The 55965-nt window shown below is 71.6% G+C and carries 49 protein-coding genes and 1 pseudogene (1 of these 50 only partly in view); 18 read left to right on the plus strand and 32 right to left on the minus strand.

The features are described 5' to 3' along the window. Positions 1–945: 945 nt before the first annotated feature. The 5 genes from ACH0BZ_RS10845 to hsaA form a co-directional block, all read right to left on the minus strand. Positions 946–2127, minus strand: a complete 1182-nt coding sequence (locus ACH0BZ_RS10845) for a sulfotransferase family protein (RefSeq protein WP_406898320.1) — start codon at positions 2125–2127, stop codon at positions 946–948. Beyond that, a complete protein-coding gene (locus ACH0BZ_RS10850; RefSeq protein WP_406898322.1) occupies positions 2127–3353 on the minus strand; it encodes a hypothetical protein in 1227 nt (408 codons plus the stop codon). Before ACH0BZ_RS10850 ends, ACH0BZ_RS10845 begins: the two co-directional genes overlap by 1 nt. Beyond that, positions 3344–3925, minus strand: coding sequence for a 3-hydroxy-9,10-secoandrosta-1,3,5(10)-triene-9,17-dione monooxygenase reductase subunit (hsaB, locus tag ACH0BZ_RS10855; RefSeq protein ID WP_406898324.1), 582 nt, complete (start codon positions 3923–3925; stop codon positions 3344–3346). Before hsaB ends, ACH0BZ_RS10850 begins: the two co-directional genes overlap by 10 nt. A gap of 86 nt (positions 3926–4011) precedes the next feature. Then, positions 4012–4911, minus strand: coding sequence for an iron-dependent extradiol dioxygenase HsaC (hsaC, locus tag ACH0BZ_RS10860; RefSeq protein ID WP_406898326.1), 900 nt, complete (start codon positions 4909–4911; stop codon positions 4012–4014). A 30-nt stretch (positions 4912–4941) separates the two neighbouring features. Then, a complete protein-coding gene (hsaA, locus tag ACH0BZ_RS10865) occupies positions 4942–6117 on the minus strand; it encodes a 3-hydroxy-9,10-secoandrosta-1,3,5(10)-triene-9,17-dione monooxygenase oxygenase subunit (protein ID WP_406898327.1) in 1176 nt (391 codons plus the stop codon). A 190-nt stretch (positions 6118–6307) separates the two neighbouring features. Here hsaA and ACH0BZ_RS10870 point away from each other — a divergent pair, with 190 nt between their 5' ends. Genes ACH0BZ_RS10870 through ACH0BZ_RS10880 form a run of 3 tightly spaced genes read left to right on the plus strand, consistent with a single transcriptional unit; the run spans position 6308 to position 9033 of the window. Further along, complete coding sequence (locus ACH0BZ_RS10870) at positions 6308–7531, plus strand: Rieske 2Fe-2S domain-containing protein (protein WP_406898329.1); 1224 nt, start codon at positions 6308–6310, stop codon at positions 7529–7531. Then, a complete protein-coding gene (locus ACH0BZ_RS10875; RefSeq protein WP_406898331.1) occupies positions 7531–7926 on the plus strand; it encodes a hypothetical protein in 396 nt (131 codons plus the stop codon). The genes ACH0BZ_RS10870 and ACH0BZ_RS10875 overlap by 1 nt, the downstream gene beginning before the upstream one ends. Positions 7927–7971: 45 nt before the next feature. Continuing rightward, complete coding sequence (locus tag ACH0BZ_RS10880; protein ID WP_406898332.1) at positions 7972–9033, plus strand: 2Fe-2S iron-sulfur cluster-binding protein; 1062 nt, start codon at positions 7972–7974, stop codon at positions 9031–9033. Between the two features lie 127 nt (positions 9034–9160). Here the strand turns inward: ACH0BZ_RS10880 and ACH0BZ_RS10885 are convergent, their stop codons facing one another. Both ACH0BZ_RS10885 and ACH0BZ_RS10890 read right to left on the minus strand, forming a co-directional pair. Continuing rightward, positions 9161–9364: a helix-turn-helix domain-containing protein gene (locus ACH0BZ_RS10885; RefSeq protein WP_406898333.1), complete on the minus strand. Its 204-nt coding sequence runs from the start codon at positions 9362–9364 to the stop codon at positions 9161–9163. Continuing rightward, positions 9364–9981, minus strand: coding sequence for a hypothetical protein (locus ACH0BZ_RS10890; protein ID WP_406898334.1), 618 nt, complete (start codon positions 9979–9981; stop codon positions 9364–9366). The genes ACH0BZ_RS10885 and ACH0BZ_RS10890 overlap by 1 nt, the downstream gene beginning before the upstream one ends. Positions 9982–10072: 91 nt before the next feature. On the opposite strand from ACH0BZ_RS10890, the gene ACH0BZ_RS10895 reads away from it, so the two are divergent. Then, positions 10073–11380: a hypothetical protein gene (locus ACH0BZ_RS10895; protein WP_406898335.1), complete on the plus strand. Its 1308-nt coding sequence runs from the start codon at positions 10073–10075 to the stop codon at positions 11378–11380. On the opposite strand, the gene ACH0BZ_RS10900 is transcribed toward ACH0BZ_RS10895, so the two are convergent. Genes ACH0BZ_RS10900 through ACH0BZ_RS10920 form a run of 5 tightly spaced genes read right to left on the minus strand, consistent with a single transcriptional unit; the run spans position 11355 to position 16987 of the window. After that, on the minus strand, positions 11355–12344 hold the full coding sequence (locus ACH0BZ_RS10900; RefSeq protein WP_406898336.1) for a glycosyltransferase family 2 protein: 990 nt from the start codon (positions 12342–12344) through the stop codon (positions 11355–11357). The genes ACH0BZ_RS10895 and ACH0BZ_RS10900 overlap by 26 nt on opposite strands. 22 nt (positions 12345–12366) lie before the next feature. Next, entirely contained in the window at positions 12367–13512 is a 1146-nt protein-coding gene (locus ACH0BZ_RS10905) for a polysaccharide pyruvyl transferase family protein (protein WP_406898338.1), read from the minus strand. A gap of 23 nt (positions 13513–13535) precedes the next feature. Further along, on the minus strand, positions 13536–14945 hold the full coding sequence (locus ACH0BZ_RS10910) for a Coenzyme F420 hydrogenase/dehydrogenase, beta subunit C-terminal domain (protein WP_406898339.1): 1410 nt from the start codon (positions 14943–14945) through the stop codon (positions 13536–13538). Between the two features lie 42 nt (positions 14946–14987). Further along, complete coding sequence (gene dmpG / locus ACH0BZ_RS10915) at positions 14988–16049, minus strand: 4-hydroxy-2-oxovalerate aldolase (protein ID WP_406898341.1); 1062 nt, start codon at positions 16047–16049, stop codon at positions 14988–14990. Between the two features lie 20 nt (positions 16050–16069). Beyond that, a complete protein-coding gene (locus ACH0BZ_RS10920; RefSeq protein WP_406898342.1) occupies positions 16070–16987 on the minus strand; it encodes an acetaldehyde dehydrogenase (acetylating) in 918 nt (305 codons plus the stop codon). An 81-nt stretch (positions 16988–17068) separates the two neighbouring features. On the opposite strand from ACH0BZ_RS10920, the gene ACH0BZ_RS10925 reads away from it, so the two are divergent. Further along, positions 17069–17860 carry an IclR family transcriptional regulator gene (locus ACH0BZ_RS10925; RefSeq protein WP_406898343.1) on the plus strand — a complete coding sequence of 264 codons (792 nt, stop codon included), beginning with the start codon at positions 17069–17071 and terminating at the stop codon, positions 17858–17860. A 78-nt stretch (positions 17861–17938) separates the two neighbouring features. Here the strand turns inward: ACH0BZ_RS10925 and ACH0BZ_RS10930 are convergent, their stop codons facing one another. Continuing rightward, a complete protein-coding gene (locus ACH0BZ_RS10930; protein WP_406898345.1) occupies positions 17939–18724 on the minus strand; it encodes a 2-keto-4-pentenoate hydratase in 786 nt (261 codons plus the stop codon). 60 nt (positions 18725–18784) lie between these two features. Between ACH0BZ_RS10930 and kstD the strand changes: the two genes are divergently transcribed. Together kstD and ACH0BZ_RS10940 are read left to right on the plus strand one after the other, a co-directional pair. Continuing rightward, positions 18785–20533, plus strand: coding sequence for a 3-oxosteroid 1-dehydrogenase (kstD, locus tag ACH0BZ_RS10935; protein ID WP_406898346.1), 1749 nt, complete (start codon positions 18785–18787; stop codon positions 20531–20533). A 1-nt stretch (position 20534) separates the two neighbouring features. Next, a complete protein-coding gene (locus ACH0BZ_RS10940) occupies positions 20535–21395 on the plus strand; it encodes a MaoC/PaaZ C-terminal domain-containing protein (protein WP_406898347.1) in 861 nt (286 codons plus the stop codon). Between the two features lie 33 nt (positions 21396–21428). On the opposite strand, the gene ACH0BZ_RS10945 is transcribed toward ACH0BZ_RS10940, so the two are convergent. Further along, complete coding sequence (locus ACH0BZ_RS10945; RefSeq protein WP_406898348.1) at positions 21429–22214, minus strand: SDR family NAD(P)-dependent oxidoreductase; 786 nt, start codon at positions 22212–22214, stop codon at positions 21429–21431. Positions 22215–22292: 78 nt separating this feature from the next. Between ACH0BZ_RS10945 and ACH0BZ_RS10950 the strand changes: the two genes are divergently transcribed. Further along, positions 22293–23900, plus strand: a complete 1608-nt coding sequence (locus ACH0BZ_RS10950) for an AMP-binding protein (RefSeq protein WP_406898349.1) — start codon at positions 22293–22295, stop codon at positions 23898–23900. On the opposite strand, the gene ACH0BZ_RS10955 is transcribed toward ACH0BZ_RS10950, so the two are convergent. Further along, a complete protein-coding gene (locus ACH0BZ_RS10955; RefSeq protein ID WP_406898350.1) occupies positions 23864–24277 on the minus strand; it encodes a hypothetical protein in 414 nt (137 codons plus the stop codon). The two genes, ACH0BZ_RS10950 and ACH0BZ_RS10955, sit on opposite strands and share 37 nt — an antisense overlap. Then, a complete protein-coding gene (locus ACH0BZ_RS10960) occupies positions 24274–24606 on the minus strand; it encodes a hypothetical protein (RefSeq protein ID WP_406898351.1) in 333 nt (110 codons plus the stop codon). Before ACH0BZ_RS10960 ends, ACH0BZ_RS10955 begins: the two co-directional genes overlap by 4 nt. 36 nt (positions 24607–24642) lie before the next feature. Between ACH0BZ_RS10960 and treS the strand changes: the two genes are divergently transcribed. From treS to ACH0BZ_RS10975, 3 genes are all read left to right on the plus strand, one after another. After that, positions 24643–26445 carry a maltose alpha-D-glucosyltransferase gene (gene treS, locus ACH0BZ_RS10965; protein ID WP_406898353.1) on the plus strand — a complete coding sequence of 601 codons (1803 nt, stop codon included), beginning with the start codon at positions 24643–24645 and terminating at the stop codon, positions 26443–26445. Further along, positions 26442–27866 (plus strand): maltokinase N-terminal cap-like domain-containing protein, encoded by a 1425-nt coding sequence (locus tag ACH0BZ_RS10970; RefSeq protein WP_406898355.1) that lies wholly within the window; start codon positions 26442–26444, stop codon positions 27864–27866. The genes treS and ACH0BZ_RS10970 overlap by 4 nt, the downstream gene beginning before the upstream one ends. 805 nt (positions 27867–28671) lie before the next feature. Beyond that, positions 28672–29964 carry a hypothetical protein gene (locus ACH0BZ_RS10975; protein WP_406898357.1) on the plus strand — a complete coding sequence of 431 codons (1293 nt, stop codon included), beginning with the start codon at positions 28672–28674 and terminating at the stop codon, positions 29962–29964. Positions 29965–30058: 94 nt separating this feature from the next. Here the strand turns inward: ACH0BZ_RS10975 and ACH0BZ_RS10980 are convergent, their stop codons facing one another. Continuing rightward, positions 30059–31678, minus strand: coding sequence for an acyl-CoA synthetase (locus tag ACH0BZ_RS10980; protein WP_406898358.1), 1620 nt, complete (start codon positions 31676–31678; stop codon positions 30059–30061). Between the two features lie 125 nt (positions 31679–31803). Between ACH0BZ_RS10980 and ACH0BZ_RS10985 the strand changes: the two genes are divergently transcribed. After that, positions 31804–32874, plus strand: coding sequence for an alpha/beta hydrolase (locus ACH0BZ_RS10985; RefSeq protein WP_406898360.1), 1071 nt, complete (start codon positions 31804–31806; stop codon positions 32872–32874). A gap of 36 nt (positions 32875–32910) precedes the next feature. On the opposite strand, the gene ACH0BZ_RS10990 is transcribed toward ACH0BZ_RS10985, so the two are convergent. The 6 genes and pseudogenes from ACH0BZ_RS10990 to ACH0BZ_RS11015 form a co-directional block, all read right to left on the minus strand. Next, positions 32911–34083 (minus strand): lipid-transfer protein, encoded by a 1173-nt coding sequence (locus ACH0BZ_RS10990; protein WP_406898361.1) that lies wholly within the window; start codon positions 34081–34083, stop codon positions 32911–32913. Further along, on the minus strand, positions 34080–34529 hold the full coding sequence (locus ACH0BZ_RS10995) for a MaoC family dehydratase (RefSeq protein ID WP_406898363.1): 450 nt from the start codon (positions 34527–34529) through the stop codon (positions 34080–34082). Before ACH0BZ_RS10995 ends, ACH0BZ_RS10990 begins: the two co-directional genes overlap by 4 nt. Then, complete coding sequence (locus ACH0BZ_RS11000) at positions 34526–35620, minus strand: bifunctional MaoC family dehydratase N-terminal/OB-fold nucleic acid binding domain-containing protein (protein ID WP_406898365.1); 1095 nt, start codon at positions 35618–35620, stop codon at positions 34526–34528. Before ACH0BZ_RS11000 ends, ACH0BZ_RS10995 begins: the two co-directional genes overlap by 4 nt. Before the next feature lie 30 nt (positions 35621–35650). Next, a complete protein-coding gene (locus ACH0BZ_RS11005; RefSeq protein ID WP_406898579.1) occupies positions 35651–36859 on the minus strand; it encodes an acyl-CoA dehydrogenase family protein in 1209 nt (402 codons plus the stop codon). A gap of 54 nt (positions 36860–36913) precedes the next feature. Further along, positions 36914–38014 (minus strand): annotated as a pseudogene (locus ACH0BZ_RS11010) (acyl-CoA dehydrogenase family protein); the annotation flags it as partial. A 56-nt stretch (positions 38015–38070) separates the two neighbouring features. Beyond that, positions 38071–40242: an acyl-CoA dehydrogenase family protein gene (locus ACH0BZ_RS11015; RefSeq protein ID WP_406898366.1), complete on the minus strand. Its 2172-nt coding sequence runs from the start codon at positions 40240–40242 to the stop codon at positions 38071–38073. A 167-nt stretch (positions 40243–40409) separates the two neighbouring features. Between ACH0BZ_RS11015 and kstR the strand changes: the two genes are divergently transcribed. Beyond that, a complete protein-coding gene (gene kstR / locus ACH0BZ_RS11020) occupies positions 40410–41108 on the plus strand; it encodes a cholesterol catabolism transcriptional regulator KstR (protein WP_406898368.1) in 699 nt (232 codons plus the stop codon). 26 nt (positions 41109–41134) lie between these two features. Here kstR and ACH0BZ_RS11025 read toward each other — a convergent pair whose 3' ends face one another. Continuing rightward, positions 41135–42382 carry a Glu/Leu/Phe/Val family dehydrogenase gene (locus tag ACH0BZ_RS11025; protein ID WP_406898369.1) on the minus strand — a complete coding sequence of 416 codons (1248 nt, stop codon included), beginning with the start codon at positions 42380–42382 and terminating at the stop codon, positions 41135–41137. 149 nt (positions 42383–42531) lie between these two features. Here ACH0BZ_RS11025 and ACH0BZ_RS11030 point away from each other — a divergent pair, with 149 nt between their 5' ends. Beyond that, complete coding sequence (locus ACH0BZ_RS11030) at positions 42532–43443, plus strand: LysR substrate-binding domain-containing protein (protein WP_406898370.1); 912 nt, start codon at positions 42532–42534, stop codon at positions 43441–43443. Positions 43444–43480: 37 nt separating this feature from the next. Here the strand turns inward: ACH0BZ_RS11030 and thpD are convergent, their stop codons facing one another. Together thpD and ACH0BZ_RS11040 are read right to left on the minus strand one after the other, a co-directional pair. Continuing rightward, positions 43481–44341, minus strand: coding sequence for an ectoine hydroxylase (gene thpD / locus ACH0BZ_RS11035; RefSeq protein ID WP_406898371.1), 861 nt, complete (start codon positions 44339–44341; stop codon positions 43481–43483). 77 nt (positions 44342–44418) lie between these two features. After that, positions 44419–45405, minus strand: coding sequence for a D-2-hydroxyacid dehydrogenase (locus ACH0BZ_RS11040; protein ID WP_406898372.1), 987 nt, complete (start codon positions 45403–45405; stop codon positions 44419–44421). A gap of 70 nt (positions 45406–45475) precedes the next feature. On the opposite strand from ACH0BZ_RS11040, the gene ACH0BZ_RS11045 reads away from it, so the two are divergent. The 3 genes from ACH0BZ_RS11045 to ACH0BZ_RS11055 are packed head-to-tail and all read left to right on the plus strand — an operon-like array spanning position 45476 to position 51254. Beyond that, complete coding sequence (locus ACH0BZ_RS11045) at positions 45476–46765, plus strand: aspartate aminotransferase family protein (protein ID WP_406898374.1); 1290 nt, start codon at positions 45476–45478, stop codon at positions 46763–46765. Continuing rightward, positions 46747–49794 carry an FAD-binding and (Fe-S)-binding domain-containing protein gene (locus tag ACH0BZ_RS11050; RefSeq protein WP_406898375.1) on the plus strand — a complete coding sequence of 1016 codons (3048 nt, stop codon included), beginning with the start codon at positions 46747–46749 and terminating at the stop codon, positions 49792–49794. The genes ACH0BZ_RS11045 and ACH0BZ_RS11050 overlap by 19 nt, the downstream gene beginning before the upstream one ends. Continuing rightward, entirely contained in the window at positions 49791–51254 is a 1464-nt protein-coding gene (locus tag ACH0BZ_RS11055; protein WP_406898377.1) for an NAD-dependent succinate-semialdehyde dehydrogenase, read from the plus strand. The genes ACH0BZ_RS11050 and ACH0BZ_RS11055 overlap by 4 nt, the downstream gene beginning before the upstream one ends. Before the next feature lie 102 nt (positions 51255–51356). Here ACH0BZ_RS11055 and ACH0BZ_RS11060 read toward each other — a convergent pair whose 3' ends face one another. Next, on the minus strand, positions 51357–51632 hold the full coding sequence (locus ACH0BZ_RS11060; protein ID WP_406898378.1) for a WhiB family transcriptional regulator: 276 nt from the start codon (positions 51630–51632) through the stop codon (positions 51357–51359). 94 nt (positions 51633–51726) lie between these two features. On the opposite strand from ACH0BZ_RS11060, the gene ACH0BZ_RS11065 reads away from it, so the two are divergent. Beyond that, complete coding sequence (locus ACH0BZ_RS11065) at positions 51727–52338, plus strand: LuxR C-terminal-related transcriptional regulator (RefSeq protein WP_406898379.1); 612 nt, start codon at positions 51727–51729, stop codon at positions 52336–52338. Between the two features lie 40 nt (positions 52339–52378). Here ACH0BZ_RS11065 and ACH0BZ_RS11070 read toward each other — a convergent pair whose 3' ends face one another. The 5 genes from ACH0BZ_RS11070 to ACH0BZ_RS11090 all read right to left on the minus strand — a co-directional run. After that, a complete protein-coding gene (locus ACH0BZ_RS11070; protein ID WP_406898580.1) occupies positions 52379–53137 on the minus strand; it encodes an amino acid ABC transporter ATP-binding protein in 759 nt (252 codons plus the stop codon). A 52-nt stretch (positions 53138–53189) separates the two neighbouring features. Continuing rightward, positions 53190–53846: an ectoine/hydroxyectoine ABC transporter permease subunit EhuD gene (gene ehuD, locus ACH0BZ_RS11075; protein WP_406898381.1), complete on the minus strand. Its 657-nt coding sequence runs from the start codon at positions 53844–53846 to the stop codon at positions 53190–53192. Further along, positions 53846–54541 carry an ectoine/hydroxyectoine ABC transporter permease subunit EhuC gene (gene ehuC / locus ACH0BZ_RS11080; protein WP_406898382.1) on the minus strand — a complete coding sequence of 232 codons (696 nt, stop codon included), beginning with the start codon at positions 54539–54541 and terminating at the stop codon, positions 53846–53848. The genes ehuD and ehuC overlap by 1 nt, the downstream gene beginning before the upstream one ends. A gap of 9 nt (positions 54542–54550) precedes the next feature. Then, positions 54551–55429 (minus strand): ectoine/hydroxyectoine ABC transporter substrate-binding protein EhuB, encoded by an 879-nt coding sequence (gene ehuB, locus ACH0BZ_RS11085; protein ID WP_406898384.1) that lies wholly within the window; start codon positions 55427–55429, stop codon positions 54551–54553. Between the two features lie 102 nt (positions 55430–55531). After that, positions 55532–55965 carry the 3' portion of a GntR family transcriptional regulator gene (locus ACH0BZ_RS11090; RefSeq protein WP_406898385.1) on the minus strand. 244 nt of this gene lie beyond the right edge of the window, so only the last 434 of its 678 coding nucleotides appear in the window; its start codon lies off the right edge, out of view; it ends in the stop codon at positions 55532–55534.

Here is a 55965-nt window from a genome sequence, read left to right on the forward strand (position 1 = left end):
ACACCCCCCTGTGTTCACTGTCGATGCGAGCATATGTTCGAGGTACGACACGAACACCCACACGAACCAACCGTGCCGCTGCACCAAGACGGCCCGTCTAGGGCACCCCCGGACCAGACGAGCCCAGACGACACAATCGCCGGGAAACCCACGAGACACGCCGGCCTCGACCCCCACCCCTGCACCAAGACACCCCCTCCAGGGCAGCCTCGGCCAGGACCCGGGGCGACAGCACCCATGGCCCGCTGGAACCCGGGCCCGCCCCTGCACCAAGAGACCCCTTCTAGGGCAGCCTCGGCCAGGGCCCGGGGCGACAGCGCCCACCGCAACGGGCCCCACCCCGATGTCCGCATGGTCCGGTGGAACCTGCCCCGGGCGCCGCCGTGCACCAAGACGCCCCCTCTAGGGCACCCCCGGCCATGACCCGGGACGACAGCACCCCCTGGCCCGCTGGAACCCGGCCTCGCCCCTGCACCAAGACGCCCCGTCCAGGGCACCGGACGCCCCTCGACGGTGCGCATCAATCAGCTCAGCCAGCGGCGAAGGCACCGGTCTCCGGATCCGGTCCGAGCTCCCCTCACGCAGGCCTGCGGAACACACGCACCCGCACGTGGAGTCGGGTGGGCCGCGCGGTGCTCATGGCGGGGAACCTGTACGGGGGACGAGAGCACGCTGCCGGACAGCACCCCGGAGACGGCGTCGTCCGTCCACGTGCCGGGTGCCACGCAGATCGTGATCCAGGACGGCTGCCCGGAGAACCTCGCGGACCACGTCTCCTTCGCCGTGGACCCGCGGGCCATCGATCACACGCTCAACGCCCTCGCCCCGGTGAACGCCGTCACGCCGCGCCGCCCTGCCGACGCTGCTGGTCATCGGCCTACCCGGCGCGGTGCCGCCGCGGAGCTGACCGCGGCGCCCCGCCAGGGGAGCCGCCGCGGGACCGGCCTATCCCTCGAGCCCCCGGTACCCGGCGAACCGCTCGGCGATGACCTCCTCGCTCAGCCCGTAGTCGGCGAGCGTGTAACGGTGAGTGGGCGCGCGGTCGCCGGACAGGCTGCGCGAGTTCTCGGCCTCGACGGCCGCGCGGACGTCGTCGGACAGCACTACACCTGTCGCGGAGTAGACACGCTCGACACACCCGGCGGGGTCGTCCAGCAGCTCGCGGTGGGTCACGTCGAGGAAGGTCGCACGTGACGCCGGGTCGGCCTCGTGCCGGGCCCGGGCGGCGTCGAAGGTCTCCACGCCGCGCGCCCACAGGTCGAGCTGCGAGGCGCCGATGTACTCGGGCGTGAACCGCGTGGACCAGTCGGCGGCCGTGCGGTGCGCGAGCGAACACATGGACGCCATGGACTTCCGCGGATCCCGATGGGTCTGCACCACCACGGCGTCGGGGTATACCTCGAGCACGGCGTCGAGGGAGAACAGGTGGCTCGGGTTCTTGAGCACCCACCGGCGGTCCGGGTCGTTAGCCCCGATCATCTGCAGGTTCCGGCGGTGCCGCCGGTACGCGGGCACCCAGTCGACGTCGGCGAGCCACGACGAGTAGCCGTCGAGCCGCGCCAGACACTCGTAGGAAACGCTGGTCAGCGACTGCCGGAGCAGTTGCCAGCACTCCTCGAGGTCGTCGGCCGACATGTAGTGCACGCCGCCGTAGTCGGGGTTCTCTGCCATGAACCCGGCGTACATGTCGCGGATCCCACGGTAGGTGGGGTCGTCCTCCCACGTCTCGCGCGGCGGCCGGGGCTGCGGGACGTCGGCGAGCCACAGCTCGAGCCCCTGGTTGGCGGGGTCGGCGCCGAGGAGCCGGTGCAGCGCCGTGGTCCCGGTGCGAGGCAACCCTGTGACGACGACGGGGCGCGCGATCTCCACCTCTGTCTGCACAGCACCGGCAGCGAACCCCGCCTCCGAGAGCAACCGGGCCACGAGTGCGCCCTTGAGCACCGAGCGCCAGTACTTGCTTCCGGCCGGGGTGAGCCCGGCATCGGAGTGCAGGGACTCGAGCAGGACGCCCAGGGCCTCGCGGTGACGGTCACCGCCGTCGCCGAAGTCCTCCAGACCCACCGCGCGGGAGGCGCTGGCGTGCAGGTCGTCGACGGTTCCCACGTGGACACGGTCGGCGGTCGCCATCAGCTCAGCCCCCTCCGGGCGAAGGCCGCCTGGCGGGCGGCGATGCGCTCGCGCCACTGCTGCGGCGTGACGCGGAGTTCGTCGTGGAAGGGCATCTCGTCGGCGAGCGCGTCGAACGGCACGATCCGCACGGTCGGCCCGAGCTCCGGCCCGATGGGCGCGTCGACCCGCTGCCACCGGAACTGCATGATCCCCTCGGAGTGCCCGAGGGTCTCCAGCCAGTTGGCGAGGCCGGGGTCGGAATCGGTGACGACGAGGTGGATCATCCCGTCCGAGGTCACGTGCGCCTGGTCGGCCGTCAGGCTGGTCTGGTGGTGGACGTAGTCCAGCGACGCGTACCACATGCTGCCGAGCTGGAAACCCTGGTAGGGGACGCCGGCAACGGGTACGGAAATGATCATGGCCTCGTCGGGGCCGAGCTCGAAGATCCCGGCCGAGGAGAACTGCGTGGTGAGCCCGCCGGGCGTCCGCCGGGGCTCACCGAGAGTGTTGCGGGGCTGGTCGCCGAAGAACCAGGCGGGGAAGGCGAGCCAGGTCTGCAGGCGGCCGGTGAGTGCCTCGGCGAGCTTGGCGTAGAAGCGCTCCTGACCCTCGACGGTCGGCGGCTCCGGGGCGGTGCCCGCGGCGTCGATCCGCCGCAGCGTGGCCCATCCGGCGCGCTCGGTGTCCCAGTCGGAGTAGACCTCACGCACCGCGATCATGGACGACCCCGGCGCGAGCACCACGTAGCCGGAGTCGCCCTCGTCGTCGTCACCCCCGTGGTCCGGGCGGGGCGGACCCATCCGGAACGAGTACCGGCCGTCGGGCCCGATCTCCAGGGCGCGGTCGTCGAAGGCCGCGTGGGACCTCCCCTGCTCGTCGGCGGTGTAGTTGCCGGACAGGACCTGGAAGGACAGGTCGGCGGTGGTGCCGCGGACGCCCTCGACCTCGTACTCGGCGCCGTCGGCGAGGTTGGCGTAGTAGTACAGGGTGTCCGGGTTGTCGAGGCCCATCTTGGTGTACGGGCCCGTGGCCTGGAACAGCTGCGGATGGGTGCGGCCGCGGTGCTGACCGCCCTCGATCACGCCGCGGATCGTGCCGAGCAGGTACTCCAGTCCCTCCGCGACGTCGGCCTCGGTGCGCACGTGCGGCGCGGTGCGGATGATCCGCTCGGCCTCGGCGAGAGCCGCGGCGAGCGGGGCCGTGACGGGTGCGTCGGGCGCGTCGGGGGCGCCGCTCACAGCCATGTGTACGAGTCCGCCGAGGTGATGAAGTTCTCCAGCTCGAGCTGCTCGGGCGTGGGATCGACCACGTCCTCCTCGATGGAGAGGTAGGCGCCGCGGTAGAACAGCAATGGGCGCACGTCGCGCTTGGTCGGGCCGAGGTCGCTCACCCGGCCCAGGACGATCCAGTGGTCGCCGCCGTCGAGCACCTGGTCGATGGTGCAGTCGAGCCAGGCCATGACGCCGTCGATCACCGGGGAGCCGAGCGGGCTCGGGGTCCAGTCGATGGTCGCGAACTTGTCGTCGCCGCGGCGGCCGAAGGTCGAGGAGACCTCCTCCTGCTCCTCGGAGAGGATGTTGACCGCGAACTTCCCGGCCTTCTCGATGCCCTTCCACGACCCCGAGGTCTTCATGGGGCAGAAGAGGATGAGCGGCGGATCCAGGGACAGCGCGGAGAACGACTGGCAGGCGAAGCCCACCGGGACACCGTCGTTGGCCGCCGTGATGACGGTGATGCCGGTGCAGAACTGGCCGAGCGCGTCGCGCAACTCCCGGCTCGAGAAGTTCTGCCCCTCGGGGCGGTCGTCGGTGGTCATCGCGCTCGGTCCTCCCTGGACTGGTGGGCGGCTGGGCCCCACATCGGCGTGTGGGGCCCAGCCTAGGTGCTCGGCCGTTCGGCCGCTTATTTGAAGCCGACGGAGAAGTCGTGGCCCCACAGGCTCACGGCCGTGGACTCGCGGGCCACCCAGTCGGCGTCGTCGACCTGCAGGCCCTCGCTGCCGTATTCGCAGTCGAACCCGCCCGGCGTCTTCATGTAGAAGCTGAGCATCTTGTCGTTGACGTGCCGGCCGAGCGAGGCCGACATCTTGACGCCCTTGCGCAGCGCGCGGTCCAGTGCCAGGCCCACGTCGTCCGCTGTGCCCACCTCGACCATGAGGTGGATGATCCCCGTGGGATTGGGGAACGGCGTGAACGCCAGCGAGTGGTGCCGCGGGTTGCAGCCGAGGAAGCGCAGCCACGCGGGCTCGCCGTCGGCCGGCCGGCCCACGATCTCCGGCGGCAGGCTCATCGAGTCGCGCAGAGCGAACCCGAGGACGTCGCGGTAGAACTCCAGCGCCGCAGCCTCGTCCGGGGTCGAGAGCACGATGTGCCCCGCACCCTGGTCCTCGGTCACGAAGTGGTGACCGTACGGGGTCGGGATGCGACGGTGCTGGAGGGCGATCGTGTGGTAGATCTCCAGCGTGAACCCGGCCGGGTCCTGGCAGGTGATGAGGCCGCGCACCTTGCGGTCACGCTTGGTGGCCTCGTCGGCCTCCTGCCAGGGCACGCCCGCGCCGTCGAGCCGACGCTTGACGTCGTCGAACTCGGCCTCGTTGGCGCACTCCCAGCCCACGGCCGCGAGCTTGTCCTCCTCGCCGGGAACGATGATCCAGCGGTGCGGGTTCTCGTCCATGCGGAAGTAGAGGGACTCCGGGTCGTCACCCTTGCCCACCACGAACCCCAGAACCTTGGTGCCGTACTCACGCCAGGCGTTCATGTCGGTGGCGAAGATCCGGACGTACCCGAGATTGCTGATAGCCATTGCGTTGAGTCCTTTCGATCCGGGCCCGGATCAGACCATCGAGTCGGTGACCTTCTCGCCGAACTCGTGCTGCCCGTACATGATGTACGCCTTGGTGGCCTCGTTGGCCGCGTGGACCCGGCCCGCGTTGGCGTCGCGCCAGAAGCGCTGGATCGGCGAGGTGTCCTCGAGGGCGCGCGCGCCCGAGTTCTGGAAGAGCAGGCCGATCGCGTCGATCGAGCGCTGGGTGGCGCGGACCTGGTCACGACGGGCGCGGGTCCGGATGTCCATGCCCGGCGTGCCGCCCTCCTTGATGATGTCCATCTCCTCGCGAACGTTGCGCATGAGCTGCAGCCACGCGGCGTCGATGTCGCCGGCGGCCTCGGCCAGACGGACCTTGGCGAACGGATCGTCCTTGACCTTGGTTCCGAACGCGGCACGGACGCGCTCGCGCTGGTGCTCGCGGTGCACCTCGTAGCAGCCGAAGGCCATGCCGACGATCGGGGTCGAGATGGTGGTGGGGTGGATGGTGCCCCACGGCATCTTGTAGATCGGATTGGTGTTCTGCTCCAGCCCCGGCGATGTGCCCTTGGCCATGTCCCCGTAGGAGAGCGCGCGGTGCGCGGGGATGAGCGCGTCCTTGACGATGATGTCGTTGGAGCAGGTCCCCTTGAGACCGGCGACGTGCCAGACGTCGTCGATCTCGTACTGCGACTTCTCCACGAGGAAGGCGCAGAAGTCCACCATCTTGTCGTTCTCGTCGAGCACGGGCCCGCCGAGGAAGACCCAGTCGGCGTGCGCCGACCCGGAGGACCAGCTCCACTTGCCGTTGAGGACCAGGCCCTCGTCGGTCTTCCTGGCGGCGCCCATCGGGGCGTACGAGGAGGAGATACGGACGCTGGTGTCCTCGCCCCACACGTCCTCCTGCGCCTGCTGCGGGAAGAGCGCGAGGTGCCAGTTGTGGATGCCGAGGATCGAGGCGACCCAGCCGGTCGAGCCGCACGCGGTCGCAATGGTCTTGACGGCGGTGTAGAAGGTCTCCATGTCCGCCTCGTAGCCACCCCACTGCGCGGGCTGGCACAGCCGGAAGAAGCCGGCGTCCTCGAGGTCCTTGATGGTGTCCGGGTGGATCCGGCGCAGATCCTCGGTCTCCTGCGCGCGCTCGGCGATCGCGGGCAGGAGCTCCTTGATCCGGTCGATGACCTCGTGGTCGGCGTACTCGCTCATGACATCCCTCTCTGAAACGTGTGGGGGGCAACGACGCAAGACTAGAACACGTTCCAGTTTTGCACCAGACCCGGTGCGGGATCCGCTCCCACCACGGAGCCCCGTGCCTGCATTTTCCCTGAAGTGTTGTGGGTCAGTAGCGGATTCTATAACCTGTTCTCATCCGGCTCATGCCACCAGGAGGATCATCATGACCGAATCCGGCGCGAAAACCGGCTCCGTCCGCGAAATCGACACCGGCAAGGTCCGGGACCGCTACGCGCGCGGCTGGCACTGCATCGGCACCGTCAAGGAATTCACGGACGGCAAGCCCCACTCCATCCAGGCCTTCGGCACCAAGCTCGTCGTGTGGGCGAACGAGGAGGGCGAGGTCAACGTCCTCGACGCGTACTGCCGGCACCTCGGCGGCGACCTGTCCGACGGCGAGATCAAGGACGGCAACATCGCGTGCCCGTTCCACGACTGGCGATGGGGCGGCGATGGCAAGTGCAAGGGCATCCCCTACGCCAAGCGCGTCCCGCTGCGCGCCAAGACCCGCGCCTGGACCACGATGATCCAACACGGCCAGGTCTTCGTGTGGCACGACCACGAGGGCAACCCGCCGCAGGAGGGCGACACCATCCCCGTCCTGGAGCAGTACGGCTCGGACGAGTGGACCGACTGGGTGTGGAACCGACTCGTCATCGAGGGCTCCAACTGCATGGAGATCGTCGACAACATCGTCGACATGGCGCACTTCTACTACATCCACTTCGCCTTCCCGACGTACTTCAAGAACGTCTTCGAGGGCCAGACGGCCACGCAGTACCTCAACACCAAGGGCCGCCCGGACCACGATCCCGCCAAGGGCAAGTACGGCGACACGCTGCTCGAGTCGGAGGCCTCCTACTTCGGGCCGTCGTACATGATCAACCCGCTTAAGAACTCCTACGGCGGTTTCGAGACCGAGTCGGTCCTCATCAACTGCCACTACCCCATCGACCAGAACTCGTTCGTGCTCCAGTACGGGCTCATGGTCCGCAAGCCCGAGGGCTTCGACGACGAGTCGGCCACCGCAATGGCCACGAAGATCGCCGAGTTCTTCGGCGAGGGCTTCATGCAGGACGTCCGCATCTGGCAGCGCAAGTCGGCCATCGCCAACCCGCTGCTGTGCGAGGAGGACGGGCCCGTCTACCAGCTGCGCCGCTGGTACGAGCAGTTCTACGTCAACCGAGACGAGATCGACCCGGAGATGCAGGAGCGCTTCGAGTTCGAGGTCGACACCACCGCCGCCAACCAGTACTGGGAGAAGGAGGTCGCCGAGAACCTCCGCCGCATGGAGGCCGAGGAGACCGACGGCCCCCGCGAGCACACCCAGTACACGGGCATGGCGGACATGGCGGAAGAGGCCGGCGCCACGAAGTCCGAGTCCTGATGTTCAAGCAACACGATTCGCGGCGCGCGCCGACCTGGGACGACATCGACCCGGCGCGCGCCGCGCGGCTCCACGCCTACACGGACCTGGACCGGGAGACCTACACCCGGGCCGGGTTCCAGCCGGTCGAGTGCCGGAACTGCGGGGTGTGCGTGAACGTCCGCAAGAACAGCGAGAAGCACACGTCCATCCAGTGGACCGAGGGCAGCGACCGCGACTGCCCCGTGCTCACGGACTGGCGCAGCGGCGGGGACCGCCCCGAGGGCGAGGACACGTGCCCGCGGATGCTGCAGAGCATCCGCTACGCGTACGCCGAGGGCCTGATCACCCTCGCCGAGGGTGTCGACCCGGCGGACGAAGAGCACATGGTCAACCCGCTCTACATCCCCGAGTGACGTCGCCTCCCCACCCCTTCGAGCCCCCCAGATAGGCTTTCCCGCATGACCGACACGCCGCAGCTCGGCTCGTTCGTCCGTGAGCTCACGATCGCCGAGGTGATCGAGGAGACCGCCGACGCCAAGTCGATCGTCTTCGACATCCCCGCCGGTAGCGAGGACGACTTCCGGTACACGCCCGGGCAGTTCCTCACGCTGCGCATCCCCAGCGAGAAGACCGGCTCGGTCGCGCGCTGCTACTCGCTCTCGAGCTCGCCCACCGAGGACGACAAGCTCAAGGTGACGGTCAAGCGGACGGTCGACGGCTACGGCTCCAACTGGCTGTGCGACAACGCCGAGGCCGGCATGTCCATGCACGTCCTCGCGCCGTCCGGCGTGTTCACGCCCAAGAACCTCGACCAGGACTTCATCCTGCTCGCCGCCGGCTCCGGCGTCACCCCCATCATGTCGATCCTCCGCTCGGCCCTCGCGCAGGGCACCGGCCACATCGTCCTGGTGTACGCCAACCGCGACGAGAACTCGGTGATCTTCAAGGACGAGCTGCAGCGGCTACAGAACGAGAACCCGGACCGCCTCACCGTCATCCACTGGCTCGAGTCGGTCGCCGGCATCCCCACCCCGGAGATGCTCGGCAACCTCCTGCAGCCGGTCGCCGCCAAGCGCCACTCCTACATGTGCGGCCCCACGCCGTTCATGGAGACCGCCAAGGCCGGTCTGCGCCGCTCGGGGGCCGACATGCACCTCATCCACACCGAGGTGTTCTCTTCGATCGACGGCGACCCGTTCGCCGAGATCGTCATCGACGACACCCCCTCCGACGACGGGGAGGGCCCGGCCACCGCGATCGTGGAGCTCGACGGCGAGACCCACGAGGTCGACTGGCCGCGCTCCGCGAAGCTGCTCGACGTGCTGCTCGCCAAGGGCATCAAGGCCCCGTTCTCATGCCGCAAGGGCGAGTGCTCGGCGTGCGCCTGCATCCTCAAGTCCGGCGAGGCCGAGATGGAGCACAACGGCATCCTCGACCCAGAGGAGGTCGAGGAGGGCTACGTCCTGTCGTGCCAGCTGCTGCCCAAGAGCGACCGCGTCGAGGTCTCCTACTCGGAGTGAGGCCGAGTACGCGATAGCCGGCCGGAATGCAGGTGGACACAGGAACGCCCTCAGATCGCCCCCCCCCCGCGCGAACCAGCTCCTCGACCCGGACGAGGTGGCCGAGAAGGCCTGACACCGGCGTCGGTCACTCCACGGTGAACAGCTCTCCCGGGGTGCAGTCCAGCGCCTCGCACAGCGCGACGAGGGTGGTGAAGCGCACCGCCCGGGCGCGGTCGTTCTTGAGGACGGAGAGGTTGACGACGCTCACCCCGACCCGCTCCGAGAGAGCGGCGAGGGTCATCCCCCGCTCCTCGAGGAGCCGGCCGAGGTGGCAGCGGACCCGCGCCATCAGATGAGTCCCTCCTGGTCCCGGCTCATCGCGGCCGCCCGGCGGAACGCCACGGCCATGAGCGAGACGAACATCATGAACAGGTACAGCAGGACGAACCACCGCCAGTCGATGGCGTCGAGGTCCCGCCACGCCAGCTCGAGGTCGCGCAGGGCGAGGTTGGTGCCCAGTGTGACGACGAGGGAGACCACGAGCAGGTAGGCCAGCGCCACCCAGCTCGTCGCCCAGAGCAGCCGGACGGTGCCGGCGTCGAAGAACCGTCCCCGCAGGCACCGGACGGCGATGACGGCGACGAGCACGGCCAGGGCCGCAAGAGCCGCCACCTCCGCGGCGTACGCGCCCCAGAGGAACCCGGCCGTGACCGGCGAGAGCGCGTCCGCGGAGACGGCCGCCCCCTCGTCCACGGCGGCCGGGCCCGCGATACGCCCGACGACACTCGGGACCCCGCCGGCCGCCAGCGTCCCCACCACGTGGACCGCGACGAGGGCGAGCGCGACCACACCGCCGAACACCGTCGCCCCCACGTCCCACCGCTCCCTGCGGGGCGTGACCTCCCGGACGGCTCCGCCGGTTTCGCTCGTTCCGCCTGTTCCGCCGGTTCCGTGTCCCGTGGTCATCCTGCCCACCTCCATATCGATTCTCGATGCCCTATCGAATGTCATGGTGGCATCGACTATCGATATGTTCAAGGGGTCGTAGACTGACCGGGTGCCCAAGACCAGAGGAGACGCGCCCGACCGCGCCGCCGCGCCCGCCGCCGCGCGCCCGTCGGCCCGGCGGTCGACGACCGGCATCGCCGTCGCCTCGGCGGTCGTCGCGCTCTCGGCGTTCCTCGTCCAGTGGGCCGTCGGCCGCTTCGCCGCCCCCGAGGTCACGGCCGAGTTTCTCGTCTACTGGGCGCTGCTCTTCGCGGCGTTCGGCGTGATCGGCGGGGTCCGCAACGAGACCACCCGGGCGGTCGGCGCGGCGCGGGCCACCGGGGAATCCGGCCCGCGTGCGCTGACCGCCGCCCTCGTCGTCGGGGGTGCCGGCGCCCTGATGCTGCTGGCCACCGCCCCGGCGTGGGCCGAGCGGCTCGTCCCGTCGACCGCCCCCGCGATCGTGCCGGTGATCGCCCTAGCCGTCGTCGTCTACGCCTGCCACGTCTCGGTGCTCGGGGCGCTCTCGGGGCGGGAGTCATGGGGGCCCATGTCGGCCACCATGGCCGTCGAGGCGACGGTCCGGCTCGCGGGCGTGGGCGCCGTGCTGCTCGTGGGCGGCGGGCTGCTCCCCCTGGAACTGGTCGTGGCCGCGAGCGCGCTGACGTGGGCCGTCCTGCTCACGCTCTCACCGCAGGTCCGGCGTGCGGCGGCGGCGCGCACCGACGTCGGGCTCGGGCGGCTGCTCCGCAACTCCGCGTACACCGTCGCCGCCTCGGTGGCATCGTCGGCCCTCATCACCGGCTTCCCCGTTCTCATGCAGCTCACCAGCCGCGACGCCGACGCGGTGGTGCTCGCCGGCACGATCCTCGCCGTCTCGCTGACCCGCTCGCCGATCATGATCCCGCTCCAGGCGTTCCAGGGCTACGCGATCGTCGCGTTCCTCCACTCCGAGCGGCGCCGCCTGCGCGCCCTCGCCCGGCCGCTCGCCGCCCTCGCCGCCGTCGGTGCCGTCGCCGCCGTCGCCGCCTGGCTGCTCGGGCCGTGGGTCATGGACCTGCTCTTCGCGGGCCGCTACGAGGTCGCCGGGTCGACCTTCGCCGGGCTCATGGTCGCGGCCGCGACGCTCGCGATGCTCACCCTCTCCGGGACGGCGGCCCTCGCAGACGGCGCCCACGCCGGGTACACGGCGGGCTGGACCCTGGCCGCGCTCGCCGCCGCCGCGCTGCTCCTGCTGCCGCTCGGGCTCGCCGAACGGACCGTGATCGCCCTGGTCGTGGGGCCCGTCGCGGGGACGGCCCTGCACCTGGCGGCGCTCGCCCGCGGGGCCGGCGGCGGGACCGGCGGCCCCGCTAGTCGTGGAGCTCGTACGCCCTGAGGATGTGGCGGCGGTAGGCGCGACGGTAGAGACCGGGAACCGTCTTGAGCAGAGCCAACGCGACCCCGGCGTGGGGCAGGGTCCGCACGGCGCGGGCGGCTTCCGGCCACGACACCTGCTCCGCGTACCGCCGGCTCACCTCGAGCGCGCGGTCCCGCGGGTGCCGCGCGAGGGCCTGGTGCGCGGCGTTGAGGTAGACCGCGCTCTCGGCCGCGCCGAGGGCCCGGCGGAAACGGCGGGAGCCGAGCAGCGGGGCCACGACCGCGCGCATCGCTCGGACCAGCCGGTGGGTCTCCTCGACCGGGGCCACCCTCCCCCACGTGAGCGACGTGGGCCCCACGTAATACGTGACGAGCGCGTCCGCGAGCACCCGCACCACGCCGGACGCGCCGGCCGCCTGGAGCACCACGGGCAGGTCCTCCCCGCGGTGGACCCCCTCGGGGAACGGCGCTTCGCCGAGCACCTCCCGCGCGAACAGCTTGTCCCAGACGTAGTGCGAGAGACTGAACCCGAGCGCGGTGAGCACCGCCTCGTCGCCGGACAGGTCGCCGGCCCCGGCACCGGGGGCCCGCAGCCGCACCTCGCCCTCGGCGCCGACGATGCGGTGCGCGCATACCACCACGCCCGCCGCCGGCTCCCGGCCGGCCGCCGCGAGCATGCGCTCGAGGAACTCGGGGTGGAACTCGTCGTCCGCGTCGAGGAAGCCGATCCACCGGCCCCGCGCCAGCGCGAGTCCCCGGTTTCGGGCGACCGAGGGGCCGGCGTTCGGTGCCGCCGGGGCGAGCACCACCCGGCCCGCGGCGTCCTCCGCGGCGACCGCCGCGACGCGCTCGCGGGTGCGGTCGGTCGAACCGTCGTCGACCACCACCACCTCGACGTCGGTGACGGTCTGTGCGAGCACGCTCCGCACGCACCGCTCGATGGCGTCCTCCGCCTGGTGGGCCGCGATTACCACAGTCACCACGGGCCCCTCCATGAACGCCATCTTACGTTCCGTTCTCATTCCCGCGGGCCCGCCCCGACGCCGCGGCGTCGATCGCGTCCGCCAGCCAGGCCAGGCTCCGCTCCCGGTGCGGCGCCAGGGCCGCCTCCGGGTCGGCGACCAGCGGCGCGGCGGGCGGGTCGTCCGCCGAGCCGAACGCCTCCGCCGGATCGACGTGGAACAGCCCCAGCAGGGACTCGATCCGGTCGTCCTGCCCCGGTCCGCGCGAGAGCACCCGCACCGGGGTGCCGAAGAGCAGCGCGAACAGCGTCGAGTGGAACGAGTCGGTGACGACGACCTCCGCGTCCCGGAGGGTGCGCAGGAAGTTCTCCGCGCCGTAGTACCCCGGGCGGTGCAACCCGGGCGCGAGCAGCTGCCGTGCCCGCAGCCTCCGCGACCGCGCCAGGGAATGCACGGCGCACTGGGTGGCCCGATCCCCCGTCCACAGCAGGTATGTGGCGAGGAACGGCGACGGCGACGGCCGCGGCGCCCGGTCCGCGAGCCGACTCCAGTGCGCGACCGGAACGAGCATCGTGGGGTCGAGCACCACCGGCACCTCGCGCCCCACGAGATCGCGCACGAGGGCCGCCCCCGAGTGCTCCCGCACCGAGACGTGGTCCAGCCCGGAGAGCATCTCCCGGTAGTGCGGCACGTACCGGGCGGGCAGCTCCGACACGCCGAAGCTCGCGGCGTAGGCCACCCGGCGGCCGGGCGGGGCGAAGTCGAGGAAGTCGGTCGGGCAGCCGAAGCGGTAGGTGGGGTTCCAGACCTGATCGGAGCCGGTGACAAAGGCGTCGTAGTCATCGACGAGCTCCTCGCCGTCACCGGGCGCCGTCACCCACCGCGGGTCCACCCGCACGTTCTCCCCGGTGAACCGCGTCAGGGCGCGCACCCGCGCGCGCATCACCGCCGCCCGGCCCGCCTTGTCGACCAGGCCCCACCAGTCCCTCTCGCCGGCGAGCCGCCGGGCCGTGGCCGCGATCGACTCCGGCCCCGGCGCGTCGCGGCCCGGGCCGTAGCGGTACGGGGTGTTGGGGATCGCGACCGGCGTGTGGCCGAGCCCGGCCAGGGCCGTGGACAGCGCAGCGCTCTGCAGCCGGTTGCCGACGTTGTTGAGGTCGTGGATCGACACCACGCCGATCGATGCCACGGCGGTTCCGCCCCTCTCCCTGCTCAGCGGCCGAGGGCGCGCTGCACCCGGCGGGTCAGTCGAGGCGCGCGGCGCAGCGCGAACCGTTTGGCCCGCTCCACCGGGGAGTCCGCCCCGTACGCCCGACGGTACCGGGCCACGTCGGGCGCGATGCCCCGGAGGAACACCGCGAACGAGCCCGCCTCCCGGGCCCGCGCGTAGGCGCGGTCCCCCGCGGCGATGAGGTCGGTGCGCAGGTCGTAGATCCGGCGGCGCTTCTCCGGCAGGTCCACCGACAGGGCGACCCGTTTGGTGGGCACCGGCCGGCCCGCGGCGCGCTCGCGGGCGAGCCGGTAGGCCAGTCCCTCGCGGCGGTGGCGGAGTCCGGCGTCCTGCGACCGGGCGGCGCGCTCGGCCGAGATGTCGGTGAGCCGCAGCTGCCGCCGGTTGCGCTCGAGCACATCGCGGGCCGCCGCCGACCGCGCGATTACGATGTTGTCCCCCATCGGGTCGCCGGTGAACTCCGGCAGCCAGGCGTCGCCGAAGGTGATGTCGGAGGTCTCGGCCAGCACGTCGTCGCAGAACTCGCACGCCGGGTACTTGAAGAAGCCCATCCCCCAGTCGGTCACCGACAGCTCCGAGGTCGGCGCGGTCCGGGTGGTGCCGTCGGCGCCGGTCACCGACACACTGTAGCGGTCGGAGCGTTCGTCGGACTTGACGCGGAAGTCGATGCCCGTCAGCTCCGCGGGCGGCACCCCCTGCTCCCACGCCAGCGCCTCAGCGAACCGGCTCGACTTGAGGTGGCCGCACACCAGCCCCACGCAGAACCGGATCCGCTCGGCCAGCACCGGGTCCTGCCGCTGCGCCAGCCGCACGGCCTTGAGGAAGCACGGCACGCCCACGACCGCGTACCGGCCGGGGTGCTCCCGGACGTGGCGGAGCACGCCGCTCATCTCCACCGGGTAGTACCGCGACTTGGCTCCGGCCCGCAGCTCGTCCGCGGTGCCGGACACCCCGAACGCGAACAGCGGCGCCCCCGCCCCCGCGCCCGGTTTGACATGCAGGACCGCGTCGACCGCGTCCTCCTCGAGCAACCGGTGCAGGAACCAGCTCGTCATGCCTCCCGAGGAGCCCGCCTCGCGGAAGCCGCCGTCGGGGACGTGGCCGGCGCCCACCGTGAGGTGGGTGCCGATCCGGTCGTCGTGGGCCGCGCCGGGGGCGTCGAGGAAGACCCGCGCGAGCTCGTCCTCGTCGTGCCCCTCCGCGAACGGGCACACCTCGGTGTAGGCGCCCTCGGCGTCCGGGTCCGCACCGTCCCGGAGCTCGGCCCGGTAGCGGCCGTCGTCCCCCATCGCGACGCGCAGGGCCGAGTCCGGGAGCGCCGCGCACGCGCCGCAGCCGATGCACAGGTCGCGCTCGACGACGTGGGTCAGGAGATCGCGGGGGGTGCTCATCGCCCCCACTGTCTCACGACCGGTGTGCGCGACACCGGCGCGTCAGCGCACACGCTCCTTCCGGATCTCCAGCGCGATGTCGATGAGCTGGTCCTCCTGGCCGCCCACGAGACCGCGCCGGCCGGCGCGGAGGAGGATCTCGGCGGTGGGGACCTCGTAGCGCTTGGCGTGACCCTCGGCGTGCTTGAGGAACGACGAGTAGCAGCCGGCGTAGCCGAGCATCATGGCGTCGCGGTCCACGATGCACTCGCTGGGCATGAGCGGGCGGATGACGTCCTCGGCGGCGTCGGCGATCTTAAAGAAGTCGATGCCGGTACGGATGCCGAGCTTGTCGCACACGCCGACGAGCGCCTCGACGGGCGTGTTGCCGGCGCCGGCGCCGAAGCGGCGGGTGGAGCCGTCGATCTGCTGGGCGCCCGCGCGGATGGCCATGATCGAGTTACCTACGCCCACGTCGAGGTTCTCGTGGCCGTGGAAGCCCACCTGGGCGTCGTCGCCGAGCTCGTCCACCAGGGCGGCCACGCGGTCGGAGACCTGGTCCATGACCAGGGCGCCGGCGGAGTCCACGATGTAGACGCACTGGCAGCCGGCGTCGGCCATGATGCGGGCCTGCTTGGCCAGGACCTCCGGCGGCTGGGTGTGGCTCATCATGAGGAAGCCGACGGTCTCCAGGCCCAGATCGCGGGCGTAGCCGAAGTGCTGGATCGAGACGTCGGCCTCGGTGCAGTGGGTGGCGACGCGGCAGATCGAGCCGCCGTTGTCGCGCGCGGCCAGGATGTCGTCCTTGATGCCCAGACCGGGCAGGGTGAGGAAGGCGATCTTGGCCTGCTTCGCGGTCTCCGCGGCGACCTTGATGAGCTCCTGGTCGTAGGACTTGGCGAAGCCGTAGTTGAAGGAGGCGCCGCCGAGGCCGTCGCCGTGGGTCACCTCGATGACGGGCACGCCGGCGCCGTCGAGCGCGGAGACCACGTCCCGCACGTCCTCCACCGAGAACTGGTGGCGCTTGTGGTGCGACCCGTCGCGCAGCGACGAGTCGGTGATGCGGATGTCGAGCTCGTCCGAGTAGGCGCGGGCGTGGGCGTTGAGCGGGTTGTTCTTGTCCATGATCGGTTCTCCTGTCCGTCTCAGACGCCGAGCTTGCTCTTGGCGATCTCTTCGCCCACCTTGGCGGCGGCGGCGGTCATGATGTCGAGGTTGCCCGCGTACTCGGGGAGGAAGTCGCCGGCGCCCTCGACCTCGGCGAAGATCGCTACGCGGGCCATGCCGCCGGTGATCTCGGTGGGCGGGTCGAACTGCGGCTCCTGGAGCAGCCGGTAGCCCGGAACGTACTCCTGGATCTCCTTCTCCCGCTTGCGGATGGCGGTGGTGATGAGGTCGTGGTCGGCGTCCTCGGGGATCGAGCAGAAGATCGTGTCGCGCATGATCATCGGCGGCTCGGCCGGGTTGAGGATGATGATCGCCTTGCCGCGCTTGGCGCCGCCGACCTTCTCGATGGCGTCCTTGGTGGTCTGCGTGAACTCGTCGATGTTGGCGCGCGTGCCGGGGCCGGCGGACTCGCTCGACACCGACGCGACGATCTCGGCGTAGTCGACCGGCACGACCTCGGACACGGCGTGGACCATCGGGATGGTGGCCTGGCCGCCGCACGTGACCATGTTGGTGTTGGGGGCATCGAGGTGCTCGCGGAGGTTCGCCGGCGGGATCACCATGGGGCCGACGGCGGCCGGGGTGAGATCGATCGCGACGATCCCCGCCTCCTCGTATCTGGGCGCGTACTCCTTGTGCACGTAGGCGCTCGTGGCCTCGAAGAGCAGATCGGGCTTCTCGCCGCCGGCGGCGATGGACTCGAGCAGCTCGTCGGCGCCGCCGGCCATGCAGATCAACCCGTGGTCGGCGGCACGCTTCATGCCCTCGGACTCGGCGTCGATGCCGATCATCCACTTCGGCTCGATGAACTCGCTGCGCTCGAGCTTGTACATGAGGTCGGTGCCGATGTTGCCGGACCCCACGATCGCGGCGGTGAGCTTTGTTTTCTCCGTCATGCCCCGGAGTCTCCCCCGCGCCGCGCACACCCCTCAACCACCTGTGCCGTTCAGTGGAACACCCGCGCGTAGGCTGGCTGCATGGCCGAGCCCGCCCCCTCCCCCATCGACCGCGCCTTCGCCGTCATGCGCGCGACGGCGGCCGGCACGGGACTCACGCTCAGCGAGATCGCACGCGAGACGGGGCTGCCCAAGTCGACCACCCTGCGCCTGCTCGCGGCGCTCGAGCGCAACCGGGCCGTCACCCGGGTCGGCTCCCTCTACCGCCTCGGGCCGATCGCCCAGGAGCTCGACCCCATCCCCGCCTCGCCGGAATTCGAGCGCATCCGCACCGTCCTCACGCCGTTCCTCGCACACCTCTTCGAGGCCACGCGCGCCACGGTGCACCTGGCCACGCTGCACGGCGACGAGGTGGTCTACCTCAACAAGCTCCACGGTCCGCGGCCGATCCCCTCGCCGTCGCGCATCGGGGGTGGACTGCCCGCGTACTGCACGGGGGTGGGAAAGGCGATGTTAGCCCACGACGACGAGGCCGCCGACCGCGTGTCGCGTGGGCCGTTCGTGGCGTGGACCGACACCACCATCACCGACGCCGACCGGCTCGCCGTGGAGCTGGCCGAGATCCGGCGTCGCCGGCGCTCCCTCGACCGGGCCGAACTCACGCCGGGGCTGTACTGCGTGGCGGCGCCGGTGTTCGACGGCACGGGGGCCACGGGCGATGACGGCGAGGGGCCCCCGTCCGGCCGGCGGGCCGTCGCGGCGCTGTCCGCCAGCGCCCCCGACGAGGCCGCGCTGCGGCGGCTCGAGCCGCTGGTCCTGCAGGTCGCGGCGGCGGCGAGCCGGGAGCTCGGCGGAGAGGGAGCGACGCGATGAGGATCGGCACACCCCGCGACTACTTCGCCCGGCACGTCCGCCGCGCCGAGGCTGCCGTCGGACCGGGCCGGACCGCCCCTACCGGAAGCTCATCGAGACGCTGCCCAGCCCGGAGAAGTCGCAGCGGAACTCGTCGCCCGGGGCGGCATCCATGGCGCGGATCGCGGTGCCGGGCAGGATCACGTCGCCCTTGCGCAGGCGCACGCCGAACTTACCCACGACCGAGGCGAGCCAACCCACGGAGTTGAGCGGGTTGCCCAGGACGGCGTCGGAGCGCCCCTCGGCGAGGAACTCACCATTCTTGTAGAGGGTGGCGTCGATCGCGGCCACGTCGATGTCGGACAGCCGCACCCGCCCCTCGCCGAGGACGTACCCGCACGAGGAGGCGTTGTCGGCGATGGTGTCGGGGAGCTTGATCTTCCAGTCCCGGATGCGCGAGTCGATGAGCTCGATGGACGGCACCACCCACTCGATGGCCTCGGCGGCCTCGGCCTGCGTGCAGCCCTCCGGCGGGATGTCGGCACCCAGGATAAATCCCACCTCGACCTCGACGCGCGGGAAGCAGAACCGCGCGGCCTCGACCGGCTGGTCCTCGAAGTACTCCATGGTGTCGAGCAGGTGCCCGTAGTCGGGCTCGTCGACACCCATCATCTCCTGCATGGCCTTGGAGGCCAGGCCCACCTTGTGGCCCTTGACCACGGCGCCGGCATCGAGCTTGCGACGGATGTTGACCAGTTGGATCTCAAAGGCGTCGTCCGCCGTGAGATCCGGGTACTCGTCGGTCAGCGGCGCGATCGGCGTGACGTCGGCCTCGGCGTCCCACAGGCGCCGGGCGAGGGCGGCCCGGGTGTCATCGGTGATCATGACGGAGAGCCTACCCATGAGATGTGGCGCACAGGGGCCCGGTTCTATAACGTGTTCTACATGGCAGACCAGGAATTTGACGTCGTCGTCGTCGGCAGTGGCGGCGCGGGCATGACCGCGGCCCTCGCGGCGGCCAAGAAGGGCCTCAGCGTGGTCCTCGTGGAGAAGGCCCCCCACTACGGCGGCTCCACCGCCCGCTCCGGCGGCGGCGTGTGGATCCCCGGCAACTCGGTCCTCAAGCGGGACGGTGTACTCGACACCCCCGAGGCCGCCCGCACCTACCTCAAATCGATCATCGGCGACGTGGTCTCCGAGGAGCGGATCAACACCTACATCGACCGCGGCCCCGAGGTCCTCGACTTCGTCCTGGCCAACTCGCCGCTCGAGATGGAGTGGGTCGTCGACTACTCCGACTACTACCCCGAGGCCCCGGGCGGGCGGCTCGGCGGCCGCTCCATCGAGCCCAAGCCGTTCGACCTGCGCCAGCTCGGCTCCGAGGCCGCCAACCTGGAACCCGCGTACGCCAAGGCGCCGGCCAACATGGTGGTCAAGCAGTCGGATTACCGCTGGCTCAACCTGCTGCAGCGCCCGCACACCCGCGGCATCCGCCGCTCGCTCCGCGTCACGGCCCGGATGCTCGTGGCCAAGGCCCGCGGCGCCAACATGGTGGGCATGGGCCGCGCGCTCATCGCCGCCATGCGCAAGGGCCTGCTCGACGCCGGCGTCCCCGTCTGGCTCGACACCCCCGTCACCGGGATCGTCACCGAGGGCAGCGGAGACTCCGCCCGCGTCGTCGGCGTCACCGTCACCCGCGGCGGCCAGGAGCAGACGCTCCGCGCCCGCCTCGGCGTGATGATGGGCTCCGGCGGGTTCGAGAAGAACCAGGAGATGCGCAACGCGTACCAGCGCCAGCCCATCCCCACCGAGTGGTCCGTGGGCGCGGCCGGCAACACCGGCGAGGGCATCCGCTACATGGAGGGGGTCGGCGCCGAACTGTCCTTCATGGAGGACTCCTGGTGGGGCCCCACGATTCTGCTGCCGCGCGGCCCGTGGTTCGCGCTCGCCGAGCGGTCGCTGCCCTGCTCCTTCCTCGTCAACCAGGAGGGCGAGCGGTTCATGAACGAGTCGCTGCCGTACGTCGAGGCCGGTCACAAGATGTACGGCGGCGAGTTCGGCCAGGCACCGGCCGACAACCCGGACGCCCCGGGCGAGAACGTCCCGGCCTGGATCATCTTTGACCAGGAGTACAAGAACCGGTACCTCTTCGCCGGCCTGCAGGCCCGCCAGCCGCTTCCCAAGAAGTGGCTCGCCACCGAGAACTTCCACATGGCCGACACGCTCGAGGAGCTGGCCGGGAAGATCGGCGTCCCGGCCGACAAGCTCGCGGCCACCACCAAGCGCTTCAACGGTTTTGCCGAGAAGGGCGTGGACGAGGACTTCCAGCGCGGTGTCTCCGGCTACGACCACTACTACGGCGACATCACCAACAAGCCCAACCCGTCGCTCGGCCCGGTCCGCAAGGCCCCGTTCTACGCGGTCAAGATGGTCCCCGGCGATCTGGGAACCAAGGGCGGAGCGAACACCGACATCCACGGCCGCGTCCTGCGCGCCGACGGCTCCGCGATCGAGGGCCTCTACGCCGCGGGCAACGCGTCCTCGCCGGTCATGGGTCACACGTACGCCGGGCCCGGCGCCACGATCGGCCCCGCGATGGTGTTCGGCTACCTCGCCGTCGAGCACATGCTGGCCGGCCGCGCCGCAGCCTCCGCCGACACCACCGCTCCCGACACCGAGAAGAAGGGTTCCTGACGTGCCGATCGACCTCGACAAGGCCCTCGGGGCCGAGCTCCCCTCGCAGGAGTTCTCCTGGACCGCCTCCGACGTGGCGCTCTACGCCCTCGGTGTGGGTGCCGCCGCGGACCCGATGGACACCACCGGCCTGGAGTACATCCACGACTCCGCACCCAAGGTGCTGCCCTCGTTCGCCACCGTGGCCGCCACGATGAACGTCACCGAGCCGCCGCGCGTCTCGTTCCCGGGCGTCGAGATCGACCTGGCCAAGGTCGTCCACGGCAGCCAGTCGGTCGAGCTGCACCGGCCCATCCCGGCCGCCGGCACCGCGACCACCACCACGAAGATCGCCGAGATCCAGGACAAGGGCTCGGCCGCGGTGATCATTCAGGAGTCCGAGACCGTCTCCGCCGACGGCGAGAAGCTGTGGACCGCCCGTTCCGGCATCTTCGCCAAGGGCGAGGGCGGCTTCGGCGGCGAGCGCGGCACCTCCTCGGTGGTCGAGTACCCCGAGCGCGAGGCCGACCGCACCATCGAGGTGCGCAGCCTCCCGCAGCAGGCGCTGCTCTACCGTCTGTGCGGCGACCGCAACCCGCTGCACTCCGACCCCGCCTTCGCCGAGGGCGCCGGCTTCCCGCGGCCGATCCTCCACGGTCTCTGCTCGTACGGCCTGGTCCTGCGCGCCGTGATCGACGAGGTCCTGGGCGGCGACGTCGGACGCGTCCGCGGCTACGGCGTGACCTTCGGCGGCATCTTCTTCCCCGGCGAGACCATGCGCATCCGCGTGTGGGAGGAGGGCTCGCGCCTGCTCGTCGCCGCGACCGCCGTCGAGCGCGACGACGCCCCCGTCCTCAAGAACGTGGTGGTCGATCTCGCCTGAGGCCGGGCGGGCGCCTGCGGGGTATTCCTCCTCTCACCCCCAGCGGGACTGGCCCCCGTCGAGCGGGATGGTGGCGCCGGTGAGGTAGCGGGCCTCGTCCGAGCACAGCCACGCCACCGGCACGCCGATGTCCTCCAGCGGGTCGCCGATCCGCCCGGCCGGAATGGAGGCCACGAACTCCTCGGCCTCCTCCGGGTTGTTCTCGATCCACCAGTCCAGCCCGGGGCTGTGCGCGTGCGGCGCCACCGAGAGCGCGCGGATCCCGTCGTCCGCCCACTCGTGAGCGGCGGCGCGGGTGAGCGCGCGCTGCGCCTCCTTGATCGCGGCGTAGACGCCGTAGCCGGCGGCGTCCCACCGGACAGCCGCAGAGGTGGCGAGGTTGATGATCACGCCACCACCGCGCTCGGCCATCACCGGCCGGACCGCGCGCATGAGCGCGAGCCCCGCCCGCGGGCCCGCCTCGAAGCACTGCCGGAAGAAGTCGTCGCCGGAAGCCTCGAGCGGCACGGGGAAGGCGACGTTGGCGTTGTTGACGAGGATGTCCACGCCGCCGAACTCCGAGGTCGCCGCCTCCACGATCCGGGCCGGGGCGTCCTCGGCCGCGATGTCCAGCGCCAGCACCGCCGCCTCGCCACCCGGTCCGCGCAGCTCACCGGCCACATCCTCGAGTTTGGACTCGGTCCGGCCGACCAGCAGCAACGACGCCCCCGCGCGGGACAGCGCCACCGCGATCCCGCGGCCCACCCCCTGCCCCGCACCGGTCACCACCGCGACCCGACCGTGCAATGAACGCGACTTTTCCATGGACCGGCTCACCATCCGCTTTCCTGTTCAGGCATACTGGAACACGTTCTTATTCTGCACGACCGATCAGCCGACGGATGGAAGAAGTACACCATGTCGATCAATCTCGCCGACTGCTACGAGGCACTGGCCGACGCCCTCGCCGAGCGCGAGGCGATCGTCGTCGACGGCACCCGCCTGACCTATGCCGACCTGGACGCCGAGGCCAACAAGCTGGGCCACTTCCTCCAGTCGATCGGTGTGCAGCCGCAGGACCACCTGGCGATGCACATGCGCAACAGCGCCGAGTTCATCATCACGCTGCTGGGCACGCTCAAGGTCCGCGCGGTGCCGGTCAACATCAACTTCCGCTACACCGCGGCCGAGCTCGAGTACCTGTACACCAACTCGGACTCCACGGTGCTGTTCGTGGACACCGAGTTCTGCCCGGTGGTGGCCGAGGTCCTCCCCGCCCTGTCGGTGATGAAGCACGTCGTGGTGATCGGTGAGGTGCCGGCCGACTTCGCCGCCGCCTGCGAGGCCGCCGGGATCTCCGTGCACGAGTACCACGCGGCCGTCGACGGCATGTCGGACGCCCGCGACTTCCCGGAGCGCAGCGGTGACGACCACTTCATGGTCTACACCGGCGGCACGACCGGCGACCCGAAGGGCGTCGTCTGGCGCCACGAGGACTTCTACTACGCGGCTCTGGCCGGCGGTAACCAGTACGGCGACCCGCACCACTCGATCGCCGACCTCGTGGCGGCGGCCGAGAACATGCCGCCGATGGTCCTGCTCATCACGGCACCGCTGATCCACGGTGCAGCCGTGTACGCGGTCTTCTCCATGTTCTTCATGGGCGCCAAGCAGGTCGTCATGCGCAACTGGGACGAGCGTGAGGCGCTCAAGCTCATCGCCGACGAGCAGGTGCAGATCCTCATGGTGGTGGGCGATGCCATGGCGGTTCCGTTCGTGGACGAACTGGTGGCGAACTTCGACTCCTACGACGTGTCGACCCTCTTCGCCGTCAACAACGGCGGCGCCATCTGGTCGCAGGCCTCGCGCGACAAGCTCAAGACGGTCCTGCCGGACATCTTCATCCGCGACAACTTCGGGGCGTCGGAGTCCGGTACCGACGGTCAGCTGGACATGAACGACGCCGGCGAGCTCAAGTTGCCGCCGAGCCCGCGTTCCCAGGTGGTGGACGCGGACCTCAATCCCGTCGAGCCCGGCTCGGACACGATCGGCTACCTGGCCCGCGTCGGTCACGTGCCGCTGGAGTACTACAAGGATCCGGAGAAGACGGCGAAGACCTTCCCGACCCGCGCCGACGGCACCCGCATGTCGGTGCTCGGCGACATGGCCCGCGTGGAATCGGACGGCACGATCGTCCTGCTGGGCCGTGGCTCCGGCTGCATCAACACCGGAGGCGAGAAGGTCTTCCCGGAAGAGGTCGAGCAGGCCCTCAAGTCACACCCGGCCGTGTTCGACGCCCTGGTGGCCGGCGCCAAGGATCCCACCTACGGCGAGCGGGTCTCCGCCGTCATCTCGCTGCGGGAGGGCTTCGAGGAGCCGAGCCTGGACGAGCTCATCGCCCACTGCCGCACCAAGATCGCCGGCTACAAGGTGCCGCGCAGCGTCGTTGTGGTCCCCGAGGTGGTCCGCTCCCCCTCGGGCAAGGCCGACTACCGCTGGGCCAAGCGCACGGTCGAGGCCGGCTGAGGCCCGACCGCCAGCCGGCGGCGTCGAACGTCATCGGTGAGACGGTGGCCGCCCCGGATCGCCCGGTCGACGCCGCCGCCGGAGCGCACGAACACCCCGACCCGCCGGCGGAACGGGTCCCGTCCCCGCTCGTAGCCGAGCAGCCGGAACCCGGCCTCCGCGGCCACCTCGCGCACGGCGGTCTCCGGCAGGTCGACGTCGCCGGTAGGGATGACGGCGAGGTCGCCCGACCCCAACAGGCGGGCCAGCCGCAGGCGGCGCGTCCGCTCGTCTCCCCGACGGCGCAGCCACCGCCGGATCGCGACCACCGCCCCCGCCACGAGCCACGCCACCACCGGGGCCAGCGCGAGCAGGACGAGGATCCAGCCCGCGCTCACGAGCCGCCCCGCGTGAACCGCATCGGCTCGAGCCACGGACCCCGCTCCACGAGCGCGGACCGGCCGCCCACGGGGACGAGCCCCCGGCTCTCGGCGGCCGCCAACACCACCAGACGCGGAAGACGGAGCTCCCACGGGCGCAGGACGATCTCGGCGCCGGCCTCGTCGTCGTCACCGGCTCCGGACCCGGCCCTTCCCCCTGCTCCGGCCCCAGCCCCGGCGAGCCACGCGTCGAGCCGCTCCGCCAGCGCGCGGGCACGGCGCGCGTCGCGGCTCCGGTAGGCCTCGACGAGCCCCCGGACCCGGGCGAGATGGCGCTGTACGTCCATACCCGCCGATCGTACGGGGCCAGTACCCTCTGCCACATGGCCCCGACGACGTCTCGTCCCGTGTCCGTATCGACCTCCCCCGGCCCCCACCCGGGTGACCCCCGGCCCGCCGTGCCCGAACTCACCGACGACGGGCACGTGGTCGAGGCCAGCGCCGACGACTACCGCCACGCCTCCGAGCTGGAGATCGACCGCGAGTGGTACAAGTCCGCGGTCTTCTACGAGGTCCTGGTCCGCGCGTTCAACGACTCCGACGGCAACGGCACCGGCGACCTGCGCGGCCTCACCGAGAAACTCGACTACCTCGAGTGGCTGGGCGTGGACTGCCTGTGGCTGCCGCCGTTCTACGACTCGCCGCTGCGCGACGGCGGCTACGACATCCGCGACTTCCGCACCGTGCTGCCCGAGTTCGGGACCGTCGAGGACTTCGTGGAGTTCCTCGACCAGGCCCACGCCCGCGGCATCCGCGTGATCACCGACCTGGTCATGAATCACACCTCCGACACGCACGCCTGGTTCCAGGAGTCCCGCTCCGACCCGACCGGCCCGTACGGCGACTACTACGTCTGGGGCGACGACGACGCGCGCTACCCCGACGCCCGGATCATCTTTGTGGACACCGAGTCCTCCAACTGGACCTGGGACCCGGTGCGCGGCCAGTACTACTGGCACCGCTTCTTCTCCCACCAGCCGGACCTCAACTACGACAACCCCGCGGTCCAGGACGCGATGCTCGACGTCCTGCGCTTCTGGCTGGACCTGGGGATCGACGGCTTCCGCCTGGACGCCGTGCCGTACCTGTTCGAGCGCGACGGCACCAACTGCGAGAACCTGCCCGAGACGCACGAGTTCCTCAAGAAGTGCCGCGCCGTGGTGGACGAGGAGTACCCCGGCCGCGTCCTGCTGGCCGAAGCCAACCAGTGGCCCGAGGACGTGGTGGCCTACTACGGCGAGCCCGAGGTGGGCGACGAGTGCCACATGGCGTTCCATTTTCCTCTGATGCCGCGGATCTTCATGGCCGTGCGGCGCCAGTCCCGCTTCCCCGTCACCGAGATCCTCGCCCAGACCCCGGAGATCCCGTCGTCGGCGCAGTGGGGCATCTTCCTGCGCAACCACGACGAGTTGACCCTCGAGATGGTGACCGACGAGGAACGCGACTACATGTACGCGGAGTACGCCAAGGACCCGCGGATGAAGGCCAATATCGGGATCCGCCGCCGGCTGGCGCCGCTGCTCGACGGCGACGTCAACCAGCTCGAACTCTTCACCGCTCTGCTGCTCTCCCTGCCCGGCTCGCCCGTCCTCTACTACGGCGACGAGATCGGGATGGGCGACAACATCTGGCTGGGCGACCGCGACTCCGTCCGCACCCCCATGCAATGGAGCCCGGACCGCAACGCCGGGTTCTCCCGCTGCGACCCCGGCCGCCTCTACCTGCCGGTGATCATGGACCCGCGGTACGGCTACCAGGGCGTCAACGTGGAGGCGCAGATGAACTCCACCGCGAGCCTGCTGCACTGGACGCGGCGCATGATCCGCGTCCGCAAGGAGCACCAGGCGTTCGGCCTCGGCGAGTTCACCGACCTCGGCGGCTCCAACCCGAGCATCCTGTCCTACCTGCGCACGCTCGGCGACGACGCGATCCTCTGCGTCAACAACCTCTCCCGCTTCCCGCAGGCTGTGCGCCTGGACCTGACCGAGTACGCGGGCCGGCAGCCCACCGAACTCACCGGCGGGGTGCCGTTCCCCGAGATCGACGCCGACCCCTACCAGATCACCGTCCCCGGGTACGGCTTCTACTGGTTCGAACTCCGAGACCCCACGGAGGCCCCCCGATGAGCACCACCCCCACCGGCATCGCACCCCTCGACGACGCCGCCCTCACCGTGCTGCTCGCGGACTGGCTGCCCGGGCAGCGCTGGTTCGCCGACAAGGGCCGGGAGGTGGCCGGCGTGGACATCGCGTGCCGGACCGCGCTCGTCGAGGCCGACGACATCCTCGTGGAGCACCTGCTCGTGGACGTCCGGTTCGCGGACGGCCCCGTCGAGCGCCGCACCCGGCGGTACCAGGTACCGCTGGCCACGGCGCACACGCTGCCCAAGGACCGCCGCGCGTACCCGCTCACCCCGGTGGACGAGAGCGGCGACCCGGTCGGCGACGGCCCGGTGGTCTACGACGGGCTGCGGTCCGTCCGCGGCACCCAGGCCGTGGCCGAGCATCTCGCCGGCCAGGACGAGGTGGGCGACCTGAAATTCCGCCTCGTCGAGGGCGCGACCGTCCCGACCGGCGAGCCGGGCCGACTCCTCGGCGGCGAGCAGTCCAACTCCTCGCTCGTCTTTGAGAACGAGCTCATGGTCAAGGTGTTCCGGCTGGTCCAGCCCGGCCTCAACCCGGATGTCGAACTGCACGCCGCGCTCGCCGACCGCGACTGCCCGGCTGTGGCGATGCTGCGCGGGTGGATCGAGACCGACCGCCCGACCGGCCCCGGGGGCGAGCCCACCACGCTGGCGATGGCGCAGGAGTTCCTCGCCGGCGCCGCCGACGGCTGGGCCATGGCCACCGCCAGCGTCCGCGACCTCTTCGCCGAGGCCGACCTGCTCGCCGAGGAGGTGGGCACCGACTTCGCCGACGAGTCCCGCCGGCTCGGTGCAGCCGTGGCGCAGGTGCACGACGACCTCGCCGCCGCGCTCGGTACCACCACCCGCGACGGCACCGACCTCGTCGCCGCGATGCGCGCCCGGCTCGACGCCGCGTCCCACGAGGTCCCCGACCTCGGCCGGTTCGTCGACGGCGCCCGCGCCGTGTTCGACATGGTCGCGAGTGCCGGCCCGGTGCCCGTGCAGCGAGTTCACGGCGACCTGCATCTCGGGCAGGCCCTGCGCGCGCCAGACCGGTGGATCGTCATCGACTTCGAGGGCGAACCCGGCGCCCCCCTCGAGGAGCGGCGGACCCCCGACTGCACGGTCCGCGACGTAGCCGGGATCCTCCGCAGCCTCGACTACGCCGCCCAGCACACGCTCGTCGGAGTGGAGGACCGCCAGCGACGCTTCCGCGCCCGCGAGTGGTACGACCGCAACCTCGACGCCTTCTGCACCGGCTACGCCGAGGTCAGCGACACCGATCCCCGCGAGACAGACGCCCTGCTGCGCGCCTACGCGCTCGACAAGGCGATCTACGAGGTGGTCTACGAGTCCCGCAACCGGCCGGGCTGGATTGATGTGCCCCTCGGCGCCGTCGAGCGGATCCTCGCGCTCGACTAGTCGACGACGGTCTCGGCGGCCACCTCGGACGCGTGCCGTCCGTCGTCGCGCTCCGAGGGCGGGGGTCCGGGGCCGGGTGAGCGGGGCCGGGTGAGCGGGGCCGAGTGCCGCGATCCGGACGCTCTGCGGTTTCGCTCACTCGCGCACATCCGCGACGAGCCCATCTGCACCACCGGACGTACCAGGTCACTCACGCCCCATTCCGTGCGGGCCGCCGGCCGCTCTCGTCAGGGTCTCCCCCGCGCTTGTGAGCGTAACCGGCCCCGGGGACTGCGCGACTCCCTGTGAGCGAATCCGATTCGCACCGCCTCAGCCGCCGACTCGCTCACTCCGGGTGCCGCCGCCGCTGTGCGGTCGCGGACTCCCACGGCTTCCGCGCCACCGCGCGCCGACTCGACCTGCGACGACGCCGCCCCCGGGTCGGAGGGGCACACCAGGGGGAGTGAGCGAGTGAGCGAAACGCCCGAGGGCCGCGACAGAATGTCCGTCCCAGGCCCGGGCGTCGGATGGCACCGCGCCGGTCCGCCGGGTCGGCGAACTCCGCCTCGTCACGCTGCAGCTGCTCGAGCAGGCCCTGCATCGCCGTCATCCACCGTTCCACGCAGCCCGGATAAAGCACTACTCATATTCGGTCACCGCAGGTCAGCGGGCTCGCACCGGCAACTACGTATACGGCTCCGGGGTGTCGCGGAGCCGCATTGCGTAGTCGACCCGCTGTCGGGCCGGCGAGCGCGGGCGTACTCCTTGTACACCGAGCGACCCCGGTCCGGCGGGTCGCCGCATCACCTCAGAGAGGGGCAGTCCCATGTCTGCACTCATTCGGACGGCCGCGTTCGCGTCCGCCCTCGTCCTCAGCGTCGCGGCAGTTCCCGCGGCGGCGGCCGGGTCGTCCGGCAGCGCCTCGACCTCCGGCACCACCGGCACCCTGTCCTCCGGCTCGCTCGGCTCGTCCGGCGGCGACGGTGACGGCGGAAGCGGATCCTCCGGATCGCTCGGGTCCCTCGGCTCCTCCGGCTGGGGCGGGCCCACCGGCCCCAATGACCCGGGCGACCCCGGTGACCCCGGTAACCCGGCTGACGGGGCCTGCGTGGCCACACCCGACGACGCCCTGGGCGACGGCGCGGACGGCGGCGACCACGACCCGGGCAACCCGCCCACGGGCTCGGTGATCGCGATGATTTCGTTCGACGGGGGCCACGGCGGCGCCTACGTCGAACCCGGAGACACCGTGCTCATGTCGGCCACGGTCACGTCCCCGGCCTCCGGCTCGGTCGTCGACGCGTTCACCGTCCACGCGCCGGTGCCCGACAACTTCACCTACGTGACCGACAGCGCGGAGAGCGCGATGGGAGACGTCAACGCGACCCCCGATGCCGGCGGGCTGAACATCACCTTCTCCGACGGCGCCCAGCAGATCGGGACCGTCACCGCGCAGTACACCTTCGACGGCCCCGCCCCCGCGGTGCCGAGCCGCCTGTGGCCCGACACCGACCCGGCGTGGTCGAACATCATGGTCGATCCGGACGGGAACGGCCCGCAGCCGGCGGCGGTCGTGACGAACTACTCCGACCTCGGAATCTACGGCTACAACGTGACGAGCACCGACTCGCCCGAGTCCGACAGCAGCGTCCTGTACGGCAACGCCTGGGTGGAGGGGCGCAGCGAGGGCGCCCTCACCGCGGGTGACTGCGTCCTCTACCGTGGCTTCTCCATGGCCACGTCGACGCTCGGGGAGGACCTCACGATCGACTTCGCGCTCGACGACGACCCGGACGCGCCGTTCGCGCTCGACCCGGACCCGAACAACACCGAGGGCATCATCATCGAGGGCCTCGAGGACGTGGAACACACGGTGACGCGCGAGGAGGGCCTGGTCCGCGTCACATACCCGTGGTGGGTGGACACCGATCCGCGGTTCGTCGTCGTGACCGTCGGCGGACAGGCCCTGCCGGGCCGGTCGGGGCAGACGATCGAACCGAAGTGGCAGCACTCGACCGACCCGACCGAGTGGACCCGCAACTACTGGCCGGCGCGGCACCCGGAGTTGTGGAAGTACTACCAGCCGACCGGGACAGGCGAACCCGTCACCATCGGCTGACCCACGGACTCCGGCCGGCGGATGGGAAGGGGGCCGGGCGATCACCGAGATCGTCCGGCCCCCTCGTGTGTGCGGCCCCTGCCGCCGGCCCCGATCAGGCGTCGGCGGGCGCCACCTGCTCCTTGGCCCAGCGGTAGTCGGCCTTGCCGGCCGGAGACCGCTTGACCTGATCCACCTCGACGACGCGCTTGGGCACCTTGTAGTTGGCGAGCTTGCCGCGGACGAACTCCTGGATCTCCTCCTCGGAGGCGGACTCGCCCTCGCGGAGCGAGACCACCGCGGCCACGGCCTGGCCGAAGCGCGGGTCGGGCATCCCGGCCACGAGCGCGTCGAGGACCGCCGGGTGCGACTTGAGGGCCTGCTCGACCTCCTCCGGGAAGACCTTCTCGCCGCCGGTGTTGATGCAGCCGGAGCCGCGGCCGAGAAAGACGATCGAGCCGTCCTCGTCCACGCGGGCCATGTCGCCGAGCACCGAGACCCGCTCGCCGTCGATGATCGGGAACGTGCGGGCCGTCTTCTCCTCGTCGCCGTAGTAGCCGAGCGGGATGTGGCCGCGGCGCACGAGGAAGCCCACCTCGTCGCTGCCGGGAGCGATCGGGTTGTGGTCGTCGTCCACCACCATGACCTTCGGGCCCGCCGGGAGACGGACCTCGCCCTCCCCGGACATGAGGAGTTCGCCGTCGTTACCCGACTCGGAGGCGCCGAAGTTGTCGCGCACGATCACGTCCGGGAGCAGCGACCGCAGCTTGTCGCGGGAAGCCTTGGACCAGATGCCCCCGCCGGAGGAGACCGCGAACAGGGACGTCACGTCGATCTGGTCCCAGTTCTCAGCCATCGCGTCGATGATCGGCACGCCCATGCCGTCGCCCACAAAGACGAGCATGCCGGCCTTGTACTCCTCGATCGTCTTGAGGATCGCGACGGGGTCGAAGTCGCGCTGCATGATGATGTGGCCGCCCAGGTTGAAGAACGTGAACAGCGTGAAGGTGCCGGCGCCGTGCATGAGCGGAGCGGAGACCATGACGTTGAAGAAGGCGCCGTTGCCCGAGTTGGCGGCCACCTCCTCGGGGGAGTTGTACGGGTCGCCGTAGGGGTTGCCGCCCGAGAGGCACGCGTAGTAGTAGTCGGCCATCCGCCACACGACGCCCTTGGGAAAGCCCGTGGTGCCGCCGGTGTAGACCACCCAGGTGTCGTCGCCCGAACGGGGGCCGAAGTCGCGCTCCGAGGACTGCTCCGGCAACTCGGCGTCCACGTCGACCAGGGTGACGCCGCGCTCGGCGCACGCGGAGGTGAGCGCCTCGGTGGCGGGGCCCACGCAGAGCACGGTCTTCAGCTCTGGGCAGCGGGGCAGGATGGCCGCCACCTTGTCCGCGTACTCGGCCTCGACCACGGTGGCCACCGCGTCGGAGTCGGCGAACAGGTAGGCCAGCTCGTCCTCCGTGTAGCGGAAGTTCACGTTGATGCCCACACCACGGATCTTCATGAGCCCGACCATCGAAGCCAGGTGCTCGATGATGTTGCGCATGAACAGGGCCACGTGGTTGCCCGGCTCGACCCCGTTGGCCTGCAGGAGGTGTCCCATCCGGTTGGCCACCTCGTCGAACTCCCGGTAGGAGTACGTCACGCCGTCGATCGTCACGGCGCGGTTGTCCGGCACGGCGTCGGCGACCGCCTCGAAGACGTCTGCCTCGTTCATGTCGGGGTTGGGGCTCATCAGGGTCCTTTCGGCATGCGGGGATGCAGTGTGGTGCGATTCACATCATGCCGTGTAATTCGACACTTGTCAGCGCGGTCCGGACTTTCCCGACCCCGGGTCGGCTGGAACACTAGGATCAACTCATGGCACGAAGCTCCACCCCTGCCCACGACGACCCGTTCCATCCCGTTTCCACGGGAACCGGAAAGGTGCCACGGGACGGCGAACGGATCTCGGACCCGGAGGCGGACAGGCCCTCTGAGTGCGGACCGGTCTTTCACGGCCCCGGGGACCACGGGACGTTCCGGTCCCGCACCATCGCCGGCGGCCTGCGGATGTTCCTCCGCCCGGCGCTCGACCTCATGCCGGCGAGCGACGTGTCCCTCGGCCGCCTCCGCGCGCTCACGTCGGGCGCCGGGCGCGCGGCGGCCCTCGAGACCACCAACGACTGGTCCTCCGACGGCCCCGTCCCCGGCCTCTGGGTGGGCCGCAAGCGCTTCTTCGACGCCGACACCGTGCTCTACCACCTCCACGGCGGCGGCTTCACCTTCGGCTCGCCCTGGTCACACAAGGCGCTCGCGTCCCGCCTCGCCAGCGAGGCCGGCACGCCCGTCTTCCTCCCCGACTACCGCCTCGCCCCGGAGAACCCCTTCCCCGCCGCGATCGACGACGTGATCGCCGGCTGGCTGTGGCTGCTCGACATGGGCTTCAAGCCCGAGAACATCGTGGTGAGCGGCGACTCCGCCGGAGGTAACCTCGCCCTCCAACTCATCGCGGCGCTCGAGGCCGACGGCCAGCCCATGCCTGCCGGCGTCGTGCTGCTCTCCCCCTGGGTGGACCTGGACATCACCGAGATGTCCGAGCGCGACCGTGCCCGCAAGGACCCGTTCCTCGCAATCGGGCTCGTGGAGCTCAGCCGCCAGCAGTACGCCCCCGGCATGGACCCCAGCGACCCCCGCATCTCGCCGGTCCACCTCACGCCCTCCCCCGACTGGCCGCCGTTTCTCATCCAATGCGGCGGCGCGGAGATCTTCCGGGGCGGGATCGAGGTGCTCGCCGACCGCTTCGCCGCGCACGGCGTGCGCCACGAGTTCCAGATCTGGCCGCACCAGTTCCACGTGTTCCAGGTGTTCCACCCGGTGGTCCCCGAGGCCAAGGTCGCACTCCGCGACATCGGCTCGTTCATCCGCGGCTGTCTGCGCAAGAGCGCATGACGTAGCCCCACCACGCGGGGCTGAGCGATCGGAGCGTCAGACCGTGAGCACCAGCCCCGAGGTCGGCACGCCGGTACCGGCGGTCACGAGCAGCTTCTCAGCGCCGTCGACCTGGTTCACCGAGTCGCCGCGCAGCTGCCGCACGCCCTCGGCGATGCCGTTCATCCCGTGGATGTACGCCTCGCCGAGCTGGCCCCCGTGCGTGTTGAGCGGCAGGCGGCCGCCGACCTCGAGGGCACCCGGCTCGCGGACGAGGTCCTTGGCCTCTCCGCGGCCGGCGAAGCCCAGCTCCTCGAGCTGCATGAGGACGTAGGGGGTGAAGTGGTCGTAGAGGATCGCCATGTCCATGTCGTCCGGCCGCAGACCCGACTGCGCCCACAGCTGGTCGCCGACGATCTTCATCTCCGGCAGGCCGGCGAGCTCGGGGCGGTAGTACGAGGTCATGATGTACTGGTCCGGCCCGGAGCCCGACGCGGCCGCGGCGATCGAGACGGGCGTGTGCTCGAGATCCTTGGCCCGCTCGGGCGTCGTGACCACGATCGCGACGCCGCCGTCCGACTCCTGACAGCAGTCCAGCAGGTGTAGCGGCTCGGCGATGTAGCGCGAGTTCTGGTGGTCCTCGAGCGTGATCGGCTTTCCGTAGAAGAAGGCGTTCGGGTTGGTGGCCGCGTGCTTGCGGTCCACCACCGCGATACGGCCCAGGTCCTCGCTCGTCGCGCCGTACTCGTGCATGTAGCGCTGCGCGACCATGGCCACGAACCCGGCCGGGGTGCTCAGGCCGTGCGGATACGAGAACGCGTTGTCCGTGCCCGAGGAGTTGACCTGCTGGACCAGCGCCGTGTTGACCTGCCCGAACCGCATACCGGAGCGCTCGTTGAACGCGCGGTAGCAGACCACGACCTCGGCCACGCCCGTCGCCACGGCCATCGCTGCCTGCTGCACGGTCGCGCACGCGGCGCCGCCGCCGTAGTGGATGCGGGAGAAGAAGTTGAGCTGCGGGATGCCGGCGGCGCGGGCCACGGCGATCTCGGTGTTGGTGTCCATGGTGAAGGACACGAGGCCGTCGACGTCCTCGGGCGTCAGGCCCGCGTCCGCCACGGCGGCGCGCACGGCCTCGGCGGCCAGGCGCAGCTCGGAGCGGCCCGAGTCCTTGGAGAAGTCCGTGGCGCCGATCCCGACGATCGCGGCCCTGTCGGAGAGCGTGCTCATCGCGGGTCTCCCTTCATGTAGAGGGTCACGGTGGACGTGACGTGGGCGCCCAGCGAGTCGGTGCCCACAATCTTGAGGGTGACCAGATCGTCGTCGTCGATCCCGGTGACCTCGCCGGTCAGGGTGAGGGTGTCGTAGGCGTACCACGGCACCCCGAGGCGCAGCTTGATGGAGGTGATCCGCGCCTTCTGCCCCGCCCAGTCGGTGACGTACCGCTGGACGAGTCCGGTGTCGGTGAGGATGTTGACGAAGATGTCCTTGGAACCCTTGGCGTGCGCGAGGTCGCGGTCGTGGTGCACGTCCTGGAAGTCGCGCGTGGCCAGGGCGGAGGCCACGATGAACGTGGGCGTGCCCTCGATCGCCAGCTCGGGCAGGGTGTCCCCCACCGCCACGGCGGGCGGCTCCGCGGGGCAGATCACGCGGTCGGTGGTGGCGTCGGTGCTCACTTCGCGGCCTCTTCCTTCTGCTCGGGCATCTGGCGCTCGACGGGCGCCGCGCCCGCCGGCCGCCACGCGTACAGCGTCCACGGCTCGGTGCCGAACGTGGCGTCCTCGGACTCGTCGCCGGGCATGTCGAGGAAATCCACCTCGACGTCCATGCCGATGCGCACCTCGGCCGGGTCCACGTCGCGCAGCTCGCCGAGCATGCGCACGCCCTCCTCGAGCTCCACGAGGGCGATCACGAACGGGAACCTGGTCCGGCCCGGCACGCGCGGGGCGTGGTGGGTGACGAAGCTGAACACGGTACCGCGGCCGCTCGCCACCACGTAGTCGGTCTGCTCGGTCTTGTCCTTCCACAGCGCCGGCACGGGCGGGTGCTGCAGCGAGCCGTCCTCGCGCTGCTGGATGCGCAGCTCGTGGGCCCTGACGCCGTCCCAGAAGAACCGGGTGTCCTGGCTGACGGAGGGCCGGAGGACCTTGCCGACGACGAGGTCGTCGGTCGCCGAGCCGGAAGCGGCCACGATCCGGTCCGCCGGGGCCTCCTGCGCGGCGGCCTCCTTCTTGGCCGCCGGCCGGAACTTGAGGATCCGGAAGTCCATCTCGGCCACGACCTCGTCGCCGACGCGCCAGTAGTTCTTGGTGGTGAAGAACCAGCCCTCGCCGAGCCCCGTGGTCTTGGGACCCACCACGTCGGTGAGCACCGACTGGATGGTGACCTCCTCGCCGGGCCTGGTGTAGCGGTGATAGACCGAGTCGCAGTTGGTGGCCACGACGGAGGTGAACCCCTCGGCGTCGAGGATGTCGGTCATGCGGCCCAGCGGGTCGTCGGCCTCGCGGGTCCTGCCCAGGCCGCGCATGGTCCACACCTGCGCCATCGCCGGCGGGGCCACGATCCCGACGTGCCCGGCGGCGCGCGCGGCCTCCTCGGACTCGTAGATCGGGTTGGCGTCGCCGATCGCCTCGGTCCAGTTGCGGATCATGGGCGTGTTGATCGGGTCGCGGCCCGCGCGGCGTGCGCTGCCTCCCTCGGACCGGACCTGCTCGGCCGCGGCGAGGATCCGCTGCGCCTGGTCGGTGCCTGCCTGGTCGTCACTCATGGGTGCCTCTCTTCGTTCCGGCCCGGCGTGTCAGCGGGCGGTCCGCGGCATGCCGAGCCCACCCATGCAGGTGAGCTCGCGCATGACCTCGTTGACGCCGCCGCCGAAGGTGATCACGACGTTGCGCTTGTTCATCATGTCGAACCAGCGCTGCAGCTTGGCCGTGGCCGCGTCGGTGGGGTCGCCGAAGCGGCCGAGCAGCTCCTCGGCGATCCGGCCGACGTGCTGGATCTTCTCGGTGGAGAACACCTTGGACGCGGCCGAGTCGCCCATCGACGGGTTCTCGCCCATCGCGGAGACCTGCCAGTTGAGCAGCTCGTTGAGCCGGACGATCGCGAAGATCTCCGCCAGGCCGCGGCGCACCTCGGGGCGGTCGAGGTGGCGGACGCCGTCGGCGCCGGTCCCCTGGGCCCACGCGGCGAGCGCGTCGTAGTACCCGCCCGGCCGCCCGGAGGGGGCGAGCATGACGCGCTCGTGGTTGAGCTGGGTGGTGAGCATCTTCCAGCCGCCGTCGACCTCGCCCACCACCATGTCGGCCGGTACGCGCACGTCGGAGTAGTAGGTGGCGTTGACGTGGTGGGCGCCGTCGCACGTGATGATCGGCGTGAACGAGAACCCGGGGTCGGAGGTGTCCACGATGAAGATCGTCAGGCCGCGGTGCCTCGAGTCCGGGGTGCCGGTGCGGGCGGCGAGCCAGATGTAGTCGGCGTGATGCCCGCCGGTGGTCCACATCTTCTGGCCGTTGATGATCCAGTCGCCGGTGGCCTCGTCCTTCTTGGCCGTGGTGCGCAGGGAGGCGAGGTCGGTGCCGGCGTCGGGCTCGGAGTAGCCGATCGCGAAGTGGACGGTCCCCTCGAGGATCCCCGGCAGGAACATCTCCTTCTGCTTCTCCGTGCCGTACTTCTGCAGCGTGGGGCCGACGGTCTGCAGGGTCACCGAGGGCAGCGGCACGTCGGCGCGCGTGGCCTCGTTGGTGAAGATCTGCTGCTCGATGTGGCCGAAGCCCTTGCCGCCGTACTCGGTGGGCCAGCCCACGCCGAGCCAGCCGTCGCGTCCCATGCGCTTGATGATCTCCTCGTACGTCTTCCCGTGGCGGGTGGTGCCGATGTCGGCCGCCTCCTCGTCCGAGATCAGGGTGGAGAAGTACTCGCGCAGCTCCGCCTGCAGGGCGCGCTGGGAGGGGGTGAGGTCGATGAAGGTTCCGTCGCCGGCGTCGGCCGAGGCGTCGTCGCCCGACACCGTCACGTCCCCGGCCGGGTCCACGGCGACCGCGGCACCGACCCGGTCCAGCTGGAAGGCGGCGCCGCCCACGAAGCGGGCGAGGTCCTTGACGGCGGAGGAGTACTTGAACATCGGGTAGGTGATGTCCACTCCCACGCCGCCGTGGAGGTGGTGGAGGACCTGCACGGCGCGGGGTCCCTCGGCGGCGAGCCAGTAGGCGCCCACGGCGGCGTCGGACTCGTAGCGGTCGGCCGGGCCGGTGAGGCCCTCGGCGATCCGCCACGCCACCGACTGCGCGATGACGTGCAGGGTGCGGGAGACGATGTAGACGTCGGCCAGCTCCTGCTGCACCGCCTGGAACGACCCGAGCGGCTTGCCGAACTGTACGCGCTCCTTGAGGTACCCGGCGGTCATCTCGAGCGCCCCGGAGACCAGGCCGTCGCCGTGGGCCAGGCACGCGGCCACCACGAGGCGCTGGAAGTCGCCGAGGACGTCCGCGCCCGAGCCGCGGAGCACCTCGTCGTCGGACACCTCGGTGCCCTCGAGCCGCATCGCGTACTCGGGGACACCGAGTGAGCCGAGGGCGGGGGTGAGGGTGACCCCGGGGGCGTCGGGGTCGACGACGACGAGGACTCCGGTCCCCTCCGAGGTCGTCGCCGGCACGAGCACCGACCTCGCCTGCGCGGCGTAGCGGACGCCCGTCACGGTGCCCGTGAGGGTCCCCCCGCCCGAGCCCGCCCCGTCCAGGCGGACCGTCGGCTCGAGCGGCAGCGGGCTGCCCGGCTCCCCGACGGCCGCGGTGAGGATGCGGCCGTCCTCGATGCCCTCGAGCAGCGCCTTCTGCTGGGCCTCGGTGCCCAGGGCGACGATCGGCAGGACGCCGAAGCCGAGGGTCTCGAGCGCGGGGATCACGACGCCGGCCCGGCCGACCTCCTCGAGGACCACCGCGATGTCGGCGGCCGTGAGGTCGTCGCCGCCGAGCGCGGCGGGCAGGCCCAGGGAGAGCAGGCCCGACTCGGCGAAGGAGCGCCACAGCGTCTCGTCGTAGCCCGCGTCCTCGACGCTGCGGCTGGGCAGCGCGGTGAGCAGGTCCTCGGCCGGGGCGGCGGTGGTGAGGGCCCCGGCGACCGCCTCGGCGACGGCCTCCTGGGTCTCGTTGCGGGTGAAGTCCACTGCGATCAGTCCTTGGATCTCGGGAGTGTTCGGGCCTGGGTCCGGCGGCGGTGCCGCTAGTCGCGGGGCAGGCCCAGGATGCGCTCGCCCACCACGTTGAGCAGCACCTGCTCGGTGCCGCCGGCGATCGAGAGGCAGCGCACCATGAGGAACTTGCGGCCCTGCTCGGTGAACTCGACGCCGCCGGTGCCGGTGAGCTCGAGGCCGAACTCGGCGATGTCCTGCCGGTGCCGCACGCCCACGATCTTGCGGACGCTGGACTCGGCGCCCGGGCCGGAGCCGGCGAGGGTCCGCAGCGCGGTGCGCAGGTCCAGCAGGCTGCCCACGACCGCGTCGGCGACGTGCTTGCCGAGCTCGTCCAGGACGAGGGCGTCGGACTCCCTACCGGCGGCGCGGATGAGGCCGAGGATCTCCTCGGCGGCGTCGCCGAGCGAGGAGCCGCCGCCCATGGCCACGCGCTCGTTGGCCAGGGTGGTGCGGGCGATCTTCCAGCCGTCGTTGACCGCGCCCACCTGGAACTCGTCCGGGATGAACAGGTCCTCGAGGTAGACCTCGTTGAACAGGGCCTCGCCGGTGATCTCACGCAGCGGGGAGGTGCGGATGCCCTCGGACCTCATGTCCACGAGGAAGTAGGAGATGCCCTTGTGCTTGGGGGCGTCCTTGTCGGTGCGCGCCAGGAGCATCGCCCAGTCGGCCTCGCGGGCGAGCGAGGTCCACACCTTCTGGCCGTTGACCTTCCAGCCGCCGTCGACCTTCTCGGCGAAGGTGCGCAGGGCCGCGAGGTCGGAGCCGGCGCCGGGCTCGGAGAACAGCTGGCACCACTTGATCTCGTCGGCCATGGTGCCGCGGACGAACTTCTCGGCGTGCTCGGGGGCGGCCTCGAGGACGGTCGGGACGGCCCAGCCGCCGATGTTGATGTTGTGGCGCTCGACTCCGGCGGCCTCGAGCTCCTCGTCGATCATGAGCTGCTCGGCCGGCGAGGCGCCCAGGCCCCACGGCTCGGCGAGGTGCGGCATGAACAGGCCGGTGTCGGCGAGCGCCTTCTTGCGGGCGTCGCCCTCCTCGGCCGCGACCTTGGCGACGAGCGCCTTGATCTCCTCGCGCTTGGCGTCGATCCCCTCGATCTCGGACAGGTCGATGTCGAGGTGGCGGCGCTTGCCGGCCAGGGTGAGGTCGGCCAGCGCGCGGCGCCAGCGGGCGGCGCCGCCGACCGCCTGGCGCAGGGCGCCGGCGCGACGCATGTAGAAGTGCGCCTCGTGCTCGAAGGTATAGCCGATGCCACCGAGGATCTGGATGCAGTCCTGCGAGTTGCTCACGGCGTTGTCAAAGGCCAGGGCGCCGGCGACGGCGGCGGCCACGGGCAGCTCGGAGCCGTCCTCGCCGAGGTCCTCGGCGGCCACGGCGGCGTCCCAGGCGAGCGCGCGGACCTGCTCGGTGCGGCAGAGCATGTCGGCGGCGAGGTGCTTGATGGACTGGAACGAGCCGATGGTGCGGCCGAACTGCTCGCGGATCTTGGCGTACTCCACGGCGGTGGCCAGCGTGTAGTCGGTGACGCCGGCGGCCTCGGCGGCGGCGAGGGTGGCGAAGAGCTGGTGGACGTCGTCCGTGGTGACGCCCTCGAGGATCCGGTCGTCGGGGATCTCGACGCCGTCCAGCGTGACGCGGGCGATCGAGGCCGAGAGGTCGTAGGGGGTGGACGGAGTGATCGTGACGCCCTCCGTGTCGCCCTCGAGCAGGGCCCACACGGCGCGGCCGTCCTTCTCCACCGAGAGCAGCAGGCCGCCCCCGGTGGTGCCGCCGTAGGCGATGCCGGCGTCGCCCGAGACGGCGCCCGTACCGTCGAGCGGGGCGGTGTCGAAGCCCAGGCACACGCCCACCGGCAGGCCGCCCTCGGCGAGGGTCTCGCCGAGCGCCCCGGCGACCGCGCCGCCTGCCCTGGAGACCAGCACGCCGGCCAGGGCGGTGGACAGGATCGGGCCGGGCGTCATGTGGCGGGTGGCCTCCTCGAGCATGCAGGCCAGGTCCACGATCTCGGCACCGGCGCCGCCGTGCTCCTCGGCCACGGCCACGCCGAACAGGCCCAGCTCGGCGAGCTGGGGCCACAGGGACTTCCACGCGTCCGGGTCGTTCTCCTGGGCGCGCACGGTCGCGACGGGCTCGGCGGACTTCGCCCAGGCCTTGATCGAGTTCTGGATCTCGGTCTGATCCGGGGTGGTGGCGATGCTCACTGGGGCTCCTCGGCGCAGCGTCGGGGGTCGGTCGGAGCGGGACCGCGGCGGCCCGCCCTTCTCGCATAATAGAACGTGTTCTAAAGAACGTGTTCTAGAATGTCACGAGCAGGTGCGGGATGCCACTCCCGGGCCGGTCCGACGCAGTCCCACCAGAAGGTTCCCCGATGTCCCAGAACCCGGCCGACACCGGCAACGACGCCCCCGCGTCGAGCGCCGCCGCCCCCCGAACCGAGGAGCCCGCCACGTCTTCCCAGAGGGAACGCCGGCGTCGGATCCTCGACGCGACCCTGGCCCTGGCCACCAAGGGCGGGTACGAGGCCGTACAGATGCGCGCCGTCGCAGAGAAGGCCGAGGTCGCCGTCGGGACCCTTTACCGCTACTTCCCCTCCAAGGTCCACCTGCTCGTCTCCGCGCTGGCGCGCGAGTTCCAGCGCCTCGACCAGCGAACCGAGCGCACCTCACCGCCCGGCGACACCGCGCAGGAGCGGATGAAGGTCGTGGTGGAGATGATCACCAAGGCGATGCAGCGCGAACCCAACCTCACCGAGGCCATGACCCGCGCGTTCATGTTCGCCGACGCCTCCGTGGCCACCGAGGTGGAAGAGGTGGGCTACCACATGGACCGGATCATCGCCCGCGCCATGGCCCAGGGCGAGCCCGACGACGTGCAACTGTCCATCGCGCGCGTGATCTCCGATGTGTGGATGTCCAACCTCGTCTCGTGGCTCACTCGTCGCTCCTCGGCCGCCGACGTCAACACCCGGCTCGGCCTGACGATCGACCTCCTGCTCGGCACCGACGACTCGCCGCGCCGCGCCAGGCTGCACTCCTCACTCGCACAGGGCGACGGCCCGGCCTCGTAGCGCCCGCCGCCCCACCGAGGGGCCCGTCAGGGCACCCGGACCGGGGGCACCTCCCGCACGATGCCCGAGACGTCCGCGGCCCAGCGGATCGGCCCGTCAGCCGGCGTCCACCCGGTGAGCAGGTCGGCCACCTTCGCCGTCATCTCCCGGCTCAGCCGGAGGAACGAGGCCTCGGGCTGGTCGTCGACCTCGCCGAGGATGAGCCACCAGGCCCAGGCGACAGCGCCGGCGTTGGCTACGAAGTCGGGCAGCACGGCGATGCCGCGGGCGGTGAGGTCGAGCTCGGCGTCGATCGTGGTTGCGGCGTTGGCGGCCTCCACGACGATCGGCGCGGTGACGCGGGCGCAGTTCTCGGCGGTGATCGCGTACGACACGGCGGCCGGGACGAGCACGTCCACGTGGGCGGCGAGGATCTCCTCGCGCGGCAGCCGCTGCACGCGGGCGGGGACGGCGTCGCGGTCGATCTCGCCGAAGCGGTCGCGGGTGGCCAACAGGGCGGGGACGTCGAGCCCGGCCGGGTCGTAGAGGGTGCCGGCGGCATCGGCCAGGGCAACGACCCGCATGCCCGCCTCGTGCAGGTACCAGGCGGCGCCGCCGCCCATCGTGCCGACGCCCTGGATGGCCACGGTCGTGCGCTCGACATCCCAGCCGCGCGCGTACGCGGCGGCCAGGCACGCCTGCGCCACGCCGTAGCCGCCGATCACGTCGCCGAGCAGGCCGCCCGGAACCTCGGCGTTGAGCCCGCGCACGATGCGCGCGGCGGTGGCGGCCTCGTCGGCCGAGCGGCCGATCGCGGCGTGGTAGGACTGCCGCATCCCGAGGTGGGCGAAGACCTGGTCGATGAGGTGCTGCGGCACCCCGAGGTCCTCCGCAGTCACCCAGTGCTGGTCGAGAAAGGGTCGCATGGCCTCGCAGAAGCGGGTGAGCACCTCGACGGCGCGGGGATCCTTGGGGTCGAAGTCGATGCCGCCCTTGGCGCCGCCGACGGGCAGGCCGAACGCGGCGGTCTTACGGGTCATGCCGCGGGCCAGGTCCTCGACCTCGGTGAGGGTGCAGCCGGCGCGCATCCGGGTGCCGCCGGTGGCCAGGCCGCCGACGAGGCTGTCCACGACGAGGTAACCGCGGGCGCCGGTCTCGGCGTCCTTCCAGTGCAGCCGCAGGTAGGGCTCACGGTCGGCGCCCGGCGCGGCCGGTGCGGGTGTCGGTACGGGGGCGGTGACGGGGGCCGCCGCGCCGATCGGGGTGCTGCTGCCGGGCGTCTCGAGTGAGGTCATCGTTCCCGCCTCCTTGGGGCTCGACCGCCGGGTCCGGCGGGGTACACCCAGCATGGGAGCGGGGGGTCGGCACGGTCCAGCGAGTCTTGGTGGAGCCGACCGTTCAGTTTTTCTGCACGATCCGCCGCGGGCGCCCCTACGCTCGCCGCATGGAGGTGTCGCTGCACAGGCTCAAGCTGCTCCGCGAACTGGAGCGGCGCGGCACGGTCACGGCGGTGGCCGCGGCCCTGAACTACACGGTCTCGGCGGTCTCCCAGCAGCTGGCGCTGCTCGAGCGCGAGGTGGGCACGCCCCTGTTCGATCGGCGGGGCCGGCGCATCGTCCTCACCGAGGCGGGCCTGTCCCTGGCCGGGCACGCGGAGACGATCCTCGGGGCGGTCGAGGACGCCGCGCACGCCATGGAGTCGGCGCGGGCGGGCGTGGGGACCACGCTCACGGCCGGGGTGTGGGCGTCGGTGGCCACGGCGCTGCTGCCGGCCGGCCTCGCGGAGCTCGTGCGAGACCACCCGGGCATCACGGTGAGGACGCGGGAGCTGGCCCCGGAGGACACGACGGGAGCGGTCCGCGACGGCTCGCTCGACCTGGCGTTCGTCCTGGACTACTCGACGTACGCCATGGCCCGCGTGCCCGAGCTGGCCCGCGTGCCGATCGCCGTGGAGTCCGTGCACGCGGTGGTGCCGCGCGGCTCACTGGCCGCGGAGTCGGTGCGCCTGGCGGACCTCGCCGACGCCCCGTGGATCCTCTCGCGGGCGCGCTCGCACTACGGTCGCGCGGTGCGGATCGCGTGCCGGGAGGCGGGGTTCGAGCCGGAGGTCCGGCACGAGGCCGGCGAGCAGTCCACGGCGCTCGCGTTGGTGGCGGCCGGCCTGGGGGTGACGCTGGCGTCCGACCTCGGGCTGGGAACCCATGGCGCGGATGTTGACGTGATCCCGCTCGCCGACGCGCTCACCAGGACGGTCTCGATCGCCTACCGGGAGCGCGACGCCCGCCGCGAGCCACTACGGGCCTTTGTCGAGGCGTTCGCCGAGGCCGCCCGGGGCCTGGGGCTCGAAGCCCCGTAGGACCCGCGGCCGGCGGCACTCGGCGGCCCGCCGCCGCTCAGCGACGGGCGAGGAAGTCCGGCCGCGGAGGGGTGCCGGCGAACGGCTCGACGAGCTCGTTCTCCACGCTGTTGAACACCACGAAGACGTTGGCGCGCGGCATCGGGGTGATGTTGCCGCCCGACGCGTGCAGCGCGTTGCAGTCGAAGACGGTCATCGACCCGGCGCCGCCGGTGAGGACGTCGAGCCCGTGCCGCCGGTACAGCTCGGTGATGTGCTCCTCGGACGGCACCCCGACCTCGGGCGCGGTGCTCACGAGCGACTCCTTGTAGTAGTCCTCGGGCGTCTCGCCGGCGCACTGGACGAAGTAGCGCTGGGTGCCGGGCAGGATCATGAGCGGGCCGTTGTAGGTCTCGTTGGGCGTGAGCGCCAGCGAGGCGCTGCACGCGCGCGGCCGCGGCATGCCGTCCTCGGCGTGCCAGGTCTCGAAGTCCGAGTGCCAGTAGAACGCGCCGCCGGCGAAGCCGGGCTTGTAGTTGAGGCGGCTCTGGTGGACGTAGACGTCCGAGCCCAGGATCTCGCGGGCCAGGTCGATCGCGCCGGAGTGCTCGACGGCCTCCCACACCACCTCGCTCAGGGCGTGGACGTCGAAGATCGAGCGCACGGCGTCGCTGCCGGCCTCGCGGATGATCCGCGGGTCGTCGGCCATCGCCGGGTCGGCACCGATCCGCTCGATCTCTGCCAGGCAGGCGGCCACGCGCGCGTCGTCCAGGGCGCCCTCGCGCTGGAGGTAGCCGCGCTCGGCGAAGCCCTCGATCTCGGGGTCGGGGGACCCGGTCCACACCACGGGGTCGGGTCGGTCGACGATCACCGGCTCTCCGCTCACGCGGGTCACATAGTCATCGACGGCCAGGGTCACGGTGTCTCCTCTCGGTGGTGGTCTGCATCCTCCTATCGGGCCGACCGTAGACACGTCCGCGACCCCCGGACAAGCCGTCAGCCGCTGACGTATCCTCGTGATTTGTCCACTGCCGGTTCGGGGGTGCCGCCGCCGCACCAGGTGTCGAGGTGGTCGAGGAACTGTCGCGAGAGGGTGTCGCGCCAGCCCACCACGTCGCCGGACATGTGGGGGCTGACGTGTGCGGCCCCGAGCGACCACAGGGGGTCGCCGTCCGGGAGGGGCTCGACGACGAGGACGTCCAGGTGCGCCGCGAGGCGGCCGGAGGCCAGTTCCGCGGTGAGCGCGTCCTGGTCCACGAGCTCGCCGCGGCCCACGTTGACCACATGCGCGCCGTCCGGGAGCGCCGCGAGTTCGTCCGCGCCCAGCATGCCGCGGGTCACGTCGGTCAGCGGCGCCACCATGACGAGGTGGTCCACCCCGCCCAGATGGTCCGCGAGGTGGGCGGAGTCGAGGACGGTGCCGAAGTCCTCGTCGTCGTCCCGCGCCCTCCGTCCGGCTCCACGCACGTCGAGGCCGACCGCCCGCAGGAGCCGCGCGGTGGCACGGCCGATCCCGCCGGTGCCCACCACCAGCGCGCGGCGACCGGCGACGCGGGTCGTCTCGCGGTGCCTCCACTGGCCCGCCCGCTGGAGCGCCTCGGTCTCATGGAGACGCTTGTCGTGGGCCAGCACGCAGGCCAGGACGTACTCGGCGATGGGGCCGTCAAAGACACCGTGGGCGTTGGTCACCAGGACGTCGGAGCCGCGCAGCCCGTCGAAGAGCAGCGCGTCGACGCCGGCGGCGGCCACGTGGACCCAGCGCAGGGCGTCGGCGGCGTGCCAGGCCGAGGCCAGGGCGTCGGAGAAGATGTCCCAGACCAGCAGGATCTCGGCGCCGGGGAGGGCCTCGGCGAGGGTCTCGGCCGTGCACTCGCGGACGTCGGCGCGCGCACGGAGTTCGTCGAGGTGGGTGGGCGGGGCGACGCCGTCGGCGGTGAGCAGGACGACTGTCGGACGGCCGGCGGCGTGTCGGTGCTCGCTCATGGCCTCCACGGTAGCGCGGATAAATCGTCGGATTGTTGACAATCGACCGGGGTGGTCACAGACTGGCGGCATGAGCGCGACGCTGTCCCCCGTCCTCAAGCAGGCCACGCCCGTCGTCGTCGACCACGCCCACGGTTCCTGGATCCACGGCACCGACGGCCGCGACTACCTGGACTTCACCACCGGGATCGGTGTGACGAGCACCGGCCACTGCCACCCCGACGTCGTGGCCGCCGCCCGCGAGCAGTGCGGGAAGATCATCCACGCGCAGTACACGACCGTCATGCACCAGCCGCTGCTCGAGCTCACCTCGACGCTGGGCGGGTACCTGCCCGAGGGCCTGGACTCGGTGTTCTACGCCAACTCGGGCTCCGAGGCGGTCGAGGCCGCGGTCCGCCTCGCGCGCATGGCCACCGGGCGCCAGTACATCGTCACGGTCCAGCGGGGCTTCCACGGCCGCACGGTCGCGGCGGCGAGCCTCACCACCGCCGGCACCAAGTTCTCCGCCGGCTTCGGCCCCCTCATGGCCGGCGTCGCCCAGACCCCCTACCCCGACGCCCTACGCCTGGGCATGAGCGAGGACGAGGCCGTGGACTACGCCCTCGCCGAATTCGACTTCCTCCTGGCCACCCGCATCGATCCACGCGAGCTCGCCGGCATCGTCATCGAGCCCGTCCTCGGCGACGGCGGCTACCAGGCCGTGCCGCGGCGCTACCTGCAGGGACTGCGCGAGCGGGCCACCACCCACGGCGCGCTACTCGTCCTGGACGAGGTCCAGGCCGGAGTCGGACGGACCGGGCGCTTCTGGGGCCACCAGCACACCGAGGGACTGGTCCCCGACGTGATCATCACCGCCAAGGGCATCGCCTCCGGCTTCCCGATCTCGGCGATCGCGGCGCCCGAGGAGATCATGGCCCGGGCGTGGCCCGGCTCGCAGGGCGGCACCTACGGCGGCAACGCCGTGGCCGCCGCGGCGGGCGTGGCCACCCTCGGGGTTATCGAGCGCGAGGGGCTGGTCGCCAACGCCGCCGAACGCGGCCGACAGCTCCTCGACGGGCTGCGGCGTACGCTCGGCGACGTGGCCGAGATCTGCGACATCCGCGGCACCGGACTCATGCTCGGCGTGGAGTTCGGCGACGCCCGCGCGCCCGCCGGGAGCGACGGGGCGAAGGAGGCCGCGCGCCTGGCCGGCGCCGTCCAGCAGGCCTGTGTCGACGAGGAACTGCTCACCCTGACCTGCGGCCCCACCGGCTCGGTCGTGCGCATCATCCCGGCCCTGGTCGTGACAGCCGACGAGGTGGACACCGGCGTCGAGCGCTTTGCCCGCGCGGTGCGGCGGGTGTGCGACGGGGCGGCGTGACGGCCACCGCCGCGGCCCCGCGCGCCGAACTCCTGCGCGCCCTCGCCCACGCCGGACTCGCCCCGGAGGCCGACGCCCGCCGCGTGGCCGAATACTCCTACGACGCCTCCAACTACCGCCTCGCCCCGCTCGCCGTACTCTTCCCCCGCTCCGAGCAGGAGGTGGCCGCCGCGCTGGCCGTGTGCCACCGGCTCGGCGTCCCGGCCACCGCCCGCGGCGGCGGCACCTCGATGGCCGGCAACGCCGTCGGCGCCGGGCTCGTGCTGGACCTGTCCCGCCACCTGAACCGCGTCCTCGCCGTGGACCCCGCCACCGCCACCGCCACGGCGGAGGCCGGGGTCGTGCTCACCTCGCTGCGCGCCGCGGTCCACTCCGCCACCGACTCCCGCCTGACCTTCGCCCCCGACCCGTCCAGCCAGTCCCGCGCGTGCGTGGGCGGCGCGATCGGCAACGACGCCTGCGGCAACCACTCCGTCCGCCACGGGCGGACCGCCGACCACGTGGTGGCCCTGCGCCTGGTGACCTCCGACGGGCTACGCCTCACCGCCACCCGCTCCGGTGTCGAGCCCACCGACCCGGCCGACGCCGCCGCGGCCGCCCGCGCCGAGCACCTGTCCGCCGAGCTGCGGGCGCTGGCCGCCGACCACCTGGCCGCGATCCGCACCGAGCTCGGCCGCCTCCCCCGCCAGGTCTCCGGCTACCACCTGCGGCACCTGCTGCCCGAGGAGGGCTTCGACGTGGCCCGCGCGCTCGTCGGCTCCGAGGGCACGTGCGCGGTGGTCACCGCCGCCACCCTCGGCTTGGTCCCCCGCACGGCGCGCACGGGCCTGCTCGTGGTGGGCTACGCCGACGTCGTGGACGCCGCCCGCGACGTCCCCGCGATCCTGCGTCACCGGCCCACCGCCGTCGAGGGCGTGGACGAGGTGATCGTGGCGACGATGCGTGAGCGCCGCGGCCCGGACTCCGTGGCCGACCTGCCCGACGGGCACGCCTGGCTGTTCGTGGAGCTCGACGACGACCCCGGCACCGACGCCGACCTCGACGAGCGGGTGGCCCGCCTCGCGGACCACCTCACCTCCGCCGGCCACGCGGTCGACACCCTCGTCGTCACCGACCCCGTCACCCGCGCCGACCTGTGGCGGGTTCGGGAGGACGGCGCGGGCCTGAGCTCCCGGCTCACCGACCCCGAGACCGGCGCGACCATCGAGTCCTGGCCCGGCTGGGAGGACGCCGCCGTGCCCCCGGAGCGGCTGGCCGACTACCTCGCCGAGTTCCGCGAACTGCTCGCCGCGCACGGGCTCACCGGCGTGATGTACGGACACTTCGGCGCCGGCTGCATGCACATCCGGATCAGCTTCGACCTGCGCTCCCACGCCGGCCGCGCCGTGTTCCGCACGTTCTGCACCGACGCCGCGCACCTGGCCGTGCGCCACGGCGGCTCCCTGTCCGGCGAGCACGGCGACGGGCGCGCCCGCTCCGAACTGCTGCCGATCATGTACTCGCCCGAGATGCTCGGCGCCTTCGCCCGCTTCGCCGCCACATGGGACCCGGCCGGGATCCTCGCGCCCGGCGGGATGACGGCGACGCGGCCGCTCGATGCCGACCTCGCGCTCGCCGACGTGCCGACCCGCGACCTCGGCGTGCTCACCTCGCCGGACGGGGCCCACCCCGTGCAGGCCTGCATCGGCGTGGGCCGCTGCCGTGCACACACCGGCGGCGTCATGTGTCCCTCCTTCCGGGCCACCGGCGACGAGAAGGACTCCACCCGCGGCCGCGCCCGCGTCCTGCAGGAGGTCGTCCGCGGCACCCTGCCGCTCACCGACCCGGCGGTCGGGGAATCGCTCGAGCTGTGCCTGGCCTGCAAGGCCTGCTCCTCGGACTGCCCCACCGGCGTGGACATGGCCGCGTTCAGATCCGAGACCCTCCACCGCCGCTACCGCCGTAGAGTGCGGCCCCTCGCCCACTACTCGCTCGGGCTGCTGCCGCTGTGGCTGCGCGGCACCGTCCGCGCCGCCGGCCCGCTCAACGCCGTGCTCGGCACGCGGCTCGGCCGCGCGGCCGCGAGCCTGGGCGGGCTGGCCCGCGACCGCACCCTCCCCCGCTTCGCCTCCGCCGCCGAGCTCCGCGCCGAGCTCGCACGAAGCCCGGCCAGCGTGTGGCGGGTGCTCGAGACGCCTCCGGGCGGCCGGACGTCCGCCGAGGTGGTGCTCTTCCTCGACTCCTTCACCCGCGGCCTGCGCCCCGCCGTCGCCGGGGCCGCCGCCCGCGTCCTCGGCGCCGGGCACGCCTCCGTCGCCTGCGAGGCCGGACACTGCTGCGGGCTGGCCCACGTCACGACCGGCCGGCTCGACGCGGCCCGCCGCACGATGCGCGCCACGGCCCGGCACCTCGACGGGCTCCGCGGCCCCGCCGGGCAGGAGGTCCCCGTCGTCGTCGTGGAGCCCAGCTGCGCCGCCACCCTCCGGGAGGACCTCCCCCGCCTCCTCGCCGACACCGCCGACGCCGACCTCGCCCGCCGCGTGGCCGCCCGCGTGCGCTCCTCCGCCGAGTACCTACGGCAGCTCGCCGAGGTCGGCCGCGCCCCGGCCTGGCCGGGTGGCGCCCCGCCCGAGCGCGTGACCGTGCAGACGCACTGCCACGAGTACGCGACCTTCGGAAACCGCGTGCAGCGCGCCACTCTCACCGCGCTCGGCGTGGGCTCGGTCCGCGAGGCCACCGGCTGCTGCGGCGTCGCCGGGGACTTCGGCTTCACCGCCGGCCACGAGGCCGTCACCGCCGCCGTCGCCGAGCAGGCCCTGGCCCCCGCACTGCGCGCCGACCCCGACGCCCCCGTCCTCACCGACGGCTTTTCGTGCGCCACCCAGGTCGCCCACCTCGGCGCCACGGACCCGACGACCGCCGGCCCGTCGACCGAGGGCCGCGCGTCCGGTGGGCGTACCGGCCGCCACCTGTTCGAATTGCTCGACCCCGACCCCGCGCGCCCCGACCCCCCGTACCCGGACCCGACCGCACCCAGGAGGACGTCATGACCCGTTCCGTCACCGACATCATCGCCACGCTCGGCACCGGCATCCACGTCGATGGGACCTGGCGCGACGCCGCATCCGGCGCGACGTTCGAGGTCGAGAACCCGGCGACCGGCGAGGTGGTGGCCAGGCTCGCCGACGGCGGGGCCGACGACGCGGCCGCCGCGATCGAGACCGCCGCGCGGACGCAGGAGGAGTGGGCCGCCGTCCCCGCGCGCGAGCGGGCCGAGATCCTGCGCCGGGCCTATGAGCTGCTGGTCGAGCGCACAGACGAGCTCGCGCTGCTCATGACCACCGAGATGGGCAAGCCGCTCGCCGAGGCCAGGGGCGAGGTGGCCTACGGCGCCGAGTTCTTCCGCTGGTTCTCCGAGGAGGCATGCCGGATCCGCGGCGACGCCCGCCGCTCCCCCGACGGCAAGACGCGGCTCATGGTGACCCACGAGCCGGTGGGTCCGTGCATCCTCATCACCCCGTGGAACTTCCCGCTGGCCATGGGCACCCGCAAGATCGGCCCGGCGATCGCCGCCGGCTGCACGATGGTGTTCAAGCCGGCCAACCTCACGCCGCTCACCTCGCTGTACCTGGTGGACGTGCTCCGCGAGGCCGGCCTGCCGGACGGCGTGCTCAACGTGGTGTGCACGACCGACGCCGGCGGCGTGGTGGAGCCGTGGATCGACTCGGGCCTGGCCCGCAAGCTCACCTTCACCGGCTCCACGCCCGTCGGGAAGATCCTGCTCGAGCAGTGCTCGCGGCACGTGCTGCGCACGTCGATGGAGCTCGGCGGCAACGCGCCCTTCGTGGTGTGCTCCGACGCGGACCTGGACACCGCCGTGAGCGCCGCGATGGCCGCCAAGATGCGCAACATGGGCGAGGCGTGCACGGCCGCCAACCGGATCCTCGTGCACCGCTCGGTGATCGAGGAATTCGGGCGGCGCCTGTCCGAGAAGATGAGCGCGCTCACCGTGGGCGACGGCACTGCCGAGGGCACCGACGTGGGCCCCCTGGTCGAACAGAAGGCCGTGGACAAGGTCGTGGACCTGGTCGACGACGCCGTGGACCGCGGTGCCCGGGTGCTGTGCGGCGGCCGGCGGGGCGACGGCCCCGGCCACTTCTACCCGCCCACCGTCCTCACGGACGTGTCCCCGGACGCCTCCCTCATGTCCACCGAGATCTTCGGCCCCGTGGCGGCGCTGGTGCCGTTCGACGACGACGACGAGGCCGTGCGGATGGCCAACGACACCGAGTTCGGGCTGGTCTCGTTCGTCATCTCCGAGAACCTCGACCGCGCGCTGATGTATTCCGAGCGGCTGCAGGCCGGGATGGTGGGCATCAACGTGGGAGTGGTGTCCAACCCAGCCGGGCCGTTCGGCGGCATCAAGCAGTCGGGGCTGGGCCGCGAGGGCGGGCTCACCGGCATCGAGGAGTTCGTCGAGTCCAAGCTCGTCGCGATCCCCGTGCGGTAGGGGCCTCCCCCCTCCCCCGGAAATCGGCGAGTCGGCTGCTGGATCCGCAACCCCTCTGAGGGGCGCCGATCCCGCAGTGGAGTCGCCGATTTCGGAGGGAGGTCAGCCGGTGCGCTGGCGGCCGGCGAGGCGGTGCCGCTCGTTCTCGGACAGCCCGCCCCAGACGCCGTAGAGCTCACGGTTGGCCATGGCGTGGTGGCGGCACTGCTCGACCACGGGGCACCGCCGGCAGATGCGCTTGGCGGCCTCCTCCTTGCGCCGACGCACCCCCTTGGACTCGTCCTCGGCGTTGTAGAACAGGTCCGGCAGGGCGGTGCACGCGCCGTGATCTGCCCAGTCCCATCGTTCCTCGAGGCTGGTCGCCACCGTCCGCTGCATCACACACTCCTCCCGTCGTCCTCCACTGTTGCGACCGGGAAGAGTGACGCGGTACACCCCCAGGGGTGGGTGCCCGAACTGCTAGGTTGGATCGGTGGCGCTCAGAGTCTCCGTGGTCAACGACTACTCCGTCGTCGTGGCCGGCGTGCGCGCGCTGCTGGCGCCGTACTCCGAACGCGTCCTCGTGGTGGAGACCGAGATCGGCTCGACCGCGGACGAGCCGGTGGACGTGGTGCTGTTCGACACCTTCGCCGCCCCGCTGGACTGGCAGCCGCGCCTGGCCACCATGGCGAGAAACCCCCACATCGGGGCGGTCGCCGTCTACTCCTTCATCACCGATCCCGCCGCGATGGCGGACACGCTCGCGACCGGTGCGGGCGGCTTCCTGGCCAAATCGCTCCCCGCGGAGCAGCTGGTCGAGGGTATCGAGCAGATCGCGCGCGGCGAGCGAGTCACGCTGCTCGGGAACGACGCCACGGCGACGGGGCGCTGGCCGGCCGCGGACGTGGGTCTGACCCCGCGGGAGTCGGAGATGCTCGCGCTCATCGTCCAGGGCAGGTCCAACGACGAGATCGCGACCTCCTGCTACCTCTCCCCGAACACGGTCAAGACCTACATCCGCGAGGCCTACCGCAAGATCGGGGTGACGACCCGCCCCCAGGCCGTCGCCTGGGGGATGAAGAACGGGCTACACCTCACGTCGTGACGGCGGTGCCGGCGCGGCCCGGCGACCGCATCGGGCCCGCTCAGTAGCCCTGGATCGCGCCGAGGAACCGCTTTGTCCGCTCGTGCCCGGGGGCGTCGAAGAACTGCGCGGGCGGTGCGGACTCCACGGCGACACCGCCGTCGAACATCACCACGCGGTCGGAGATCTCCCGGGCGAAGTTCATCTCGTGCGTCACCATGAGCATGGTCATGGACGAGTCCTCGGCCAGATCACGGATCACCGTGAGCACCTCGCCGACGAGCTCCGGGTCGAGCGCCGACGTGGGCTCGTCGAACAGCATGATGTCCGGCTTGGTGGCCATGGCACGGGCGATCGCCACGCGCTGCTGCTGACCGCCCGAGAGCTGCGGCGGCTTCTTGGCCGAGTGATCCGCAAGACCCACCAGCGCGAGCAGTTCCGAGGCCTCGCGCCTCGCCGTCGCCTTGTCCTTGCCCAGGACGTGGACCGGCGCCTCCATGACGTTCTCCAGGGCCGTCATGTGGGGGAACAGGTTGAACTGCTGGAACACCATCCCGATGCGGCTGCGGATCTGCCGCATCCGCTTGGTCTCCCGCGGCCGCTTGCGGGCGCCGGAGGTGTTCCACAGTTCGTCGCCCTCGACGAGCACCCGGCCGGACGTGGGGTACTCGAGCGTCATGAGCACGCGCAGGATGGTGGTCTTGCCGGACCCGGACGGGCCGATGATCGAGATCTTCTCGCCTTTGTCCACCGTGAAGTCGAGCTCGCGGAGCACGTGGTTCTCGCCCCAGTTCTTGCTGACCTTCTCGAACCGGACCATCGGCTCGACACCGGGTCCGGACCCGCCGCTCGCGGCCGGCCCGGGCCCGGTCTCAGTGGACGGTGCCATAGCGGATCTCCAATCGACGCAGGACGAGGGTGCACGGGACGCTGACGACGAGGAAGAGGATCGCCGCGATCGTGAACGGTTCGATGTAGCGGAACTCGGACTGGCCGATCGCCCGGGCCACCGACATGAGCTCGTAGACGGTGATCGCCGAGAGGATGGCCGAGTCCTTGAACATCTGGATGAGGTAATTGCCGAGCATGGGCACGACGCGGCGGACGGCCTGCGGCAGGACGATCCGCGTCCACGTCCGGCCGCGGGGGAGGTTGAGGGCCGTGGCCGCCTCCCACTGCCCCACGGCGATGCCCTCGATCCCGGAGCGGTAGACCTCCGCGGTGTAGGCGCTGTAGTTGATCCCGATAACGATGATGCCGGTGAGCAGCGCCGACATGGTGATGCCGTATTCGGGGAGCACGTAGAAGACGAAGAACGCCTGGACGAGCAACGGGGTGCCGCGGACGAAGTAGACGAGGAAGCTCAGCACCCGAGACAGGACGGGGATACGCAGGTAGCGGAAGACCGCCACGACGAGGCCGAGCACGGCCGCGATCGCCATGCCGGCGAAGGTGATCTGGACGGTGGTGACCAGGCCACGGAGCAGGTCCGGCAGGATCCGCAGCGCGAAGGCAGTGTCCCAGATCATCAGCTCACCCCCTGCATCCGGCCGGTGAGCGCCGTGATCAGCGGCCGCTTCTCACGCGTCGGCGAGAAGCGCCGCTCGAGCAGCGCGACGATCGCGGAGATCACCAGGCTGAGCACGAAGTACAGGACCAGGATGATGCCGTAGACGAGCGCCGTCTCGCCGGTGGAGGACCGGATGAGTCCGGCGTTGAAGGTGAGGTCGGCGACCGTCACCATCGAGACGAGCGAGCTGTTCTTGAGCAGATCCACCATGACGTTGCCCATGGGCGGCAGCATCGCGGGAAGCGACTGCGGCAGCAGGATACGGCGCATCCGGTGGGCGGGCGTCATATTGAGCGCGATCGCCGCCTCGGTCTGCCCCCTGGGCCGCGACGCGATGGAGCCGCGCACCACCTCGGAGGCGTAGGCCCCCTCGTTGAGGCCGAGCGCCAGCACGCCCGCGAACAGGGCGGTGAGCTGGAACCCGAAGAACGGCAGGGCGTAGAACAGCCAGAACAACTGCACGACCAGCGACGTGCCGCGGAGGAACTCCACGATGCACGCCGCCGGCCAGCGCAGCCAGCGGTGCGTTGACAGCCGGGCGAGCCCCAGCGCGAACGCTACGACCAGAGCGAGCAGCGCCCCGAGGACCGTCACCTGGACGGTGGTGATGAACCCCTGCCGGATGAGCGGCAGGTAGTCGACGATCGCCTCCATCGGGCGGGGTCAGCCGTCCACCGCGCAGAGTTCTTCGGTCGTCACACCGTCGACCACGGTCGGGTCGAAACCCCACTTGTCGAGGATCTCGTCGAACGCGGGCTCGGTCTTGAACTTCTCCAGTTCCCCGTTGTAGGCGTCGAGGAAGTCGGAGTCCTCGGGCCGGAACGCGGCGGAGGAGCCGGTGCTGGGCGCGTCCTCGATCGGGTCGGTGACCTCGACACCGTCGAGCTCCCGCAGCGAGAGCGTGGGCAGGAGGAAAGCGTCGATCCGGTCGGCTGCCAGGGCGTCGGCCCCGCCCCGCGCATCGGTGACGTTGATGATGCGGTTCCCCGGGACCCCGGCCTCCTCGAGGATGCCCTGCTCGAACCCGCCCGGGACGACGCCGATCCGAAGGTCGTCGCGCTCGGTGGCGTCGGCGATCGTGGTGATGCCCTTGGGGTTGCCCGGCCGGACGCCGAACGACTCGGTCGAGACGATGACCGGGGAGGCGTAGGAGACCTCGGCGCACCGCGACTTCTTCATGAACAGCCCCGCCGCGATCGCGTCCCAGCGGTTGGCCTTGAGCCCGGGGATCATGTCGTTGTAGCCGGTGACGATGCCCTCGACCTTCTCGATGCCCAGGCGCTCGCACACCGCGCGGACCACGTCCGGCTCGGCGCCGGTGACGGTGCCGTCCGGGGAGAGCTCGGTGTACGGGGGCTCGTTGCCGATCGCGATCCGGAGGCCCTGCTGCCTGGCCCGCTCGAGCAGGCCGCCACCGCCCTCGGCGTCGGGCCCGCCGGGTTCGGTGGTCGTGCACGCGGCCAGCGAGCCGCCGACGGCGACCACGCCGCCGAGCGCCAGCGCGCCCCGGAACAGTTGTCTGCGTGAGATGTTGGCGTTCATCCATGCCTCCGTGTGGCAGAAGTTGACGGCCGGTTCACCGTATGTCCAGGGCGGTGACACCGCCGCCTAACGACGCAAGCGTGACCTCACCGTGACCGACGGTCATGTCGCGCCGCCGCCCGAGAGCACGCGGTCGAGTCCGTCGCGCATGTGCTCCACCAGCAGTCGGCGCGCCTCGTCGGCCTGTCCGGCGCGCACCGCGGCGGCGATCGCGCGGTGTTCGGCGAGCCGCGCCTCGGCCGTCTCGTAGGTGCCCCGCATGGCGTGCAGGCACATGCTCGTCTCGACGATCACCGTCTCGTGGACGCGGGAGAGCCGCGGGCTGCGGGCCGCCTCGACGAGCTCGTGGTGGAAGTCGAGGTCGGCCGCGACCATCGCCGCCGACCGCGGCTCGTCGGCGAGCGCGGCCATGGCGTCGACGGCGGCGTCGAGCCGGTCCGCGGCCGCCTCCCCCAGCCCCAGGTCGAGGACCCGGTCCAGGGCCGCGTTCTCGACGGTCGTGCGCAGCAGGTACATGTCCTCCACTGCCGCGGGGT

The sequence above is a fragment of the Dietzia sp. 179-F 9C3 NHS genome (assembly GCF_045369825.1).
GTDB lineage: Bacteria > Actinomycetota > Actinomycetes > Mycobacteriales > Mycobacteriaceae > Dietzia.

Excerpts from the sequence above, each read along its gene's own strand:
- ACH0BZ_RS10845 (WP_406898320.1), bottom strand. The coding sequence starts at position 2,127 with ATGGCGACCGCCGACCGTGTCCACGTGGGAACCGTCGACGACCTGCAC.
- ACH0BZ_RS10850 (WP_406898322.1), bottom strand. The coding sequence starts at position 3,353 with ATGGCTGTGAGCGGCGCCCCCGACGCGCCCGACGCACCCGTCACGGCC.
- hsaB (WP_406898324.1), bottom strand. The coding sequence starts at position 3,925 with ATGACCACCGACGACCGCCCCGAGGGGCAGAACTTCTCGAGCCGGGAG.
- hsaC (WP_406898326.1), bottom strand. The coding sequence starts at position 4,911 with ATGGCTATCAGCAATCTCGGGTACGTCCGGATCTTCGCCACCGACATG.
- hsaA (WP_406898327.1), bottom strand. The coding sequence starts at position 6,117 with ATGAGCGAGTACGCCGACCACGAGGTCATCGACCGGATCAAGGAGCTC.
- ACH0BZ_RS10870 (WP_406898329.1), top strand. The coding sequence starts at position 6,308 with ATGACCGAATCCGGCGCGAAAACCGGCTCCGTCCGCGAAATCGACACC.
- ACH0BZ_RS10875 (WP_406898331.1), top strand. The coding sequence starts at position 7,531 with ATGTTCAAGCAACACGATTCGCGGCGCGCGCCGACCTGGGACGACATC.
- ACH0BZ_RS10880 (WP_406898332.1), top strand. The coding sequence starts at position 7,972 with ATGACCGACACGCCGCAGCTCGGCTCGTTCGTCCGTGAGCTCACGATC.
- ACH0BZ_RS10885 (WP_406898333.1), bottom strand. The coding sequence starts at position 9,364 with ATGGCGCGGGTCCGCTGCCACCTCGGCCGGCTCCTCGAGGAGCGGGGG.
- ACH0BZ_RS10890 (WP_406898334.1), bottom strand. The coding sequence starts at position 9,981 with ATGACCACGGGACACGGAACCGGCGGAACAGGCGGAACGAGCGAAACC.
- ACH0BZ_RS10910 (WP_406898339.1), bottom strand. The coding sequence starts at position 14,945 with ATGAGCACCCCCCGCGATCTCCTGACCCACGTCGTCGAGCGCGACCTG.
- dmpG (WP_406898341.1), bottom strand. The coding sequence starts at position 16,049 with ATGGACAAGAACAACCCGCTCAACGCCCACGCCCGCGCCTACTCGGAC.
- ACH0BZ_RS10920 (WP_406898342.1), bottom strand. The coding sequence starts at position 16,987 with ATGACGGAGAAAACAAAGCTCACCGCCGCGATCGTGGGGTCCGGCAAC.
- ACH0BZ_RS10925 (WP_406898343.1), top strand. The coding sequence starts at position 17,069 with ATGGCCGAGCCCGCCCCCTCCCCCATCGACCGCGCCTTCGCCGTCATG.
- ACH0BZ_RS10930 (WP_406898345.1), bottom strand. The coding sequence starts at position 18,724 with ATGATCACCGATGACACCCGGGCCGCCCTCGCCCGGCGCCTGTGGGAC.
- kstD (WP_406898346.1), top strand. The coding sequence starts at position 18,785 with ATGGCAGACCAGGAATTTGACGTCGTCGTCGTCGGCAGTGGCGGCGCG.
- ACH0BZ_RS10945 (WP_406898348.1), bottom strand. The coding sequence starts at position 22,214 with ATGGTGAGCCGGTCCATGGAAAAGTCGCGTTCATTGCACGGTCGGGTC.
- ACH0BZ_RS10950 (WP_406898349.1), top strand. The coding sequence starts at position 22,293 with ATGTCGATCAATCTCGCCGACTGCTACGAGGCACTGGCCGACGCCCTC.
- ACH0BZ_RS10960 (WP_406898351.1), bottom strand. The coding sequence starts at position 24,606 with ATGGACGTACAGCGCCATCTCGCCCGGGTCCGGGGGCTCGTCGAGGCC.
- treS (WP_406898353.1), top strand. The coding sequence starts at position 24,643 with ATGGCCCCGACGACGTCTCGTCCCGTGTCCGTATCGACCTCCCCCGGC.
- ACH0BZ_RS10970 (WP_406898355.1), top strand. The coding sequence starts at position 26,442 with ATGAGCACCACCCCCACCGGCATCGCACCCCTCGACGACGCCGCCCTC.
- ACH0BZ_RS10975 (WP_406898357.1), top strand. The coding sequence starts at position 28,672 with ATGTCTGCACTCATTCGGACGGCCGCGTTCGCGTCCGCCCTCGTCCTC.
- ACH0BZ_RS10980 (WP_406898358.1), bottom strand. The coding sequence starts at position 31,678 with ATGAGCCCCAACCCCGACATGAACGAGGCAGACGTCTTCGAGGCGGTC.
- ACH0BZ_RS10985 (WP_406898360.1), top strand. The coding sequence starts at position 31,804 with ATGGCACGAAGCTCCACCCCTGCCCACGACGACCCGTTCCATCCCGTT.
- ACH0BZ_RS10990 (WP_406898361.1), bottom strand. The coding sequence starts at position 34,083 with ATGAGCACGCTCTCCGACAGGGCCGCGATCGTCGGGATCGGCGCCACG.
- ACH0BZ_RS11000 (WP_406898365.1), bottom strand. The coding sequence starts at position 35,620 with ATGAGTGACGACCAGGCAGGCACCGACCAGGCGCAGCGGATCCTCGCC.
- kstR (WP_406898368.1), top strand. The coding sequence starts at position 40,410 with ATGTCCCAGAACCCGGCCGACACCGGCAACGACGCCCCCGCGTCGAGC.
- ACH0BZ_RS11025 (WP_406898369.1), bottom strand. The coding sequence starts at position 42,382 with ATGACCTCACTCGAGACGCCCGGCAGCAGCACCCCGATCGGCGCGGCG.
- ACH0BZ_RS11030 (WP_406898370.1), top strand. The coding sequence starts at position 42,532 with ATGGAGGTGTCGCTGCACAGGCTCAAGCTGCTCCGCGAACTGGAGCGG.
- ACH0BZ_RS11040 (WP_406898372.1), bottom strand. The coding sequence starts at position 45,405 with ATGAGCGAGCACCGACACGCCGCCGGCCGTCCGACAGTCGTCCTGCTC.
- ACH0BZ_RS11045 (WP_406898374.1), top strand. The coding sequence starts at position 45,476 with ATGAGCGCGACGCTGTCCCCCGTCCTCAAGCAGGCCACGCCCGTCGTC.
- ACH0BZ_RS11055 (WP_406898377.1), top strand. The coding sequence starts at position 49,791 with ATGACCCGTTCCGTCACCGACATCATCGCCACGCTCGGCACCGGCATC.
- ACH0BZ_RS11060 (WP_406898378.1), bottom strand. The coding sequence starts at position 51,632 with ATGCAGCGGACGGTGGCGACCAGCCTCGAGGAACGATGGGACTGGGCA.
- ACH0BZ_RS11070 (WP_406898580.1), bottom strand. The coding sequence starts at position 53,137 with ATGGTCCGGTTCGAGAAGGTCAGCAAGAACTGGGGCGAGAACCACGTG.
- ehuD (WP_406898381.1), bottom strand. The coding sequence starts at position 53,846 with ATGATCTGGGACACTGCCTTCGCGCTGCGGATCCTGCCGGACCTGCTC.
- ehuC (WP_406898382.1), bottom strand. The coding sequence starts at position 54,541 with ATGGAGGCGATCGTCGACTACCTGCCGCTCATCCGGCAGGGGTTCATC.
- ehuB (WP_406898384.1), bottom strand. The coding sequence starts at position 55,429 with ATGAACGCCAACATCTCACGCAGACAACTGTTCCGGGGCGCGCTGGCG.